Below are 57,671 nucleotides of genomic sequence, written 5' to 3'. Positions count from 1 at the left end.
CGGCTCCGCGCCGCAGCAGCCCCTCGGCCTGCACGCGCACTGCCGGTCGTGTCCACGGCGAAAGCCAAAGCACCCGAGGCGATTTCATTGCTCGTCGGCGGCCTTCAGGAAGACGTCGGCGTCGGTCCACATCCGGGTCTGAAGCGCGCGTCGCGGCAGGCCCTCGAGGAGGCCGGTGATGCGGGGCGAGGCCAGCAGCCGCCAGGCCAGCGGATTGATTTTCGCCCGGGTCCAAATGTGCAGACCCATGCCCCCGAGCTGCCACCACCGCGTTTTGGAGGTGTGGAACTGCATGCCGAATTGCTCTCCGATGAGCGCCAACGTCGATTTCTGATAGAAGGTGATGTGCTGGCCGGTGGCAAAGGCGTAGTACATCCAGTCCTCCGGGGGCGGGGGCCGGCCGTCGAAGAGTTCGGTCGTAAACACGATGGAGTCGGTGCCCGTGGTCTCCAGCAATTCGGCGACGAATCCGACCGGGTCGGCGAGATGCTCCATCACCTCGAAGGCCGTGACCACCGTGTACGGCGGGCCCGGACCCGCGTCCGCCTCGAAGCCTTGCGCGGTCAGGTTGGGGGAGTGCTTGTCGGTCCAGTAATAGTCGAAGCCGATGTCCCGCATCAGGCGGGTGAAAACGCCGTAGCCCCCGGCCGCGTCGAGAAACCGGCCGCGGCGATCGAAGAAGAAGTACAGCAGCACCGACATCGCCCGTGCAAGATACTGATTGCGCCACAGCATGGTGGTGTCCGCCGCCGCGATGGGGCTGGCATAGGCTTCGTCCAGCCAATGCGGCTCTTCGGTCTGCAGGCCGCCGCAGTTGCCGCAGAAGTAGTACTTGCAGTCGTATTTGGCGAGGATCTGATGCGTGAACGCCAGACTGGTGCTCGAATTGCAGATGCGGCACAACACGCCTATTCAAACCCTCCCGAGCATGACCCGCGCCTTGAGCAAACACCGGGACAATGGAGAACCTACGGCACCCGCAACGCTATCGGCAAGCAAATCGGGGCCGAATTTCGGCGCGGACGTGCGTTGTGCAGCACCGCTATTCACCGAATGCCGGGAATAGTCGCGCGGGGCCGTGATAGCTTTGGTCTCCAATGGCCAGAAGCGCTACACCGCCGCCGAAAGAGAAGCTCCGGCAGAAGGTCCGGCGCATGCTCGGCAGTGAAACGCGGGACCAGCTCAAGGATCTGATCCTTTTCGATCATTCCCAGTCGCTGAAGGCGAACCATCCCAACCCGCTCAACCGCGCCGGCAAAAAGTGTTTTTCGGCGACCGACGAGGACGGAATAACGCTTGAGATCCTGCGCCGCATCGGCCGGCTCGACAGCGGTGTCTTCGCGGAGTTCGGCGTCGGCGACGGGACGGAGAACAACACCCTGATCCTTGCGGCCCTCGGTTGGAAGGGCTTTTGGGTCGGGGGACAGGAGCTGGTCGTGGCCGTCGAGGGCCACCCGCGGTTCGCCTACGAGAAGGCGTGGATAACGGCGGACAATATCGTTGCGCTGGCCCGGTCCTGCCTGCAGAGGATCGACGCCACCGAGGTCGACGTGGTCTCCCTCGACTTGGACGGCAACGACATCTACCTGGTCGAGAAGCTCTTGGCCGATGGCATCCGTCCCAAACTCTTCATCGTCGAATACAACGGGAAGTTCCCCCCGCCGGTGAGGTTTCAGATCGCCTACGACCCCGAGCACGTGTGGCAGTCCGACGACTATTTCGGGGCGTCGCTGAGCAGTTATGCCGAGCTGTTCGCCCGCTTCGACTACCGCCTGGTCTGCTGCAACTCCCACTCCGGTTCCGACGCGTTCTTCATCGATACCGCCCTGTCCGAGTATTTCACCGATGTGCCGACGGACATCGAGCAGCTTTACGTGGAGCCGAGGTATTTCCTGTACAGCGGGTTCGGACAGCACAAGACGTCCCGCCGCACGGTGGCCAAGATCCTCCGATACGAGCGGTAGGGCCTTGCGCGAGAGTCATTGCCTCCAGCACGCATTCACAGCACCGCATTGATCGCGTCGAGGTAGGCGTCGGTCATCGCCTCGACGGTGTAGTGCTTGCGCATCCGTTCGAAGCCCCGTCGCCCGACCGATGGCAATGCGTCCGGGTCCGCCAGGATTCGGGCGAGGCTGTTCCGCCATCCCGCCACCGACACGGGCTCGACCAGGAATCCCGCCCTGCCGAAATCGAGCATTTCCGGCACGGCGCAAATCGCCGACGCCGCAACGGGAACCGCCCGGGCCATCGCCTCGAGAATCACCAGCGGAAACGCCTCTGACCGGCTCGGGACGCACAGCAGGTCCGCATCCGCCAGCGCGGGCCCCGGCCCGGCGGACCATCCCTGCCACTGCACCCGATCGCGCAAGCCGGCCGGGGTAAGCGCCTCCAACCTCTCGCGATCCGGGCCGTCACCGAAAACCGAGAGCCGCCAAGGCAAATCGGGCAGCTCGCCAAGCGCATCGATCAGCAGGTGCGGGTTCTTGTGCTCGACGATGCGCGAGAGCATGACCAAGTGCAGCGGCTCACCGGCCGTGCGGACCCGGGGCGCCGGGTCACCGGCGAGGGCGACGCCGTTGGGCGCAACGAAGCGCCGTCCCCCTAACCGATGCTGGGCGACCAGCATGTCCCAATGCCGTTGGGCCAACACGATTAAACCGTCGGCGCGGCGCATGGCGGCGGTCAGCGGCCGCGAGTAGATGGGCCGGTCCTGCTCGGGAGGGACATGCGGAGCCACCAACCACCGCCGGCCGCGAGCGCCCGCACGCCACAGTGAGGCGAATCCCGCCTCCGTGTTGGTGTCGGCGGTGATCAGCACCGCCGGGCCTTCAGGGATATCGACGGCGGGCGCCCACCACGGCTGGCGCACCACGCGCACGGTGTCCGGAATCTCGGAGATCATTGGGCCGAACCGTTGCACGCAGACGATCGTGACCGAATAGCCCCGGCGATCCAACTCCGTTGCCAGCAGAGCCTTTTGTCTTTCGGCACCGCCGTAGACCAGGCGGTTGGTGGTGATCACGATCGCGGGCAGGTCCTTGCGGCGGCCGCGGTGAATGGTCCGCCGCGACCGCAGCAGGGTGGTACCGGCCAGATACGCGTCGGCGTGGTGCACGCTGCGCTGATGCTCGAGCAGCAGCGCGGTATCGGCTCGCGCCAGATCTCGCTCGCGGCGGCGCTCGGCGGCGGTGCCCGCGTCGTCGCCGACACCGGCACGGTCGACGCCGATCTCGTCGGCCAGCAGCATCCGCCAGCCCGCCGCGCGGGCCCGGGCCTGCCAGTCCGCCGCCGCTGCGGCCCCGAGAAACTCTTCGTCGAAGCCGCCGACGGTGTTCCACGCCGCGCGGTTGATCGCCAGGCAGATGGCACCTAATTCCCCGTCCACGCCTTGTGATTCGGCCGGTTGGCGGGCATAGCGGCATGAAATCGGTGAGCCGCGCCGCCTGCCCGCGGCCAGCTCGCGAGCCAGGGTTCGGCGCCGCGTTGCGATGTCCCACGGCCTCCAGCCCGGTGCGGTGTCGTCGCGCGCCATCGGTGAAACCGCGGCCACCCGAGGCTGGCGCAGCAATTCGCGGGTGCGGGTCAACGGTCCCAGCAGGCGGACTCTGGCGTCGAGCAGCAGCAGATCCGCGTCGCTCGGGGCGCGCTCCACCAGGGTGTTGAAGGCCTCGGCGAAGCCAACTTTCGCCGCGCCCGACACCCAGTGAACGCGCGGGTGTCGGGCCGTCAGTTCCTTACAGTCGCCGGGCTCGTAGACATAGACCGGCGACCCGGGCAGCTGCTCGGCGACGGCGGCGAGGCACCTCTCGAGCGCATGGTGGCCGCAACCGGCCACGATCAGCACGGCGATCGACCGGATGGGCGGCAGCGCGGCCGCGTCGCCGACCGGACTCTTCAGATATTGCCGGTCCAATTCGGGCTTCATGCCGCCAGCTGATTTCGGCGCAAGGAGGCCAGGTCCGACCAGCGCAGCGGGCCGGCCGCCGCGCTGGTGGCCAGGTAGACAACGGCGGCGACCGCGAGGACGAGAACCACGTGGTGACCCCGGAGCAACAGCGCCGCCGCGACGCTGGCTCCCGTCGGTATCAGCACTCGCAGCAAGAACATCACGGGCGTACGGAAACCGCAGTGCCGGTGCAGCCACCAGCTGCTGACCACCAGGTTGAAGAACTCCGTGCACACCAGCGCGATGCCGGGGCCGACGGCGCCGAACCGCCCGGCGAGCGCGACGTTGAGCGCGACGTTGAGCACGAGGGTGGCGACCGTCAGCCAGAGCAAGACCCGCTGGTGGTGGCTGGCGACCAAACCCTGGCCCAGCGTGCCGCTGACGAATCGCAGGGCCGCCGCGACGAACAGCAACGCCAGCGTCGGCGTCCCGCGGGCGACGAAAGCCTTGTCGCCGAACAGTCCGATCAGCGGTCCGGCCAACAGCGCGCCGACAACCGCGACGGGGACCGCCACGAAGTACATCAGCTCCACGCTGCGGCGCAGGAAGGCGGCGAACGCGGCGACGTCACGCGCGAACAGCTCGGTGGCCGTCGACAGCGTCGACTTCAAGAAGACCAGCGACACCACGATGGTGTTGAACGCGATCGTGAAGGCCAGCCCGTACACGCCGACCTCGGAGTGGGTGCTCAGCAGGGACAGGATTACCCCGTCGGCGCGGCAGTACAGCAGGCCGACGACCAGAAACCCCATCAACGGCAGGCTTTCCCGCAACAGATCCGCGGCCTCTCGCGGCGCGAAGACCGGGCGCACCGAAATGTGCCGCATCGCCGCGGTGCCCTGGATCACCAATTGCAGGGCGGGCGGAATCAGTTGCGCGACAGCGAACCAGATGACGTCCGCCCGCGCCGCGACCAAGCAGGCGACCATGGCCAGCGCGGCCAGGCGCCCGGCGACGTCGGAGATGGCCACCGCGGAGAACCGGACGGTGGCCAAGAACACCGGCTCGAACCGTGTCGTCATGGTCTGCATCAGCAGCGCCCCGGACAGCACGACGAGCATCACTCGGATGTCGGCGTCGTGATAGATGAGCAAGCCCGACCCGGCCGCCAACAACGCCAGCGGAACACAATAGATCAGGGCCATGCCGCTGTTGACGCGCACCAGACGCTCGAGGTCACCCTGGCCGGAGGTCACGCGGCGCACGATCACGGTCGCGATACCGAGATCGGCCATGCTGGTCCACACGGCGATGAAGAGCACCGCGATGGAGAGTTGGCCGTAGCGGCCGGGACCTAGATAGCGCGCCGTCATCGCCACCGAGACCACCGAGGCCAGCATCCCCAGTGCCCGGCAGATCAGTTGAATCGAGAACGCGTGAGCCATCCGCGAGAGCGGCACCGATGGGACGACCGCACCAGGGGTCGTCGGCTCAGTCATGACTCCCTAGTATGCGCCGTGACTGGTGAGAACGGCCTTAATCGTCTTGGCGATGATCATGAGATCACCCGACATCGACCAGTTGTCGACATAGGACAGGTCCAACCGCACCGACTCTTCCCAGGACAGGTCGGATCGGCCGCTCACTTGCCACAACCCGCTGACGCCCGGCTTCACCAGCAGCCGCCGCTTGACGTCACCGTCGTAGTTCTCGACTTCGCGCCGCAACGGTGGGCGTGGGCCGACGACGCTCATCTCGCCTTTGAGCACGTTGATGAACTGCGGCAGCTCGTCGATGCTGAACCTGCGCAGAATCCTGCCGACTGGAGTGACCCGCGGATCCTGGCGCATCTTGAACAGCATGCCGCCGGCGCCTTCGTTCAGCGCCAAGAGGTGCTCGATCTGTGTGTCAGCACCGTCGATCATGGTCCGGAACTTGAGCATTCTGAACGGCTTACCGTCGATGCCGATCCGTTCGGATTGGTAGAACACCGGACCCTTGCTGGTGAGCTTGACGGCGATAGCCGCCGCGATGAGAATGGGCGCCGTCCCGATGAGGGCCGCCAGCGAGAAGAGGAAATCGAAGACCTGCTTCTGAAAGCGTTGCGTCCCCTCGTATTGCGGCTTCTCGACATGCAGCAACGGCATACCGGCGGTGGGCCGAAGGGTCAACCGGGTCTCCGCCACGTCCATCACCCCGGGGGACACCACGACGTCGACGTCCATCGTCTCCAACTGCCACATCAGCTCCCGGATCCCATGCATCCCAAAGTGATCCGTCTGGGTGACCGCCACGGTGTCCGCGCCGCAGTGCCGGATCGCGGCCACCGCGTCGGTGACGTCACCGAGAATCGGCACCACGCGGCCGCCGAGGGTGAGGGTATTGCCCCGCGGTCTCCCATAGCCGGGAATGCAGACACCGACTACGACGTAGCCGTCCAGCGGGTTGCGCGTCAGTTCGTGGGCAAGGTGGGAAACCGCCTGGCGGTCCCCGATCGCCAGGACCGTCGTCTGGCATTGGCCGTCCGCGCGCATCTGGCGGATGTGCTTGCGCCACAGGCTGCGACTCCCCAGCAAGCCCATGGTTCCGACGGGAAGCGCGATGGCGAGATAACCGCGGGCCAGGTCGACCTTGGCGAGCAAGGTCACCATCGCGATGATTCCGAACGTCCAGAATGACGCGCTGCCGATCCGCCGGTACTCGTCGATGCCGGCGCCGATGACTCGCGGTGAGCGCGTTTGGAATACCGCCAGCGATGACAGCCACAGCGCCGCGAACAGCAATGACAACATCGTCATAACGACGTCCGAATAACCCGAGGTGTTGGCGATTTCGCCGAATCGGACGTACTGCGCGAGCAACACCGACACGCACACGATCACGGTGTCACTGATGCGCAGATGCTGCGAATACTGGTGCTGCCAGCGCCGGACGGCATTCCCCGCGGGGGAGGGCGCCGAAGCGGCGGTGACCGGTAAAGCGCTGGTTTGGGGGCGAGCCAACGGCATCATGCCGGCGGGTCTCCGCTTGTGTGGCCCCGGTTCCGCGGGCACGACGTCCACCAATTCCCGGGTCATCAACGGCTTAGACATGACGCTGCCCTCTCGATTGGCGTGAAGGTCGGCGTTCGCGATGGCCAACTGGCGTCTCGCTCGGAAATGACCGTGACCGGCAGCGGCCACACAATCCCGAATTCCGGGTCGTTCCAGTGGAATCCCTGCTCGTCGGACGGCGCCCGCTCACCGCTGACGTGGTAGCTGACCTCGGTGTCGTCGATGAGGGTTTGGAAGCCGTGCGCGACAAACGGCGGCAGGAACAGCGTCCGGTAGTTGTCCGCGCTCAACTCGACCATCACGTGGTCGCCGTAGGTCTGCGACCCGGGGCGGATGTCTACCGCAACGGCGGCGATCGCGCCGCGGGTGCAGCGGACCAATTGGGTTTGGGCGTACGGCGGCACTCGGTGGTGCAGACCCCGCACGGTGCCACGGGTGTAGTTGAAGAAGATATTCGTCTGGGTGACGTCGAAAGTCAGCCCGCGGCTGGCGAATTCATCGGCGCAGAAGGAACGGGAGGAGAAGCCGCGGTGGTCACGTTGCGGTTCGAGGTCGATGATCGTCACGCCGGCGATCTGGGTGGGCGTGTACTTCACTCACCGCTCCTTCCGTAACGAGTGTTTGGTCGGTTCATGTGCTGGCCTATGCGTATCCACCGGACGGCGGGCGTGTCATCACGGTCGGGATGACCCCATACCGGGGCCCAAGGTTCTTGCCCGACGCGGCGGCCAGGCGCGGCAGCGACCCCATGATGCTGGGCGGGGTATTGGCGCCGGCGAGACTGATGGTCGGCAAAGCGGAAGCGGCACTGTGCGCCGCCGGGATGATGCTGGTCCAACTGGCCGGCACCGCCAGCGGGCCCAGCGAGGCCGCGCTGCCCAGGCTGCCGATCACGCCGGATCCGAGCGAGCCGAGCGCCCCCGCGCCCGCGCTCGCCGCACCCGCGGCCGCGCTCGCGGCGCCCGAGGCGGCAGCGCCCGCGGCGTTGGCAGCCGCCATCGCGCCGTTCGCCAGACCCTGCCCGGTCTGGGCCATGCCGAGGATGGAGGACATCCCGTACAGCGGGGTCGCTGCGGCCATGAAGTAGGTGGGAATGGAGCTGGGGAGGCTGGATACGAGGCTCGACATCAGCGACGAACTGGCCGAGTTGGTCACGGTGCTCGCGGTGCCGGCACCGGCGTCGCTGAGGGTGCTGGCGATCAGCGGCGACGAAAGCCCGTGCAGGGCGTTGGGCACCGAGGACACCACGTTCGAGAGCGACGTGTGGGTTGCCGTCAACGTTTCGGCCTGGGCGAGGGCGCTGCTCTGGCCGGCCAGCCCCGCCGGGCTGGTGACGTCGGGCGGCGGGCTGAACGGGGTGACCTCGCACGCGGCAGCCGAACCCGCGGCGTAGGCGTACATGGCCGCGGCGTCCTGCGCCCACATCTCGCCGTATTCGGCCTCGGTGGCCGCGATTGCCGCGGAATTCTGGCCGAAGAAGTTGGTGGCGATCAGCGTCGCGAGCTGGACCCGGTTAGCGGTGACGGCAGGGGGAGGAACGGTCATCGTGAAGGCGGCTTCGTAGATTTCGATAGCGAGCCTGGCCTGACCGGCCGCCTCGGCGGCCCGCGCGGCCGCGCCGGCGGTCCACGCCATGTAGGGAGCGAAGGCGGACGCCATGGTCAACGACGAGGGCCCCATCCAGCGCCCGGTCGTCAATCCCGCGATCACCGACCGGTAACAGCTTGCCGCGGAATGCAATTCGGCGGCCAGACCGTCCCAGGCCACCGCGGCGGCCACCAGCGAGACGGGACCGGGACCGGCATACATCCGCGCGGAGTTGAACTCCGGGGGAAACGCGCCGAAATCGATCACTTCAGGCCCTGCCCTTATCGGCGGGCCCGCTCGCCGCGCGCGAAGCCCCGCTGACTCCGGACGGAGGAAGACCGGCCTCGGCGGTGGGCGCACCGTACTGCAGCACCGGCAATCCGCAACTAAACATACTCAAAGTATGGAATAGGACCATACCGCTAGCGAAGAGTATTTCGCCTACGGCGGCGAAGGCACTTAGTCCTTTACCTGGTGGTCCACCTGTTGCCGCTGCCCGCGCACGTGGCCTCGTGGTCACGACCGGCATCTAGTTCTCCTCACAACCTGCAGGTGGCCCGGGACCGGGCGTATTGGCTGCTCAACTGCCTGAACCGTGGGTTTGGGGCGTTCCAGGCTACAAACTGACAAACTAATAATAGCGTATAAAGCATACTAATAGTTTGTAAAGGCGCTGTGATCCGCACTACAGGTATTTACGGGACCGTCAAGGCGGGCGCTTGCGGCTGCTAACCTCAGAAGCGGCCCAAGTACTGCCCGGGGGTGGCCGGTCGGTTTGCTTCAGACCGCCGAAGAACCGAGGTGTATGCCCTGCTCATCAACCTGATGGCGATCGACCAGGTCAGGGTCGCAACCCCCGACGAGGACGCTCGCGTTGCCCGGCCGACGTGGGAGGCCCCGGCATTCCTGCCGGGTTCCCGCCTTCACATGAGGGCCGCGTCTTCGCGGTCGACGAGAACTGAGCTGGCATCCCGATGACGACCCACTCGACCGATGGACGCGCCGACGCGACGCGGCGACAGATCCTGCGGGCCGCCTCGCATCAGTTCGCGCGCCGGCCGTATCACGACGTCGGTCTCGACGACATCCTGGCCGAGGCTCAGCTGACCAAAGGCGCGATGTATTTCCACTTCAAGTCGAAACACGCCCTGGCGGTGGAGCTCATCGACAAGCAGATCGCCGCGGCCACCGTAGCGGTGGAAGACCTGTTGACGAGGGGGCTTTCGGGCCTGGAAACCCTCATCGACTTCTCGTACCTGATCGCCGTTCAAGACATCAAGACGGATCTGGTCAGGGCCGGCCTGAATTTGATCGAGTCGGTCGGGCAGCCGGAGGGCCTGCAGGACACGTTGCTAAGCGGATGGGTGGAAGCCCTGTCGGGGGTCGTCCAGCAGGCCATCGACGAGGGCGACATCGGCGACAGCTGCGATCCCCACGACGTCGGCCGCCTGATGGTGTCCCTGCATATGGGGCTTCGGAAGACCAGCAATCTGGACGAACCGGAAAGATTCCTGCTCGACCTGGAGAAATGCTGGATGCTCATCCTGGGCGGCATCCTGCAACCGGACCGAACTGATTACTTCCGCCAATTCCTAAGGCGGCGTGCGGCGCTCGCCGTCAACGCCAGCTCGACCGAGGAAGATTCGCCGTAACCGCAGCGAGGCCGGCCGGATGGCACGCTCGCGGCTGCTAACCTTGGACGTCTTGGCGGTCGATGTGAGACCACGGTGACGACGTCCTCGCACCCATCGCGGATCTGGAGGAGCAACACGATGCCGCGCCAGGTCCGATCCGAAGCCACTCGTCGCAAGATTCTCGATGCCGCGATCGAGGTGTTCGGCGAAGTCGGATATGCGGCCGCCGGTTGGGGGGCGATCATCGAGCGGACAGGGATGACCAAGGGCGCCCTGTATCACCACTTTGATTCGAAGGAATCGCTGGCGTCGGACATCCTCAAGGAGGGCTCCGCAGCTCTTCTCACCGCTTTCCGGAACGTATGTGGGCCGTCGTCGCCGGGGCTGGAGAACATGTTGCACGGCGCCTTCACCATCGTCGAAGTGCTGAATTCCGACAAGATGGTTCGCACCGCCGAGCAATTGGCCTCTGCCTTAAGCGGATTGAACGAGGCCGCCGCGGGCTTCTATGCCGACCTGGCTGCGAAGATCGCCGAGGAGGCCAGGAGAGCGATCAGCGAAGGAGACCTTCGCCAGGATGTCGACCCCGAAGTGCTCTCCGAGTTCCTCGTCGGGGCGATGTTCGGAACGCGGTTGGTATCCAATGCGATAGCGCGCCATGACACGAACAGGGGCGTCGGTGTCGACATCGCCGGGCGCCTGCGCCAGATCTTGGAACTCCTGCTGCCCGGCACCGTCACGGAAGCGTCGCTCCCTTATTTCCGGCAATTCCTTGGTCGCGAAATGATGCGCCACGCCCCGGCCGTCGCCGCCCGCACCGACGCCTCCACGGAGGCCTGATCGGCTGGTGCTCCGCGTGCCGAAGGTCGGGCCGAATGTGCCACACCCTCTTTCGCGGTCCTCTAGACGGTGATCCGGTAAGTGGGGCTTGACGCGCACCCAACGATGCATACTGTTTCGGTGATGTACCCGAGACGTCTGGGCAAAGCGGTTGCGCTGGTCGCTGTGGCTGGGTTTTTGGTGATCAGCGCCCCGGCATCGTGGGGTGCGCCCGGCGACCCGGCGACGGCGGCCGACTCGCCGACCCTGTCGCTGACCGACATTGGGTCCGCGCCCACCCTGGAGTTCTGGGGCCTGACGAGCAGCCAGCAGCTGACCGTGCCCGTGCTGCACGGGCTGACACCGACAGCGGTGAACACCACCGTCGAGCTTCCGATCAACTTGCGGTCGGGATTGATCACCGTGACGCAGGGCGAGCGCACCATCGCGCGACTGAATCTGCCCTCCGCCGATCAGGCGCCGCTCGTCATTCCGCTGGCCGGAGCGGAAGTCAACGACAACTGGCTGACGGTGACACTGCGTTCCTACCTGGTGCCGCTCGACGGGTATTGCTTGTACCCGGAGAGCCCGCTGCGCCTGACCAACGGGTCGATCACCTACACCGGGGTCGAACTGCCGCCCACCACGGTGGCCCATTTCCTGCCCCCGGTGCTGCGGAAGCTGTCCATCTTCCTGCCACAATCGCCGTCCGCTAACGAATCCGACACCGCCATCCAACTGGCCGCCTCCGTGGCCAGTCACTACGGCAGGCAGACTCCCGAGATATCCGTGACGCCGTTGCCCGAAGGGCAGGCGGCGCCGCCGACGCCGCCGCAGGCGCTGGAACGTCAGATCGTCGTCAAAGAGGGCCCCGACAACGGGCTTTCCCTGCAGGGCGCCGCCGGTGTGCCGTGGCTATTGATGTCGGGCCCGCTCGGCCAGTCCGACGAATCGAACACTGCCGTGCTGTTCAACGACGTGTCGCAGCTGGCCCTGTCTTCCAAGGCGGCGGTGGAACAACTGAAGCCCAGCCTGCAGCGGCCCGGCGACAGCGTCGCGCTGCGCGAATTGGGGCAGCCCGTCGTCAACGCCACATCGCTACAACCGCGGCTGTCAATCGGACTGGACCAGACCAGGTTCGGCAGATCCGTGCACGACCTGCGCGTCCATCTCCAGGGCTCCTACACCCCGACACCGGGCAATGTCGCCGGCCAGATTGCCGTGGCGGTCGGCCCGGAGACCATCGACCACTGGCCGACCGACGGCCATGGCACCATCGACCGCTGGGTCGACGTGCCGGACCGACTGCTGCAGCGGTACACCAGCCTTGACCTCGTTCTCGACGTCGCGGCCAACGTCGGACATTGCGGTGACTTCTACACTGCCGGTCCCGGCAATCAGCTCCTCACGCTGAACATCAACGGCGACAGCACGATACAGAGCAGTCCCGCCGCACCGCCGGTGCCGGACGGCTTTCAGTCGGTGCCGCAGTCGTTGATGCCCCGGGTGCAGGTGGGCATCGAGCCGCACTCGTTGATCGACACCGTGCGGGCGATCAATCTCGTGGTGGGTCTACAGCGAATAAGCTCTGTGCCGATCTACACCACGGCCACGAGTGTGCAGCAGGCGATCGACTCGTCGGATCCCGCGATATTGATTTCCGCCGACGGGTGGAACCACTCCAATGTTGTGCTGCCGGTGTCCGCGGGGCCCAGCGGGCCGATCACCGTCAACGCCGTCCAATCGGACGGGAAGCCCGCCAAGCTCGCCCTGGACCCGAATCTTCGGTTCGCCTCTCTCCAAACGATTTTCGACCGGGGCAGGTCTCTGTTGGTGGCGACGTCGAACGGCGCGCCGGGGCAGCTCGACGAGCTGCTGCGGTGGCTCAACGCCGATAACAAGCGCTGGCAACGACTCAAAGGCGTCGCGGTGGTGTCCGCACCGGGGGGCCAGGACCCGGTGACCGTCGAACACTCGCCCATGGCCAGCCCGGCCGCGGGCTCGCAGAGCCACTCCGATCTCGGCTGGTTGTGGTGGTTCGGCGCAGGCTGGATCGCCGTAGCCATCGTCGGCGCAGGCGTGATCGTGTGGCGTACCCGGCGCGAATCATGGCGGCGCCGCTGAAGTTTGGCGCCTGATGGTACGGGTGAAAGGCTTGGCGACGCGCCCGGCCGTCAAGAACGTGGCGGCCGGACTGCTCTGCGCCGCCGGCGTGCCGGCGTTCGCGCGGCGGCGGCACCGCGATGCGGTCGCGATCGTGATGTTCCACGGGGTGGAAGACGAACCGCTTTCACCGGTCTGCCGGCACGTGCTCGACTCGAGGCTTTACCGCCGTCAATTGGATTACATCCGTAAGCATTTCAACGTTCTTCCGCTGGAGGAGGCGCTCGATCGGCTTGCCGAGGGAACGTTGCCGCCGCGCGCGCTGGCGATCACGTTCGACGACGGCACCCGCAACCTCGCCACGCACGCGGTCCCGGTGCTGCGCGAGCTGGGACTGCCCGCGGCGGTGTTCGTGGCGACCGGCCCGCTGGACAGCGGCGGAACCTTATGGCCTGACCGGCTTTGGCTCGCGATCGCCCGCACCGCCGCGAGCGAGATCGACCTTGCCGCGTTAGGACGCGGTGTTTGTTCGCTGGACGGAAGCGCGAACCGCGGGAAGGCCTACGCCGCCGCGGTTGAGAGATTGAAAGACTTGGCCGACGCGGACCGCATCGCCGCCCTGGACGGGATTCTCGGCGCACTGGGGTACCGCGACGACGGCGACGGTGGTCCTTTCCGGATGCTCACCTGGGACGAAGCGCGGGCTATGGTCGGCGACGGCCTGGTGACGTTGCATCCGCACTCGGTGACCCACCCGATCCTGGCCCGCTGCGACGACGACAAGGTCGAGCGTGAGATCGCTGCTTCCTGCGCGGCGCTCGAACGCGAGACCGGTTGTGCGGCGAAGGTTTTCGCTTACCCCAACGGTCGACCGCAGGACTTCGACAACCGGGCCAGGGATGTGCTGCGCCGTCGCGGCATCCGCTGGGCGTTGTCCACCACGGCGGGCTTGGCGGATCGCCAGTGCGACCCGCTGGCGTTGCCGCGGCTGGCGGTGGCCAGCGACGCGTCGTTCGGCCACTTCCGGCTGATGGTCTCCGGCGGCCTGCCGGGCCGCTACCGGGGACGGCGCGGCACGGCCGCCGCGACCGGCCGCTGAAGGGCTAGCGGTCTTCCTGCCACAGCTGCTCGGTCAGATCCTGGAAAGCCGCGAGGACGAATTGGTCGTCGGCTCGCATCGCTGCCGACTTGCTCATCAGGGCCCGCACGACCGAGCCGTCCTTGTGCGCCAGTTCGACGACCATGTTCGCCAGGGAGTGAACGACCGATAACAACGAATCCGAGGCCGGCGCCTGATGGAAGATCTGATGGAACCGGAGGGACAAGACCTCCTCGGGCTCGTAGCCCATCATCTCGGCGAACGCGGCGTTGGAAAACAGGATGGCGCCGTCATGTTCGATGGCCAGCACGGGAATCGGGATCCGCTCGAGCACAACAAGTGCCGGCAGCTGCTTCAAGGTCGTCATCGGCGAATCCCCATGTTGCCGATTACGTCGTCGCTCCACCGGCCGATTATGGCGCATAACATAGGCTATACACGAGGTCTTCGCCCAGATGAGCGCGCCGAACGTGGCGGGCCGTCCCGTTTGGCCACTCGATCCGGAACCTGCGACGGCGTCCAGAGCAGGCGTGACCGCCTCACCTCGCCGGTGTGCCGGCGTCGCAGAATCCGCTGATCAGCATGTCGACGCGGCCGGCGTGCTGGTCCGGGCGCAACCGGCCGCTGCGGTCGAGGGTTACCAGGCCGTGCAGCGCGGCCCACACCACCTCGGTCAGCGTGTCGGGGTCCCGTGTGCCCGCGATCATGTCGACCGCCGCCCGCAGTTCCGCGAAGGCCGCGGTCAGCTCGGCAGGGGTGTCCGCGGCGGCGAACTGCAGCGTCGTCGTACGGGTGAACATCGCGTCGAAGAGTGCGGGATTGTCACGGGCGAAGCCGATGAACGCGTGCGCGACTCGCGCCAGGGCGTCCCGGCCGTCGGTGGCGCCCCGGCGGGCGGTGCGGAGCGCGTCCGCCAGTTCACCGAATCCCTCGACGGCGACCGACGCCGCGATGTCTTCCATGCCAGAGAAGTGTTTGTAGAGCACCGGTTGGCTGTATTCGATCTCGGCGGACAGCCGGCGGGTGGTGACGGCGTCCCAACCTTCCTGTTCGGCCAGCTTGCGCGCCGTGGCGGTGATCAGCCGACGGCGGGCGGCCCGTTCGCGTGCCCGGCGGTCTTCGATAGCCATACGTCCATGCTAGCGCCGATATGAGCGCTAGCGTTGCTATTGGCGCAAACGCGAGTGGAAGTCGGTGTCGCTGTCAGCCGCCGGCGGCGGGGCGGCTAGTCGACTTGGTAGCGCGGAAAGACGCCGGTGGGCGCCGGCAGTGCGGTGCCGGGGGCCAGCCGGGTACCGATGGCGTCGAAGGTGCGCCGCTCGGACGGTTGGCCGAGCAGATCGAGGAGCTTGCCCCCCGAGCCGGGCATCACCGGCTGGATCAACAGCGCCGCGATGCGAACCGCTTCGCACGTGGTGTAAAGCACTGTCGCGAATCGCTTCTGGTCCGCTTCCGACTCGCTCTTGCGCAGCACCCACGGCTGCTGAGCCGAGAAATATCTGTTGGCCGCGCCCAGCATCAGCCAGATCGCCTCCAGCGCCAGATGCATTGCCTGGCTGTCGAATTCGGCGCGAACCCGTTCGAGCAGGCCGTCGGCGATGTCGAGCAGTTCAGTGTCGTCGGCAGTGAATTCGCCGGGGACCGGCACCATTCCGTCGAGGTTCTTGGCCACCATGGACAGCGAACGTTGGGCCAGGTTGCCCAGCTCGTTGGCCAGATCGGTGTTGATCCGGGTGATGATCGCGTCTTCGCTGTAGCTGCCATCCTGGCCGAACGGGACCTCCCGCAACAGGAAGTAGCGGAGCTGGTCCACGCCGAAGGTATCGATCAGGGCAACGGGGTCAACGATATTGCCCACCGACTTGCTCATCTTCTCGCCACGGTTGAGCAGGAACCCGTGCGCGAAAACCCTTCGCGGCAAATCGATCCCGGCCGACATCAGAAACGCGGGCCAGTAGACGGTGTGGAACCGGATGATGTCCTTGCCGATCATGTGCAGATCGGCGGGCCAGTAGCGCCGAAACAAATCCGACTCGGTGTCGGGGTAGCCCACCCCGGTCAGGTAATTGGTCAGCGCGTCGACCCAGACATACATGACGTGGTCGGGATGATCGGGGACCTTCACGCCCCAGTCGAATGAGGTGCGCGAGATCGACAGGTCGCGCAGGCCGCCGGAGACGAAGCTGACCACTTCGTTGCGCCGTACCTCGGGCGCGATGAAATCCGGGTTGGCGTCATAGTGGGCCAACAGTTTGTCGCCATACGCCGACAACCGGAAGAAGTAGGTCTGCTCCTCGGTCCAGGTCACCGGCGTGCCGGTCTCGACGGCGACACGGGTCCCATCGACCAGGGCGGTCTCGGATTCGACGAAGAAACGCTCGTCGCGCACCGAGTACCAGCCGGAGTAGCTGTCCAAATAGATGTCGCCCGCCGCCTCCATCCGGCGCCAGATCGCCTTGGACGCTTCGTGATGGTCGGGGTCGGTGGTCCGGATGAACCGGTCGAAGGAGATGTTCAGCTTCTCCTGAAGCCGTTGGAACGCGTCGGAGTTGCGCCGCGCGAGCTCGGCGGTCGGTATGCCCTCGGCGGCCGCCGTCTCGACCATTTTGAGGCCGTGCTCGTCGGTGCCGGTCAGGAAACGTACATCGAAGCCGTCGAGTCGCTTGAACCGGGCGATGGCGTCGGTGGCGATGTACTCGTAGGCATGCCCGACGTGCGGATCGCCGTTGGGGTAGGTGATCGCGGTCGTGACGTAGAAGGGCTTCATCGAGAGTCCACCTTATTGTGTGCGCGTGAGCTCCAACCGACGAGAACGAGAAGCCCCGCCCGCGCCGGAGCCGCTGGCGCCCCTGGTCGACGCCCACACCCACCTCGACGCCTGCGGTGCGCAGGACGCGGCGGACGTGCGCGCCATCGTGGACCGCGCCGCGGCGGTCGGGGTGGGGGCGGTGGTCACCATCGCCGACGACCTGGACTCGGCGCGGTGGGTGACGCGGGCCGCCGAATGGGATCCGCGGGTGTATGCCGCGGTGGCGCTGCACCCGACCCGCGCCGACGCGCTGGACGAGGGCGCACGCGCCGAGATCGAGCGACTGGTGGCGCATCCCAGGGTGGTAGCCGTCGGCGAGACCGGCCTGGACCTGTTTTGGCCCGGGCGGCTGGACGGTTGCGCGGCCCCGGAGACGCAGCGGGAAGCCTTCGCATGGCATATCGACCTGGCCAAGCGCTGCGGGAAACCCCTGATGATCCACAACCGGGACGCCGACGCCGAGGTGCTGGACGTGCTGGCGGCCGAGGGCGCCCCCGACGCCGTGATCTTCCACTGCTTCTCGTCGGATGCCGCGATGGCCCGCCGCTGCGTGGACGCCGGATGGTTGCTCAGCCTGTCCGGGACGGCGAGCTTCCGCAACGCCCGCGACCTGCGGGAAGCCGTTCCGTTGATACCGCTGGAGCAGCTGCTGGTGGAAACCGATGCGCCGTACTTGACGCCGCACCCCTACCGCGGGGCGCCGAACGAGCCGTATTGCCTTCCTTATACTGTGCGAGCGGTCGCAGAACTGGTCGGTCGTCCAGCCGAAGAGCTGGCACAGGCCACCACGAACAACGCTCGGCGGGTCTACGGACTGGCTCACGGTTAACACGCCGAACTTGGCGATTCCGTAAACAAACTCGCGCCGGAGTTGCTCAACATTGGCCGGTTCGTTACCGTCTTGTGATCGAAAGGGTGGGGCCTACGGGCCCTTATTTGTCGCTTGGTGCTGATTAGGTCGTTGGAGTTGCTTGCTGTGGTCGGGATAGACGCGCGTTGACTGTATTAACAAAACTTCATCAGACCCCATCTCCGATGTTGCGGCTCGTTGTCGGAGGACTGCTGGTAGTTCTGGCATTCGCCGGTGGGTACGCGGTCTCCGCGGCTAAGACCGTGACGCTGACCGTCGACGGGATCGCGATGCGGGTCACGACAATGAAGTCGCGGGTGATCGACATCGTCCAGGAGAACGGCTTCGCCGTCGACGAGCGCGACGACCTGTACCCCGCCGGAGACGTCAAGGTGCACGACGCCGCCAACATCGTGCTCCGGCGCAGCCGGCCGCTGCAGATCTCGCTGGACGGCCACGACACCAAGCAGGTGTGGACGACGGCGTCGACCGTCGACGAGGCGCTGGCCCAACTCGCCATGACCGACACCGCCCCCGCCGCGGCCTCCCGTGGCAGCCGGGTCCCGCTCGCCGGGATGGCGCTGCCCGTCGTCAGTGCGAAGACGGTCCGCATCAACGACGGCGGCGCGACCCGCACGGTCCACCTGCCGGCGCCGAACGTCGGGGGGCTGCTCAGCGCCGCCGGCGCGCCGCTGCTCGAGGGGGATCAGGCGGTGCCCAACGCGGCGTCGCCCATCGTCGACGGCATGGAAATCCAGGTGACCCGTAATCGGATCCAACGGGTAACCGAGCGGATGCCGTTGCCGCCGAATGCCCGTCGGGTCGAGGACCCGGACATGAACATGAGCCGCCAGGTGGTCGAAGACCCGGGCGCCCCGGGCACCCAGGACGTCACGTTCGCGGTGGCCACGGTCAACGGGGTCGAGACCGGCCGGTTGCCGATCGCCAACACGGTGATCACCCCGGCCCGTGACGCCGTGGTGCGGGTGGGCACCCGGCCCGGCACCGATGTGCCAGCGGTCACCAACGGCTCCATCTGGGACGCGATCGCGGGCTGCGAGGCCGGCGGGAACTGGGCGATCAACACCGGCAACGGCTACTACGGCGGTGTCCAGTTCGACCAGGGCACCTGGGAGCGCAACGGTGGGCTGCGGTTCGCGTCGCGCGCCGACTTGGCCACCCGCGAAGAACAGATCGCCATTGCCGAGGTGACCCGAGCACGCCAGGGTTGGGGCGCGTGGCCGGTGTGCAGCGGAAGAGCTGGTGCCAACTGACCATCCGGCTGCTCGGTCGCACCGAGATCAGGCGGCTTGCCAAAGAACTTGACCTTCGGCCACGGAAATCCCTCGGGCAAAACTTCGTTCACGACGCCAACACGGTCCGCCGGATCGTCTCGACTTCCGGGATAGGCCGTTCCGACCACGTCCTCGAGGTGGGCCCCGGACTGGGCTCACTCACGCTGGCCCTGCTCGACCGCGGCGCCATCGTCACCGCCGTCGAGATCGACCCGGTGCTGGCCGATCGGCTGCCGCAAACCGTCGCCGAGCATTCGCGCAGCGAAATCGACCGGCTCACCGTGCTCAACCGCGACGTCCTGACCCTCCGGAAAGACGAGTTGGCCGCCCAGCCCAACGCCCTCGTCGCCAACCTGCCTTACAACGTCGCGGTGCCCGCGATCTTGCATCTGCTCGCGGAATTCCCGTCCATTCAGACCCTGACCGTCATGGTGCAGGCGGAGGTGGCCGAACGGCTGGCCGCCGAACCGGGCGGCAAGGAATACGGCGTGCCAAGCGTCAAGGTCCGCTTCTTCGGCGCGGTTCGGCGGTGCGGCATGGTGTCGCCGACGGTCTTCTGGCCGATTCCGCGCGTCTATTCCGGGCTGGTTCGCATCGACCGCCACGCCACCCCGAGGTGGCCCACCGACGAAGCCTTCCGGCGTCAGGTATTCCAGCTGGTGGACATCGCGTTCGCGCAGCGGCGCAAGACGACTCGCAACGCGTTCGCGGAGTGGGCCGGCTCGGGCAACGAGTCGGCGAACCGGCTGTTGGCCGCCAGCATCGACCCGGCCCGTCGCGGCGAGACCCTGTCCATCGAGGACTTCGTGCGGCTGTTGCGGCGATCGGCCGACCCGGCCGACACCGCCACCGCCGGGCCGCCCGCGGCCGAACAGCAGCCTTCCCGGAGCTGACTGTGGTTTCTTCGGGGCGCCGCTGCGTGTAGTTGACCGGCGGCAGCGATAGTCTGCTGCGGTGTCCGCATCTGACGGCAATACCGCCGCCCAGTGGGTGCCCACCGGGTCGGTCACCGTTCGGGTGCCCGGAAAGGTCAACCTCTATCTGGCGGTCGGCGACCGTCGCGAAGATGGCTATCACGAGCTCACCACCGTTTTCCAGGCCATCTCCCTGCTCGACGAGGTGACGGTCCGCAACGCCGACGTGCTGTCGCTCGAGCTCGTCGGCGAGGGCGCCGACACACTGCCCACCGACGAACGCAACCTCGCCTGGCAGGCCGCCGAACTGATGGCCGAACACGTTGGCCGGGCGCCCGACGTCTCGATCATGATCGACAAATCCATCCCGGTGGCCGGCGGGATGGCCGGTGGCAGCGCCGATGCCGCCGCGGTGCTGGTCGCGATGAACTCGTTGTGGGAGCTCAACGTGCCCCGGCGCGACCTGCGCATGCTCGCCGCACGGCTGGGCAGCGACGTGCCCTTCGCGCTGCATGGCGGCACCGCGCTGGGCACCGGCCGCGGCGAGGAGTTGGCGACCGTGTTGTCGCGCAACACCTTCCACTGGGTGTTGGCCTTCGCCGACGGCGAGCTGCTGACCCCGGCGGTGTTCGTCGAGCTGGACCGGCTCCGGGAAGCGGGGGACCCGCCGCGGCTTGCCGGCCCGGGCCCGGTGCTGGCTGCCTTGGCCGCGGGCGACCCGGAACAGCTGGCGTCACTGCTGGGCAACGAGATGCAGGCGGCCGCAGTGAGCCTGAATCCGAAGCTCCGCCGGACCCTGCGCGCCGGAGTCGAGGCCGGTGCGCTGGCGGGCATCGTGTCCGGCTCGGGCCCGACATGCGCCTTCCTGTGCCGGTCGGCCGCCTCGGCGGTCGACGTGGGCGCCCAGGTGTCCGGGGCGGGCGTCTGTCGCACGGTACGGGTCGCCAGTGGGCCGGTCGTGGGTGCGCGTGTGGTGCCGACGCCCACCGAAGTGTGAAAAGCAACCCAAAACTTGCATTCGTTTGGGCTGTTCCCTAAGAGGAGTTTAAGATATGCGCGGTGACGAGTCGCGCTGAGCAAGACCACTCATTATCGTCGTCCGCCGGGGTCTCCGGCGGGCGACTGATGCTTCGGGCCCACCGGCGGTTTTCGGGCCCGCTTCGCGCTCATCGGCCGGCCGAACGGCAGGTGGCCGACTCATCGCCGATTCGAGACCTAACCGCTGCCCGACTGTGTTTGCGCGCCTGTTCCGAAGCGTTACCCAGTGGGCGGAATATGAAATCCCGGGCGTTGGGCCAAGCGCCGGAACCGAGGAGGTTTGCGTGAGCAGGTTTACCGAGAAGATGTACCGCAATGCCCGCAACGCGACGACGGGCATGGTCACCGGTGAACCGCACGAACCGGTCCGGCACACCTGGGGCGAGGTCCACGAACGCGCCAGTCGCATCGCGGGCGGCCTGGCCGCCGCCGGCATCGGGCTGGGCGACGCGGTCGGTGTCCTTGCCGGCTTCCCGGTGGAGATCGCCCCGACGGCGCAGGGCCTCTGGATGCGTGGGGCCAGCCTGACGATGCTGCACCAGCCCACGCCGCGGACCGACCTCGGCGTGTGGGCCGAAGACACCATGAACGTCATCGGCATGATCGAGGCCAAGGCCGTCATCGTCTCCGAGCCGTTCCTGGTGGCCATCCCCGTGCTGGAGGAGAAGGGGATCAAGGTACTCACCGTCGCCGACCTGCTGGCGTCGGAGCCGATCGACCCCGTCGAGGTCGGCGAGGACGACCTCGCGCTCATGCAGCTGACGAGCGGCTCCACCGGATCCCCCAAAGCCGTCCAGATCACCCACCGCAACATCTACTCCAACGCCGAGGCGATGTTCATCGGCGCCGAGTACGACGTCGACAGGGACGTCATGGTCAGCTGGCTGCCCTGCTTCCACGACATGGGCATGGTCGGCTTCCTGACCATCCCGATGTACTTCGGCGCGGAGCTGGTCAAGGTCACGCCGATGGACTTCCTGCGCGACACGCTGCTGTGGGCCAAGCTGATCGACAAGTACAAGGGCACCATGACCGCGGCGCCCAACTTCGCCTACGCGTTGTTGGCCAAGCGGTTACGTCGCAACGCCAAGCCCGGCGATTTCGACCTGTCCACCCTGCGTTTCGCGCTGTCGGGTGCCGAGCCCGTCGAACCCGCCGACGTGGAGGACCTGCTCGACGCCGGCAAGCCGTTCGGCCTGCAGCCGTCGGCGATCTTGCCGGCCTACGGCATGGCCGAGACGACGCTGGCCGTGTCGTTCTCGGAGTGCAACGCCGGTCTGGTCGTGGACGAGGTCGACGCCGACCTGCTGGCCGCACTGCGCCGCGCCGTGCCCGCCACCAAGGGCAACACCCGCAGGCTCGCGACGCTGGGCCCGCTCCTGCGGGACCTCGAGGCGCGCATCATCGACGAGAACGGCGACGTGATGCCGCCGCGCGGCGTCGGCGTCATCGAGCTGCGCGGGGAGTCGCTGACGCCCGGCTACCTGACCATGGGCGGTTTCATCCCGGCGCAGGACGAGAACGGCTGGTATGACACCGGAGACCTCGGCTACATGACCGAGGACGGCCACGTCGTGGTGTGCGGCCGCGTCAAGGACGTCATCATCATGGCGGGCCGCAACATCTACCCCACCGACATCGAGCGGGCCGCCTGCCGCGTCGAGGGGGTGCGGCCCGGCTGCGCCGTCGCGGTGCGCCTGGACGCCGGCCACTCACGCGAGACCTTCGCCGTCGCCGTCGAGTCCAACACCTGGCAGGACCCCGCCGAGGTGCGCCGCATCGAGCACCAGGTCGCCCGCGAGGTGGTGGCCGAGGTCGACATGCGCCCGCGCAACGTCGTGGTGCTCGGGCCGGGCACCATCCCGAAGACACCGTCGGGCAAGCTGCGCCGGTCGCACTCCGCCACCTTGGTCACCTAGGCCGCGCCGTTTACCAGGCGTGGACCCGGTTCTGCGCCGGCTCGAGGCCCAGCTCGACAAGCAACTCGGTGGCGTCCGCGGCCTGCTCGCAAATGGTGGGGACCTCGCCGCGCTCGGCGGCGGTGAAGTTCTCCAACACGAACGCCGCCGGATCTTTGCGTCCCGGCGGTCGGCCGATCCCGATGCGGACCCGCTGAAACTCCTTGGTGCCCAGCGCGGACGCCACCGAGCGCAGCCCGTTGTGGCCGCCCTCGCCGCCGCCGATCTTGAGTCGGATGCGGCCGAAGTCGAGGTCGAGGTCGTCGTGGACGACGACGAGGTCGGCCGGCGTCACCGAGTAGAACTTCGCCAACGGCCCGACCTGGCGGCCGGACTCGTTCATGTAGCAGCGCGGCTTGGCCACCAGCACCGAGCGTCCGGCCAGCCGGCCGCTGACTACTTCGGCGCCGGAACGCTTGTGCACCTTGAACTTTGAGCCGAGCCGGTCGGCGAGCAGGTCGGCGACCATGAACCCGAGGTTGTGCCGGGTGCGGGCGTAGTTTTCTCCGGGATTGCCCAGGCCGACCACCAGCAAGGGCTCGGCCACGTTGCGGTCCGCCTACTCGGACTCGTCCGCGGGGGCCTCGGCCTCGGCGGCTTCCTCTTCCGCGGGGGCCGCTTCGGCCTCGGCGACCTCGCCCGCGCCCTCTTCCTCGAGGTCCTCGGCGGTCGGCGCGGTAACGACGTTCACCACCAGCATCTCCGGGTCGGAGATCAGGTTGACGCCCTTCGGCAGGGTGATCTGCCCGGCGGTGATCTGGGTGCCGGGTTCGACGTCCTCGACGGACACCGTCAACTGCTCGGGAATCGACATGGCGTCGGCCTCGATCTCGATGGTGTTGGTGTCCTGGGTGACCAGGGTGCCGGGGACGGCGTCGCCCTCGATGACCACCCGGACCTCGACGACGACCTTCTCGCCGCGGCGCACGACCAGCAGGTCGGCGTGCTGGATGCTCCGGCGGATCGGGTGGATGTCGAGCGCTTTGGTCAGCGCCAGCTGTTCCTTGCCGTCGATGTCCAGGGTCAGCACGGCGTTGGTGCCCGCGTGGCGCAGCACGGCCGCGAAGTCGTGTCCGGGCAGCTCCAGGTGCTGCGGGGCGGCGCCGTGGCCGTAGAGGACGGCGGGAATCTTGCCGTCGCGGCGGGCCCGGCGGGACGCGCCCTTGCCGGTCTCGGTTCGCACCGTGGCGGTGAGTTGGTTGCCTGCGGACTTGGCCATCGTGTCGCTCCTGTGTGCTCAATGCCTGAGTGTGGGGGCACGGCGAGGTTCGCGACAGTTCGTCGGTCTCCGTCGATAACGGTGCTGGCTGGCCAGCCACCCTCGCCGTGACGCCCGGTCAGGTTAGCGCATGCGCACCTCAGAGCGGAAATTTGGTCCCGGCGGTGTGTGTCACATCCGTCACTCCATTACCTGGCCCGGGCGATGCCCGAGTTGCCCGCCTCACAGCGACAGTCCCCGCGTCACGAAGGCTGTCGCTCGGAGGCGGGCAACTCGTCGGCCGTCCGACCTAAGGGACCAGTGTGGTTGGTGGGGCTCAGAGCGGAAATTTGGTGCCGGTGAGCTGCTCGGACAGCTCCCACAGCGCCACCGCCATCGCCGGGTCCTGCGCCCGACGGCTCCGCCGGACCGGTTGGCTGCGGCCGGTCTGGCCGAACCGCGGGCCGACGAATGTGTCGCCCGGCAGGTCCTGCGACGCCGCGTACAGCGTCTGCCGGGCGCCGAAGTCGGCATCGGTGGCCACCACGCGGGTGACGGCCGACATCAGCGCGTCGCCCAGCTTGCGGCCGGAGGCGCCCTGCAGGTTGGTGTGCGAGTAACCGGGGTGGGCCGCCAGCGCCCGCAGCGTGGCACCGGCCGCACCCAGGCGTCGCTGCAGCTCGCTGGTGAACAGCAGGTTCGCGAGCTTGGACTGGCTGTAGGCCAGCCAGGGCGAGTATCGCCGCCGCTCCCAGTTCAGGTCGTCGAGGCTGATCCGCCCCGCCCAGTGCGCCATCGACGACACCGTGACCACCCGGTCGGCGAGCTTGGGCAGCAGCAGGTTCGTCAGCGCGAAGTGACCGAGGTGATTGGTGCCGATCTGGCTCTCGAACCCGTCGACGGTCCGGGCGTACGGCGCGGCCATGATGCCCGCGTTGTTGATCAGCACGTCGACCTTGTCGACACCCGCGGCGAAATCCCGCACCGACGACAGATTCTGCAGGTCGAGTGGGCGCACCTCGACCGGGCCGGTGTGCGAACCCCGGATTTGCAGCGCGGCCTTCTCGCCCTTGCGAACGTCGCGGACCGCCATGACGAGCGTGGCGCCCCGTCGCGCCAGCTCGCGGGCCGTCACCGCGCCAAGCCCGCTGTTGGCTCCCGTGACGATCACGGTGCGCCCGGCGAACGACGGCAGGTCTGCGGCGGTCCAGTTGGTCATGGCTGACGAGCCTAATAGGACTCCCTCAGTGCCCGGTGTCGAACTCCAGCGGCACCGTGCTGGGCCCGGTGATGCCGGTGATGGCCCTCCACTGCGCGGGGGCGGCCGCGCGGGGATGGGGCATGCGCTGGGTGATGACGCGAAGCGCCTCCGTCAGTTCCAAGCGCGCCAGGTGAGCGCCGAGGCAGTAGTGCACGCCCCCGCCGAAGGTGAGCATGGGTGCGGCGCCCTCGCGGGTGATGTCGAGGTGGTCCGGGAGCTCGTAGACACTCCGGTCGCGGTTGGCCGCGGCGGTGTTGGCCAGCACGAGCGTGCCCGCGGGGATGCGAATCCCGGCCAGGTCGACGTCTTCGGCGGCCCGGCGGATGGTGCCGAAAATGATTGGCCAGTAACGCATCAGCTCGTGGACCGCGTTGGCCGCCAGCTCGGGATTCCGGGCGAGCAACGCCCATTGGTCGGGGTGCGCGCAGAGCGCCTGCACCGCCGCGGCGAGCTGGTTGCGCGTGGTGTCGGTGCCGGCTCCCAGCAGCGTGCCGCACAGCATGAGTAGCTCGTCGTGGGTGAGCCGATCGCCGTCGTCCTCGGCGCGAATGAGGTCGGAGACGAGGTCGTCGGTCAGTTTTGCGCGCCGGCGGGCGACCAGGTCTTCGAGGTAGGCGTCGAGCTGGTCCCAGGCGGCCAGGATCGCCGGGCCGTCCTCGGCGACGTTCCAGTCGAACAGTTTCTTGATGTCGTCGGTCCAGTCGGAGAACATCTGCCAGTCCTCGGGCGGCGCGCCGAGCAGGGCGCAGATGATCGGGGTGGGGTAGCGGCGGGAGATGTCGGAGACGACGTCGCAGTGCCCGACCTCCGTCAGCGGATCGACCAAGCCGTTGATCACCTCGACGATCAGCGAACGCAGCCGCTCGGCACCACGCGGCGCGAACGCCTTGGATACCAGCCGGCGGAGCCGGTGGTGCTGGGCACCGTCGAGTCCGAGGATGTTGGCGGTCGCCCTGTCCCACAACGGGCCGGAGGTGACGCCTTGCAGGTCGAGTCCAAGGCCGTGGGCGGTGACGAAGCGGGGGTCCCGCAGCACCTGGTGGACCAGTTCGTAGCTCAGCACCTCCGGCCCCCGCGGCCCCATGGCGATCGGGGACTGCTCGCGGGCGGCGGCAATGGCGCGGTGCGCCTCGTCGGGATCGGTGAGGTGGTCATAGCAAAAGAAGGGCACCCCGGCGTCGAACACGCTCGGGCACTCGCTGGTTTGGACGGTGGTCATCACGGTCTCCTCGGTCGGCGTTGAGTCGACTATCGGGGAGCGGGAGACGAAGACCATCCGCCGCAGCGCGTAAATGTGCGCGGTCGACCGCGTAGGTTCCGGCCGCGCGTTCAGGGAAGATCTACGCGCTGTGGCCGATGTTTGCGTGCTGCGCACACACGATGCTGGCTACCATGAGCCAACACGCGGAGATGCCGTCGCTGAACTGGAACGAGTTGGGCGTGAGCGAGTTGCTGCCTACTGGCACGGTGACGTTGCTGCTGGCCGATGTCGAGGGCTCGACGCGGCTGTGGGAGACCCAGGCCGAGCAGATGGCCGCGGCGCTGGCCCGGCTGAACAAGACGGTGAACGACGCCGTCGACGCGCATGGCGGGGTGCGTCCGCTCGAGCAGGGTGAGGGCGACAGCTTTGTGGCCGCGTTCGCCCGCGCGTCCGACGCGGTGGCGTGCGCGCTTGCCGTGCAGCGTGCCCCGCTGGCGCCCATTCGGCTGCGGATCGGGATACACACCGGCGAGATTCAGTTGCGCAACGGCGCCAACTACGCGGGCCCCACCATCAACCGCACGGCCCGGCTACGCGATCTCGCGCATGGTGGGCAAACGGTGCTGTCGGGCGCGACCGAGTCGATGGTGGTGGACCGGCTGCCCCACGACGTGTGGCTCGCCGACCTGGGCAGCTACCCGCTGCGGGATCTGCCACGCCCGGAACGCGTCGTGCAGCTGTGCCACCCCGACCTGGCCAATGAATTTCCGCCACTGCGCGTCCGTGGGGTCGTGGTGTCCCATAATCTTCCGGCGCAGCTGACGAGTTTCGTTGGGCGCCAAGCCGAAATCGCGCAGTTGCGGCAGGTCTTGACCGACAACCGCATGGTTACCCTGACCGGTGCCGGCGGTGTGGGTAAGACCCGGCTCGCCGTCGAGGTCACCTCCGGTTTGATCGACCACTTTCCCGACGGGCAGTGGTACGTCGACCTCGCACCAATCACCATTCCCGCCGTTGTTCCCGTGGCGGTCGCGCGCACGCTGGGCCTGCCCGACCAGCCGGGGCGTTCCACCACGGAGCTGCTGGTGCGGTTCTGCGCGCAGCGGAACATGTTAATTCTACTGGACAATTGCGAGCACTTGCTCGACGCCTCCGTGGCGCTGACGGATGAGCTGCTCAAGGCGTGCCCGCGATTGACCATCCTCGCCACCAGCCGCGAACCGCTCGGCGTCCCGGGCGAATTCGGTTGGCGCGTGCCGTCGTTGGGCCTGGCCGACGAGGCGGTCGAGTTGTTCGCTGACCGCGCTCGGCGCACGCGCCCCGACTTCTGTGTCGGGGAAGCAAATCGCGCGCCGGTTGAGGAGATCTGCCGGCGCCTGGACGGCATGCCGTTGGCGATCGAGCTCGCCGCGGCACGAGTTCGGGCGCTGTCGTTACAACAGATCCTCGACAGCCTGCACGATCGATTTCGGCTCCTCACCGGGGGCGCGCGCACTGCGGTGCGCCGCCAGCAGACGCTGCGTGCCTCGGTTGATTGGTCGCACGCGCTGCTCACCGAACCCGAACGAATCTTGTTCCGCCGCTTGGCCGCTCTCGCTGGAACTTTCGACCTCGAAGCGGCACAGGCAGTCGGCGCCAGCAGCGAGGTCGAAGGCTACCAGCTGCTCGACCAGCTGAGCCTGCTGGTCGACAAGTCCTTGGTGGCCGCCGATGAGACCGCCGCCGGGATGCGCTACCGGTTGCTGGAGACGGTGCGCCAATATGCGCAGGAAAAACTCGGTGAGTCCGGTGAGTCCGATGATGTGCGCACCCGCCACCGCGATTACTACACCGCGAAGGCCGCAGAACTGGAGTCAAAGGGCCATTCCCGCGATGAGCAGCTGTTGCATCGGGGAGAAACGGAAGTCGACAACCTGCGGGCCGCCTTCGGTTGGTGCCGCGAGAATTCGGACCTGGAGACCGGGCTGAGGCTTATCTCGCTACTCCGGCCGTTGTGGCTGCGAGGTGGCCGCACCCTCGAGGGCATCGCCGGACTGGACGCGATCCTCAATGAAGTGGGCCGTTCTGAGATTCCTCCGGCGGTGTGGGCGGGAGCAGTGGTCGAGCGGCAGGTCCTCGCGGCATGGATAGGAATCCCAACGGAGTTGGGCCCCGCCGAGGACGCCCTGGGGATAGCGAGACAGCTCGATGATCCGACGCTGCTCACTCGGGCGTTGATCGCATGTGGCATGAGCGCCGTTTTCAGTCCCGAGGTGGCGCAGCCCTACTTCGCGGAGGCGATCAGCCTCGCCCGCGCCGCCGGTGATCGCTGGAGCCTGTGCCAGATCTACAGTCACCAGGCAACAGTGGGCGCCTTTGCCGGGCAACCAATCGAGGCGCGTGCGGCCGCCGAGATGGGGCGTGGCCTGGCGGACACGCTGGGCGACCGGTTCTTCTCGCGGAATTGCCGAACCTGGCTCACCATCGCGCTGATGATGCAGGGACATCTCGCCGAAGCCGAGGAAGTTGGCAGATCCTTGGCGGAGGAGGCTGATGCGGCCGACGAGGTTGTCATGAAGATCTACGGGCACACCGTCCACAGCGTGGTGCTCGCGCGCCTTGGGCGGGCGGCTGACGCGCGGGCCGCGGCGGAATCGGCGCTGGTGGCCGCGGAGGCGGTGGGCGGGGCGGCCGAAGACACGGTGCACGCCATGCTCGCCGATGCCGCGCTGACCGCCGGCGACGGCGCCGCGGCGCTGCGATTCTGTGAGACGGCTTGGCAGCGCACCAGTCCGCCGCGTGAAGTGTTCACCAGAAGCGTCAACCCGATCGCCGAGGCCGCTCTGGCGTGCGGTGAGCTCGAGGTCGCTCGCCGCTGGGCGGACGAGAACGTCGCCATCGTTCCGGGATACCAGCAGATGGTCGCCCTGGTTGCGCGCGCCTATGTCGTGCTCGCACAAGGCGATTACGGCCAGGCCGAGCGCGACGCCCACGACGCCCTCGCGGTCGCCGCCCGGGTGCAGGGGTATCTGCGAGTGCCCGACGCCCTGGAATGCCTGGCACGCCTTGCGGCGGACGTGGGCAACAACGCGCACGCGGCACGCCTGCTCGGCGCGGCGAACGGCATGCGCCAGCGGACGGGGGAGGCGCGGCGCCCGACTTATGAGCCCGGCCATCAGGCCACGCTGGTGAAATCCCGAGAGGCGTTGCTGGACAACGACTTCGATGCAGCCTGGACGGAAGGCGCGGCGCTGTCCACCGAGGATGCCGTCGCCTACGCGCAGCGCGGCCGCGGCGAGCGTAAGCGCCCCGCCAGCGGCTGGGGATCGCTGACCCCCATGGAGCAGGACGTGGTGCGTCTGGCCCGGGAAGGTTTGGGCAACAAGGACATCGGCGCGCGGCTTTTCATCTCACCGCGCACGGTGCAGACCCACCTCACCCACGTTTACGCCAAGCTCGGCATCTCTTCGCGGGTGGAGCTCTTCAAGGACCAGCGCTCAACATGATTTCGCTGAGATTGCAGCCGTTCGGGAGTCGAGCACGACCCTGGCGGCAATTTCGCCGGGCTCGAAGGACTGAAATCACTTCGCCGCGACGACGAACCCTCGCATGATCGCCTCGATGTCGGACGACTGCGTGACCGCCTCGTTGGCCAGGCCGGTAATGGTGAGCTGAACCAGGTACCGCTGCTTGGCGGGCGGCGAACCGGTGGCGATGACGATCCGGTTGAAGCTGTGCAGCCGCGTGCCATCCAAGTCGTAGCTGCCCTCGATCATCGACGAGGGGAAGCCGTTGTAGGGCGTCGTCGAGGCGTCCAGCTGCTTGAAGTTCTCGAACAGTTGGGCGTCGTCGTTGCCGTGCTGGATCACCTGGGCGGCATCGAAATCGCCGTGCAGCACGAACACCACGAGTCGGGCGGTCGGATACTTGCCGCCCTTGGAGATCATCAGCGTCTTCGGGGAGATGTGCGGATTGTTGGCCGCCGACCAGCCCGGGGGCGTCGGTATCGACACCGTCAGGTCGGGCAGGTTGCCCGGCGCGACTTGCTCGCCGGTCACACCGATGTTCTGCAGGTATTGCGACAGCGGCACAGGCTTGGCGACCCGTGTCGTGGTGGTCGTGGTTGTCGGCGTCGTGGACCAGATCGTTTGATAGTCGGGCGTTTTCGGGCCGCACGCCACCGCGGGCAGCGTCAGCGCAATGGCCGCGGCCGCGCAGGCACGTCTCACAGAATCTCGCGGACCGTGTCGACCGGCCGAGCCAGCCGGGTGCCCTTCCGGGTGACGACGAACGGTCGTTCGATCAGGATCGGGTGTTCGACCATGGCGTCGAGCAACTGGTCGTCGGTCGCATCGGCGAGGTTGAGCTCGGAGTACAGCGATTCCCGCTTGCGCACCGCGGTGCGCACATCGATCCCGGCGTCGTCGATCATCTTGATCAGTTCGTCGCGGGACGGGGGGTTCTTCAGATATTCGACGACCGTCGGCTCAAACCCGCTGTCGCGCAACAAGTCCAGCGTCTTGCGGGACGTGCTGCACTTGGGGTTGTGATAGATGACGGTATCGGCCATCTAGGCATCCCCGTCGAATAGCCCCGTGACGGAGCCGTTTTCGAAGACGGCGCGAATGGTGCTGGCCAACAGCGGCGCGATGGACAGGACGGTGAGCTGGGGGAAGCGCTTCTCCTCGCCGATCGGCAGAGTGTTGGTGACGATCACCTCGCGAGCACCCGAGGCCGCGAGCCGCTCGGCGGCCGGGTCGGACAGCACCCCGTGGGTGGCCGCGATGATGACGTCGGCGGCGCCGTCATCGCGCAACAGCTGCACAGCGCCGGCAATGGTGCCGCCGGTATCGATCATGTCGTCGATCAGCACGCAGGTCCTCCCCTGCACCTCGCCGACGACGCGGTTGGACACCACCTGGTTGGGCACCCGAGGATCACGGGTCTTGTGGATGAAGGCCAGCGGGACGCCACCCAATGCGTCGGCCCACTTCTCGGCGATGCGCACCCGGCCCGAGTCCGGGGAGACGACCACCATGTTGCCGTCCGGGTAGTTGTCCCGGATATAGCCGGTGAGCAGGTTCTGCCCGCGCATGTGGTCGACCGGGCCGTCGAAGAAACCCTGGATCTGGTCGGTGTGCAGGTCCACGGTCACGATCCGGTCGGCGCCGGCCGTCTTGAGCAGGTCGGCGACCAGTCGCGCCGAGATCGGTTCGCGGCCGCGATGCTTCTTGTCCTGGCGGGCGTAGGGGTAGAACGGCATGACGGCGGTGATCCGTTTGGCGCTGCCCCGCTTGAGCGCGTCGATCATGATCAGCTGTTCCATCAGCCAGTCGTTCACCGGCGCCGGGGCCGACTGCAGGACGAACGCGTCGCACCCGCGGACCGACTCATGGAACCGGACGAAGATCTCGCCGTTGGCGAACTCCCGCGCCGTCTGAGCGGTGACGTGGACGTCGAGCTCCTTTGCCACCTGCTCGGCCAACTCCGGGTGTGCACGGCCGGAGAAGAGCATCAGGTTCTTGCGGTTGTCGGTCCAGTCGTGGCTCAACGCGCTGCCCTCGCCGTTCGGATCAGAAGTGGATGCCAATCGTACGTAGCGAATGGTACGGAAATGTGGCCGGGTTACCAGATACCAAAGTCACGATGTCGATTCGGGCTCGGATGTGTCGTCGTTGAGCTTGACCGCCTTCTCGGCCGCTTCGGCGGCCGCGCTGCCCGGCCGTTTGCGCTGCACCCAGCCCTCGATGTTGCGTTGCGGACCGGCGGACACCGCCAGTGCGCCCGGGGGGACGTCGTCGCGGACCACGGTTCCCGCGCCGGTGTACGCGCCGTCGCCTACCGTCACCGGGGCGACGAACATGGTGTCCGACCCGGTGCGCACGTGCGAGCCGATCGTGGTGCGCCGCTTGCTGGTGCCGTCGTAATTGACGAAGACGCTGGACGCTCCGATGTTGCTGTGCTCGCCGATGTCGGCGTCGCCGACGTAGGTCAGGTGCGGAACTTTCGTGCCGGCGCCGATCGTCGAGTTCTTGGTCTCGACGAACGCGCCGAGCTTGCCTTCGTCGCCCAACACCGTCCCGGGCCGCAGGTAGGTGAAGGGGCCGACCGTGGCGCCGGCGCCGATGGCCGATGAGGTGCCGTGGGTGCGCACCACCGATGCGCCGTCGCCGACGGTGACGTCGGTGAGCGTGGTGTCCGGGCCGACGACGCAGTGGCCAGCGATCTGGGTGCGGCCCAGCAGTTGCGTGCCCGGGTGGATGACGGTGTCGCGCCCGATCGTGACGTCGACGTCGATCCAGGTGGTCGCGGGGTCGACGATGGTCACCCCGGCCATCTGGTGGGCGGCGACGATCCGGCGGTTGAGTTCGGCGCCCAGTTGTGCGAGCTGGACGCGGTTGTTGACGCCGGCGACCAGGGCGCTGTCGTCGACGCGCTGGGCATGGACGGCCTGCCCGTCGCCGCGCAGGATCGAGATCACGTCGGTCAAGTAGAGCTCCCGCTGGGCGTTGTTGGAGCTCAGCCGGCTGAGCGCGGAGCGCAGCGCGGCGACGTCGAAGGCGTAGACGCCGGCGTTGACCTCGCGGATTTCCCGCTGGAAGGGTGTCGCGTCGGCGTGTTCCACGATCGCGGTGACCTCGTTGTCCTGGGTGCGCAGGATGCGGCCGTACCCGGTGGGGTCGGCAAGCGTCGTGGTGAGCACGGTCGCGGCGGCCGACCCCGCGTTGTGGGTCGCGATCAGGTCGGCCACGGTGTCGGAGTCCAGCAGCGGCGTGTCACCCGAGGTCACGACGACCACGCCGGCGTAGTCCTCGGGCAGCGCGGACAGGCCGCACAACACCGCGTGGCCGGTGCCGAGCGGCCGGTCCTGCAGGGAGACCTCGATGCCGCGCCCCAGGTCGTCGGCCCACTCGGCGACCAGCGGGGAGATGCGCTGGTGGTCGTGTCCCAGGACCACCACCAGGTGTTGCGGCGCGACCTTGGTGATCGCGTGCAGCAGGTGGGACAACATGCTGCGACCGGCGAGCGTGTGCAGCACCTTGGGGGTGTCCGACCGCATCCGGGTGCCGGGCCCGGCCGCGAGCACCAGGACCGCGGTATCACCACGAGACGCCATCAACTCTCCTCAACCCCGGCGTGCGCGCTGGCACGACGACACGCCGTCAAGCGTGGCACTTCACCTGATGTTGACGCAAAGACCGCGCCCCGGGCGATCACTGCCCTCAGTATGGAAACCGCCGCCTCGAATTCGTGCATAGGCCCCACACTCGAAGCCAAGCTCCGTCGCCAGGACTCGAACCTGAACTATCTGAACCAAAATCAGAGGTGCTGCCGATTACACCACGACGGATTGCCGGCCCTTTGGGCCCGCGCCACCAACAGACTTTAGACGGTATGCGGGCCGATCGCGGCGCCGAGGGAAAGACGGGCGGTTCGGTGCGGGCGACCCTATACGCTGATTGACGTGGCTGTTCTCGATAAGGAGCCGGACAAAGAGGCACGCGCGCCGCGCGCCCGGATGACCGGTACCGAGCGCCGACAACAACTCATCGGCATCGCACGCTCGCTGTTCGCCGAACGCGGTTATGAGGGCACCTCCATCGAGGAGATCGCGCTCCGCGCCAACGTGTCCAAGCCGGTCGTCTACGAGCACTTCGGCGGCAAGGAGGGGCTGTACGCCGTGGTCGTCGACCGCGAGATGTCGGCACTGCTGGACGGCATCACCTCGTCGTTGACCAACAACCGTTCCCGGGTCCGGGTCGAGCGAGTCGCGCTGGCGCTGCTCACGTACGTCGAAGAGCGCACCGACGGCTTCCGCATCATGATCCGCGACTCACCGGCCGCGATCAGCTCGGGCACCTACTCCAGCCTGCTCAATGACGCCGTCAACCAGGTCAGCTCCATCCTGGCCGGCGACTTCGCCCGCCGCGGCCTTGATCCCGAGCTGGCGCCGTTGTACGCCCAGGCGCTGGTGGGCTCGGTGTCGATGACGGCGCAGTGGTGGCTCGATACGCGTGAGCCCAAGAAAGAAGTGGTCGCGGCGCACCTGGTCAACCTGATGTGGAACGGGCTGACCCACCTGGAAGCCGACCCCCGGCTGCAGGACGACGGGTAGAGATTCGCCCGGCGGGCGTGACGTCACGGCGGTTCCCGCCTGGGGAGTTTATTCGGTCAGCGTCACACCCACCGCGACAATCGGCCGGGGAAATTGCTCTGCGGCGCAAGCTTCGTCGAGCGCATCCTCGATGACGGCGGCCAGCTCGTCGACACCGAGTTCCGAATCGCCAGCAACGTACGGGCCGGCCTGGTCACCGCCTACGTGCACTTCGGTCAGGATGAGGCCGTGCCGGGCGCGGACGTCCGCCATGGCGGCAATCGTCCGGCGGATTTCCCCGCCGTAGCGGGCCCGGGCGCCGTCCCGGGGACCGGGAGAATCCAGCCGGCAGTACAGGCCCACCAGGTCGAAGGTGGGGCGCGCCCGGCCCCGCCGTCGTGGGCCGGCGACGTGGGGAGCCGCGAGGGGAGAGTCCAGCACGATACGCCCGACACCGACGCCCACCGCGTCGCGCAACAACTCGGGCGATCCCGGGTGCGCGACGATGCGTGCCGGGTCCGTCCCCGCGGCGAGGGCGACCGCCAACTCGGCGCCCGAGCGGACGCTGATACCGAGGCGCTCTTTGCGCGCCATGCGCGCGACTTCGATGGTCAGCGGCGACCGTCCGAAGTGGACGACGCGCGCACCCCGCAGCGTTTTGCGCCAACGGCGGGCGCGATCGCGGAAATCGGCCTCGGCGGCCACGCCGGCCGGGGCGTGCGGTCCGGCGCCGGCGCACAGCGGGGGCACCGCGTCACCGATGGAGGGCAGGAGGTCCAGCAAAGTCATGAGTCCAACGTGCGCCCGCGTCGGGTCGGGGGCGCTCTTCCTAACGATCCCTTGACGGCGGCAGGCTCAAAATTGACGAATTCTGGCGCCCCTAGAATGGATTCATCATGACCGCACCGGGGCCTGCTCGCCCAGAACTCCCGATCGCGGGGCTCGTTGAATTGGCGCTCACCGCGCCGACCTTCCAGCAACTGATCGAAAGCGCGGCCGAGCGACCGGCCGAGCTGCACCTGGTGGGTCCTGCCAGCGCGCGGCTTTTCGTCGCCAGCGCGCTGGAGCGGTTGGGTCCTCTGCTGGTAGTCACCGCGACCGGGCGTGAAGCCGATGACCTGACCGCCGAACTGCGCGGCGTCTTCGGCGACGCCGTGGCGGCCTTCCCGTCCTGGGAGACCCTGCCGCACGAGCGGCTCTCTCCGGGAGTCGACACCGTCGGCGCCCGGCTGACGGTGCTGCGGCGGCTGGCTCATCCCGACGACGCGCGGTTGGGCCCACCGCTGCGCGTCGTGGTGACCGCGGTGCGCTCGCTGCTGCAGCCGATGACCCCGCAGCTGGGCCTGCTCGAGCCGGTGACATTCAGCGTCGGCCAGGAGATCGCCTTCTCCGAGGTCGTCGCCCGGTTGGTCGAGCTGGCCTACACGCGGGTCGACATGGTCGGCCGGCGCGGTGAATTCGCCGTGCGCGGCGGGATTCTCGACGTCTTCCCGCCGACCGCCGAGCACCCGGTGCGCATCGAGTTCTGGGGCGACGAGGTCAGCGAGATGCGGATGTTCTCCGTCGCCGACCAGCGCTCCATACCCGAGATCGAGGTGGAGACGGTCATCGCGGTGGCCTGCCGCGAACTGCTCCTGACCGACGACGTGCGGGAGCGGGCCGCCGCGCTGGCCGCCCGGCATTCCGGGGCCGAGCCCGCCATCACCGGCAGCGTCACCGACATGCTGGCCAAGCTGGGCGAGGGCATCGCGGTCGACGGCATGGAGGCGCTGCTGCCGGTCCTGCGGCCCGGCGAACACGTGCTGCTGACCGACCAACTGGCCGAGGGCACTCCGGTGCTGCTGTGCGACCCGGAAAAAGTGCGCACCCGGGCCGCCGACCTGATCAAGACCGGCAGCGAGTTCCTCGAGGCGTCCTGGTCGGTCGCGGCGCTGGGCACCGACGCCCCCGTCGACGTCGCGCAGTTCGGCGGGTCGGGGTTCGCCGAGCTGGACGACGTGCACGCCGCGGCGGCGCGCTCGGGTCATCCCTGGTGGACGTTGAGCCAGTTGTCCGACGAGTCGGCGATGGAGCTGGACATTCGGGCGGCGCCGTCGGCCCGCGGGCATCAGCACGACATCGACGGGATCTTCGCGATGCTGCGCGCCCACGTATCGACCGGCGGCTACGCCGCGGTCGTCGCCCCTGGCGCCGGCACCGCCCATCGCGTCGTCGAGCGGCTGGCCGACTCCGACACCCCCGCGGCGATGCTGGAACCGGGCGCGGCCGATACCACGCTCAAACTGGGGATCGTCAGCGTCCTCAAGGGCCCGCTGCACGACGGCGTCGTGATCCCGGGCGCCAACCTGGTCGTCATCACCGAGACCGACCTGACCGGCAGCAGGGCCACCGCCGTCGAGGGCAAGCGGCTGGCGGCCAAGCGGCGCAACACCGTCGATCCGTTGGCGCTGACGGCCGGGGACCTGGTGGTGCACGACCAGCACGGCATCGGCCGGTTCGTCGAGATGACGGAACGCACGGTCGGCGGTGCCCGGCGCGAGTACCTGGTGCTCGAGTACGCGTCGAGCAAGAGGGGCGGTGGGTCCGACAAGCTGTATGTGCCGATGGACTCGCTGGACCAGCTGTCCCGGTACGTCGGCGGGCAGGCGCCCGCGCTGAGCAAGCTGGGCGGCAGCGACTGGGCCAACACCAAGACCAAGGCCCGCCGCGCCGTGCGCGAGATCGCCGGCGAGCTCGTCGCGTTGTACGCGAAGCGGCAGGCCAGCGCCGGGCACGCCTTCGCCCCGGACACCCCGTGGCAGGCGGAGATGGAGGACGCGTTCGGCTTCACCGAGACCGTCGACCAGCTCACCGCGATCACCGAGGTCAAGGCCGACATGGAGAAGCCGGTCCCGATGGACCGGGTGATCTGCGGCGACGTCGGCTACGGCAAGACCGAGATCGCGGTGCGCGCGGCCTTCAAGGCCGTCCAGGACGGCAAGCAGGTCGCCGTGCTGGTGCCGACCACGCTGCTGGCCGACCAGCACCTGCAGACATTCACCGACCGGATGGCCGGCTTCCCGGTGACGGTCAAGGGGCTATCCCGGTTCACCGACAACGCCGAGTCCCGCGCCGTGATCGAGGGCCTGGCCGACGGGTCGGTGGACGTGGTGATCGGCACGCACCGGCTGCTACAGACCGGGGTGCGCTGGAAGGACCTGGGCCTGGTCGTTGTCGACGAGGAGCAGCGGTTCGGCGTCGAGCACAAGGAACACATCAAGTCGCTGCGCACCCACGTCGACGTGCTGACCATGAGCGCCACCCCGATCCCACGCACGCTGGAGATGAGCCTGGCCGGGATACGCGAGATGTCGACCATCCTGACCCCGCCCGAAGAGCGCTATCCCGTGCTGACCTACGTCGGGCCGCAGGACGACAAGCAGGTGGCGGCCGCCCTGCGGCGCGAGCTGTTGCGCGACGGGCAGGTCTTCTACGTGCACAACCGGGTGAGCTCCATCGACCGGACGGCGGCCCGGATCCGCGAGCTGGTGCCGGAGGCGCGGGTGGTCGTCGCGCACGGGCAGATGCCCGAGGAGCGGCTGGAACGCACCGTGCAGGGGTTCTGGAACCGCGAATACGACATCCTGGTGTGCACGACGATCGTGGAGACCGGGCTGGACATCTCCAACGCCAACACGCTGATCGTCGAGCGCGCCGACACCTTCGGGCTTTCGCAGCTGCACCAGCTGCGCGGCCGGGTGGGGCGCAGCCGCGAGCGGGGTTATGCCTACTTCCTGTATCCGCCGCACGCCCCGCTGACCGAGACGGCTTACGACCGGTTGGCGACCATCGCGCAGAACAACGAGCTGGGCGCGGGCATGGCGGTCGCGTTGAAAGACCTCGAAATCCGTGGCGCCGGCAACGTGCTGGGCGTCGAGCAGTCCGGCCACGTCGCCGGGGTCGGGTTCGACCTGTACGTGCGGCTGGTGGGTGAGGCCGTGGAGGCCTACCGGGCGGCGGCTGACGGCCAGACCGTCACCACCGCCGAGGAGCCCAAGGATGTGCGGATCGACTTGCCGGTGGACGCCCACCTGCCGCCGGACTACATCGCCAGCGACCGGCTGCGGCTGGAGGCCTATCGGCGGCTGGCCGCGGCGGGCTCGGACGGCGAGATCGCGGCCGTGATCGAGGAACTCGTCGACCGCTACGGTGCGTTGCCCGAACCGGCCCTGCGCCTGGTGGCGGTCGCGCGGTTGCGGCTGCTTTGCCGCGCCGCCGGCATCACCGAGGTGTCGGCCCCGTCGGCGGCGACGGTGCGGCTTTCGCCGATAACGCTGCCCGATTCGGCCCGGGTGCGCCTCAAGCGGATGTATCCGGCCGCGGGCTACCGCGCCACCACCTCCACCGTGCAGGTGCCGATCCCGCGGGCCGGCGGCGTCGGCGCGGCGCGCATCCGCGACGTCGAGTTGGTGCAGATGGTGGCCGATCTGGTCACCGCACTGCAAGGAAAACCACAGATAGACATTGGTATAACGGGTGCGTCACCGGCACAGCGAAGCGATGAGGAGATGGCGACATGATCGTCGTCTTGTTCGACCCGCGCCGCCCGTCGCTGGTGCCCGTGGAGGCCATCGAGCACCTGGGCGGGGAGGTGCAGTACACCGAGGAGATGCCCGTCGCGGTGCCGTGGTCGCTGCCCGCGGCGCGCCCGGCGCACTCCGGCGATGACGCGCCGGTGCTTTTGTCGTCGGACCCCGAGCATCCCGCGGTCACCTCCCGGCTCGCGGCCGGCGCCCGGTTGATCTCCGCGCCGGAGACGCCCCGCGGCGAACGACTGGTCGACGTGGTCGCGATGATGGACAAACTGCGCACCGCCGGCCCATGGGAGAGCGAACAAACCCACGACTCGCTGCGCAGGTTCCTGCTCGAGGAGACGTACGAAGTGCTGGACGCGGTCCGCAGCGGCAACGCCGAGGCGCTGCGCGAGGAACTCGGCGACGTGCTGCTGCAGGTCCTCTTCCACGCCCGCATCGCCGAGGACGCCCCGCAGCTCCCGTTCACCATCGACGACGTCGCCGTCACGCTGATGCGCAAGCTGGGCAATCGGGTGCCAGGTGTGCTTGCGGGTCAAACCATTTCGCTCGAAGAGCAGCTGGCGCAATGGGAAGAGCGCAAGGCGGCGGAAAAGCCGCGCAAGTCGGTGATGGACGACGTGCACACCGGCCAACCGGCACTGGCGTTGGCGCAGAAGGTGATTCAGCGTGCCGAGAAGGCGGGACTGCCGGCCGATCTCGTCCCCGCCGAGATCACCTCCGTCTCGGTGTCGGCCGACGGCGACGCGGAAGGCGCGCTGCGCGCGGCGGTTCTTCAGTTCGTGGACGCGGTCCGCGGGGTGGAGCGGGCGATCGCCGCTACCCGCCGCGGCGACGGCGTCCCGGAGGAGCTCGACGTGGCCCCGCTCGGCGAGGTCACCGAGGACGAGTGGCGGGCGCACTGGCCCACCGACATGCCCGCGGGCGACGCCACGGCCGAAGCCGACTGACCAACGCAACCGGGCAGCACCGCGACCCATGGGACGATGGTTGTGCGAAGTTGGTGCAGGGGAGTCGAGGGAGCTTTAACCAGCATGGTGTCGCCGAGGCGTTGGTTGCGCGCGGCCGCCGTGATAGGCGCGACCGCGATGCTGCTGGCCTCCAGTTGCACGTGGCAGCTCAGCCTGTTCATCCCGGAGGGCGTCCCGCCGCCTGCCGGGGCTCCGGTGCCGCCGGTGGACACGCACGCCAGCGGTAGACCCGCGGACCAGCTTCGGGCCTGGGCCGAACAGCGCTCCCCGACCCTGGAGATCCCGGTGATCGCGCTGGAGGCCTACGCCTACGCCGCCCGGGTCGCCGAGGTCGAGAACCCGAAGTGCCACATCGCGTGGACCACGCTGGCGGGCATCGGGCAGGTCGAGAGCCACCACGGCACCTATCGCGGCGCGCGGCTGGCGCCCAACGGTGACGTGAGCCCCCCCATTCGCGGTGTCCGCTTGGACGGCAGCGGGGGCACCCTGCGCATCGTCGACAGCGAGGAACCGGTGACCGACGACGACGGGGTGGTGCGGGCCATGGGGCCGATGCAGTTCATCCCCGAGACCTGGCGGTTGTACGGCGTCGACGCCCACAACGACGGCCGCGTCAGCCCCGACAACATCGACGACGCCGCGCTCGCGGCCGCGGGTTACCTGTGTTGGCGGGGAAAGGATCTGGGGACGCCGCGCGGCTGGATTACCGCGCTGCGGGCCTACAACAACTCCGGCGTCTACGCGCGAGCGGTGCGCGACTGGGCGACCGCTTATGCGGCGGGTCACCCGCTGTAGCAGGATGTATCAGGCTCTACGCTAACGGCGGCGAGGCCGGCACCAGCTACAACGCAAGGAGAAACTCAGTGCCGATTATCGAGCAGGTCGGGGCCCGCGAGATCCTCGATTCCCGCGGTAACCCGACGGTCGAGGTCGAGATTGCCCTGATCGACGGAACTTTTGCCCGCGCGGCGGTGCCGTCCGGCGCGTCGACCGGTGAGCACGAGGCCCATGAGTTGCGCGATGGCGGTGAGCGTTACGGCGGCAAGGGCGTGCAAAAGGCGGTGCAAGCCGTTCTCGACGAGATCGGCCCGGCGGTGATCGGGCTCAACGCCGACGACCAGCGGCTGGTGGACCAGGCGCTCGTCGACCTGGACGGCACCCCCGACAAGTCCCGGCTGGGCGCCAACGCGATCCTGGGCGTCTCCCTGGCCGTCGCCAAAGCGGCCGCCGACTCAGCCGAGCTGCCGCTGTTCCGCTATGTCGGCGGACCCAACGCCCACATCCTGCCGGTGCCGATGATGAACATCGTCAACGGCGGTGCGCACGCCCACACCGCTGTCGACATCCAGGAGTTCATGGTGGCCCCGATCGGCGCCCCCAGCTTCACCGAGGCGCTGCGCTGGGGCGCCGAGGTGTACCACTCACTCAAGTCGGTGCTGCAAAAGCAGGGGTTGAGCACCGCCCTGGGTGACGAGGGCGGCTTCGCGCCCGACGTGGCGCACACCAAAGCCGCCCTGGACCTGATCTGCCAGGGCATCGAGTCGGCCGGCCTGAAACTCGGCGCCGATGTGGCGCTGGCCATCGATGCGGCGGCCACCGAGTTCTATAACAAGGGCACCGGATACATCTTCGAGGGCAGCACCCGCAGCGCCGAGCACATGGCGGAGTTCTACGCCGATCTGCTCGGCTCCTACCCGCTGATCTCGATCGAAGACCCGCTCTCCGAAGACGATTGGGATGGCTGGGCGGCGTTGACGGCGGCGATCGGCGACCGCGTGCAAATCGTCGGCGACGACATCTTCGTCACCAATCCGGAGCGCCTCGAAGAAGGCATCGAGAAAGGTGTCGCAAACGCGTTGCTGGTCAAGGTGAACCAGATCGGCACGCTGACCGAGACTCTCGATGCGGTTGCGCTGGCGCACCACAGCGGGTACCGCACGATGATGAGCCATCGCAGCGGCGAGACCGAGGACACCACGATCGCCGACCTGGCGGTTGCCGTCGGCAGCGGGCAGATCAAGACCGGTGCACCCGCCCGCAGTGAGCGTGTCGCCAAGTACAACCAGCTGCTGCGGATCGAGGAGGCGCTGGGCGACGCTGCTCGTTACGCCGGCGACCTGGCGTTCCCGCGGTATGCGCCGGAGGCCAAATAGCTTGCCCGCCAAGCCGGATCCGAAACGGCGCTCCCCGGCATCGCGTCCGGGGAAGGCCGGGGATTCGGTTCGGCGCCGCCGCACGGCCAAGCCGTCTTCCAAGCCGTCCCAAACCGCGAAGCAGCCCGGCGCGAGGTCGGTCGAGCATGTCGTCGAGCCCATCAAGCGACAGGCGGTCGAATCGGTCGAACAGCGGTCCGAGCAGCGGCTGGGATTCACCGCGCGGCGGGCGGCGGTGCTCGCCGCGGTCGTCTGCGTGCTGACGCTCACCATCGCCGGCCCGGTGCGGACCTACTTCGCACAGCGCACGGAGATGAATCAGTTGACGGCGAGCGAAGCCGCGTTGCGCGCTCAGATCGCCGAACTCGAGCAGAAGAAGGCCAAACTCGGCGACCCGGCCTACATCGCCGCGCAGGCCCGCGAGCGGCTCGGCTTCGTGAAGCCGGGCGACATCCCCTTCCAGGTCCAGCTGCCGCCGACCGCGGCGACACCTTCCGAGCCCGGAAGCCAGGCGGCGAAACCCGCCAACACCGATCCCTGGTACACGTCGCTCTGGCACACCATCGCCGACGCGCCACACCTGCCGCTGGCCAATGTTCCCCCGGCCGGAGGCCCGCCCGCCCCGTCGGAACCGGGCCCAGCCGGTCCCGTTCCGCCGGGCCCAGCGAACCCCACGGCGCCCGGTGGTTGATCGTGCCGACCTGGAGGCCGTGGCGCGTCAGCTCGGGCGGGAGCCGCGCGGCGTGCTCGAGATCGCCTACCGCTGCCCCAACGGCGAGCCCGGCGTGGTGAAGACCGCACCGAGACTTCCTGACGGAACGCCATTTCCGACGCTGTACTACCTGACACATCCGGTGTTGACCGCGGCCGCGAGCAAGCTGGAAACGACGGGCCTGATGCGTGAGATGACCGAGCGGCTGCGGCATGACCCGCAGTTGGCGGCCGCGTACCGGCGGGCGCACGAGTCGTATCTGGCCGAACGGGACGCGATCGAACCGCTGGGCACAACGTTTTCCGGCGGCGGAATGCCGGACCGGGTCAAGTGCCTGCACGTGCTGATCGCGCACTCGCTGGCCAAGGGGCCCGGTTGCAATCCACTCGGTGACGAGGCGCTGGCGATCCTGGCCCCCGAACCTTCAATGTCGGGTGTTCTGCCGGCGGGCCAATGGTGAGCAGACTCGCCGGAATCGACTGCGGCACCAACTCGATTCGTTTACTGATCGCCGATGTGAGCGACGGCCGGCTGCGCGACGTGCATCGGGAGACCCGGATCGTGCGGCTGGGGCAGGGCGTCGATGCGACGGGCGAGTTCGCGCCGGAGGCGATCGCCCGAACCCGCGGCGCTCTGACCGATTACGCGTCGCTGCTCGAGCGCCACGGCGTCGAGCGGGTGCGGATGGTGGCCACGTCGGCCGCGCGCGACGTCGCCAATCGTGATGTCTTCTTTGCGATGACGGCCGATGTGCTGGGCGCTGTGGTGCCGGGCGCGGTGGCGGAGGTGATCACCGGCGCCGAAGAGGCGGCGCTTTCCTTCCGTGGAGCCGTAGGCGAATTGGACCCTGCTGCAGGGCCTTTCGTGGTGGTCGACCTCGGCGGCGGTTCTACCGAGATCGTAGTCGGCGGCGACGCGGTGGTGGCGAGCTACTCGGCCGACATCGGTTGCGTCCGGCTGACCGAACGCTGCCTGCATTCGGACCCGCCGACGCCCGACGAGGTGGAGGCGGCCCGCGCGGTGGTACGTGAACGTCTTGAGGTCGCGCTGGGCGTCGTGCCGGTGGAGGGGGCGCGGACCTGGGTCGGGCTGGCCGGGACGATGACCACGCTGTCCGCGCTGGCCCACCACATGACGACGTATGACTCTGCGGCCATTCATCTTTCGCGGGTCCCCGGCGGCGATCTGCTGGCGGTGTGCGAGCGGTTGATCGCGATGCCCCGATCCGAACGTGCGGCGCTGCCGCCGATGCACGAGGGCCGTGCCGACGTGATCGGCGGGGGTGCGATCGTGGTCGAGGAGTTGGCGCGCGAGTTGCGCGCCCGCGCCGGCATCGACGAGCTGACCGTCAGCGAGCACGACATCCTGGACGGCATCGTGCTGTCGATCGCGGAGTAAGTCACAGCCGCCACTTGCGTTTCCGCGCCGGAGGGCTCGACGATTTGCCCGCCTCACAGCGACAACGCCGGGTGTCACACGGGTATGCGATGGTGCGGCGATGAACCTTCAGGGAATCGAACTGCGTTATGTGCTCACGACGTACCTCGCCCACAATGGGCCGGCGACCATCGGCGAAATGATCGAAGCTCTCACCCGGCAGGGTTTTCAGGTCCCCGGTCGGGCCTCGAAGGTCATCTCGGACGCCTTGCGTTGGGAGATCGGCCGAGAAAGGGTGCGTCGCGTCGGCCGCGGACGCTACGGACCGAGGTCCATCCCACGCTCCACCGAGCACCGAATCCATCAGCGCGTGCTGGCTCTGCGTGAGGCGGCGCGTTGTCGCTATGAGGCGGGCAAATCGTCGAGTCCTCCGACGCAGATTCACGAGTGACGGATGTGACCACAATCCCGACAGCGCTCACGCCTCGAACCGATACCCCATGCCCGACTCGGTCAACAGATGCTTGGGGTGCGACGGGTCGTCCTCGAGCTTTCTTCGCAGCTGCGCCAAATACACTCGCAGGTAATGCGTTTCGGTGGCGTACGCCGGGCCCCATACCTCTTTGAGGAGCTCTTCGCGGCCGACCAGCTTGCCCCGATTGCGTACCAGCACTTCGAGCATTCCCCATTCGGTCGGGGTGAGATGGACCTCGGCGTCGTTCTTGGTGACCTTCTTGGCGGCCAGATCGACGGTGAACGCCTCCGTCTCGATCACCGGCTGCTCCAGCTCGGACGCCGCGGCATTGCGCCGGACGGCCGCCCGCAACCGGGCCAAAAACTCGTCCATCCCAAAGGGTTTCGTGACGTAGTCGTCGGCCCCGGCGTCGAGGGCCTCCACCTTGTCCGACGAGTCGGTACGCGCCGACAACACGATCACCGGCGCCGTGAGCCAGCCGCGCAGGCCGGCCAGCACCTCGATACCGGAGATGTCGGGCAGGCCCAGGTCGAGGATCACCACGTCGGGTTTGTGCTCGGCGGCCGCCCGCAGCGCGCCCGCACCGCTCGAGGCGGTGATCACTTCGTATCCACGCACGGACAAGTTGATCCGCAGCGCCCGCAGGATCTGCGGCTCGTCGTCGATCACCAACACCCGAGTCATCGCTCACCCATCGGTTTCGGGGCAGCCAACTCCACCGTCACGGTCAGCCCGCCGCCCGGAGTGTCACCGGCCGCAATGGTGCCACCCATGGCTTCGACGAAGCCTCGCGCAACCGACATGCCCAGACCCACCCCCGTGCTGTTGTCGTGATCGCCGAGGCGCTGGAATGCCTCGAAGATCTGCTCCTCGGTCCCGTGCGGAACGCCGGGACCCTCGTCGATGACGTTGATCAGAACCCGATCGCCCACCCGCCCCGCGTTGACCCGAACCACACAGTCGGGCGCATACCGCAGCGCGTTGTCGATCAGGTTGGCGAGAACGCGTTCCAGCAGCCCTGGGTCGGCCAGGGCCACGGCGTCGCCCACGTCGACCTTGACCCGATCGATGGCTGAGCGGTAGAAGCCCGTGGCGCCCTTGCCGATGCTGATCAGCGCCCGTTGCACCGTTTCCTCCAGGTACACCCGGTGCAGGTCGGGGTGCACGACGCCGGCGGCCAGGCGCGACGAATCCAGCAGGTTTCCGACCAGCGCGGTCAGCTGGTCGATCGACTCCTCGATGGTGGCCAGCAGTTCCGCCGTGTCGGCGGGCGAAAAAGCGACGTCCTCGGCGCGCAGGCTGGACACCGCGACCTTGGCCGCGGCCAGCGGCGTGCGCAGGTCGTGGCTGACCGCCGACAGCAGGGAGCGCCGCAACTCGTCGGCCCGCACGATCGCCTCGGCCCGGCTGGCCTCCTCGGCCAGCTCGCGCTGCCGGATCAGACCCGCGGCCTGCTTGGCCACCGCGCTGAGCACTCGGCGGTCGCGCGCCGAAAGCTTCCTGCCCGCCAGCAACATCCAGAACTCGTCGTCGCCGACCTCGATCGCGGTGTCGGCGGAATCGACGGTGGCACAAGGATCCCTGCCCACGCAGGCGACGATGTCGGCCTTTCTGCCGCCGGCGCGATCCTCCTCGCCGGGTTCGCGCAGCATGCTGACCGCGCGTTGCGAGTAGGTCTCGCGGACCCGCTCGAGCAGCGTCTCGAGATCGGCGCCGCGCAGCACCGAGCCCGCGAACAGGATCAGCAGCTCGGCCTCCTGGGAGGCACGACGGGCTTCCCGGGTGCGTTTGGTCGCGCCGTCGACCAGCACCGCGACCGCGAGCGCGACCAGCAGCAGCACCAGTTCGGTGACGGCGGCATCGGGTTCGGCGATGGTGAAGGTGTGCCGGGGGGCGGTCAAAAAGTAGTTCAGCAGCAGGCTGGACAGCACCGCCGAGACTACAGCCGGGGCAACGCCTCCCAGCAGTCCGACCAGCAGCACTCCGACGAAGAACAGTGCGCTGTCGCCGCTGGTGCCCAGATATGGGTCGAGCGCTGTCACGATCACCGCGCAGATGGCCGACGGCACGATGATGGCCGCCAGCCATGACGCCACCCGCCGCTCGTTGGGCGCCAGTGACGCCGCGCGGAAGCCGCGTTTGGATTCCTCGTGGGTGACCAGGTGCACGTCGATCTTGCCCGACTGCTCGACGATCCTCGCGCCGATGCCCTCCTCGAAGATGCGCGTCCACCGCGACCGACGCGAGGTGCCGATCACCAGCTGGGTAGCGTTCATCTCGCGGGCGAAATCCAGTAGCGCGGTAGGGATGTCGTCACCCACCACGGTGTGCAGCGAGGCGTCCAGGCTGCTCGCCATCTCGCGGATCTTGGCCATCCGCGCCTCCGACAGCCCGGCCAGCCCGTCACCGCGGATGACGTGCACCACCATCAACTCGGCGCTGGACTTCGAGGCGATCCGGGATGCCCGTCGCACCAACGTCTCCGACTCCGTGCCGCCGGTGACGGCCACCACCACCCGCTCGCGGGCCTCCCATATCTCGGTGATCTTGTTCTCGGCGCGGTACTTCGCCAGCGCGGTGTCGACCTGGTCAGCCAGCCAGAGCAGCGCCAGTTCCCTTAACGCGGTGAGGTTTCCGCGCCGGAAATAATTGGACAGGGCCGCATCGATCCGTTCCGAGGCGTACACATTCCCGTGGGAGAGCCTGCGGCGCAACGCCTCAGGTGTGATGTCGATCAGCTCGACCTGCGAGGCTTGCCTGACGATGGAATCCGGGATTGTCTCTTTTTGTTCGATACCGGTGATTTGGGCGACCACATCGTTGAGGCTTTCCAAATGCTGGACATTGACCGTGGAGATCACCGTGATCCCGGCGTCGAGCAGTTCCTCGACATCCTGCCAGCGCTTGGCGTTCTTGCTGCCCGGGGTGTTGGTGTGCGCGAGCTCGTCGACGAGGACGACTTGGGGCCTGCGCGCGAGGACGGCCGGAACGTCGAGTTCGGGGAAGCTGCCGCCGCGATATTCGATGTAGCGCGGCGGAACGAACTCGATGCCCTCAAGCAGCTCAGCGGTTTTCGCCCTGCCGTGCGTCTCGATCACGCCGGCCACGAGGTCGGTACCGCGTTCGAGCCTGCGATGAGCCTCGCCCAGCATCGCGTACGTCTTGCCCACCCCCGGAGCGGAGCCGAGGTAAATCCGCAGCTCGCCGCGCTTGGGACGGTGGTCAACGACACTCACGTCAACCATCATCCCCCCATCGCGCTAGCTCGAGACCGGATATTTGTGATCGAGTGCCAGGTTGAGTTGCAACACATTGACGCACGGTTCACCGAAAAACCCGAGGGTGCGGCCGCTTCGATTCTGCGCCAACACCGCACGTATCTGATCGGGGCTGACATGCCGGGCCTTGGCGACCCTGGCCACCTGGAGGTCGGCGTAGGCCGGCGAGATGTCGGGGTCCAGGCCGCTGCCGCTGGCGGTGACGGCGTCGGCGGGCACGGCCGGGTCGGCGGGTGCGGCGCCGCGGATGGGCACTATCTGGCCGCTCGTGTAGTCCTCGCCGTACTTGGCGCATTCGACCCGCACACCCTCGTAGAGGGTCAGGAACGGCGTCGCCGCCTTGCACGGCTCGTTGACACTGACCACCCGGGAGGGGTGAACGACGTTCCCCCGGGCGTCGCGGGGCCCGATCACCGACAGGACGGCACCCACGCCGCTGCCCGTGCAGAATGGCCGCGAACCGTCGACCCCTTCGAGTTGGCCCACCGCTGCGCTGCGCGAACAGACCGTTGTCAGCAGGCTCGGCTTGAAGCCCGCATCCGATGCGGACTTGCCGGCCGCCAGTTGGGCCGGGTCGGCGGGGGTGTCGACGATGCTTTCCGGCCCGAGGTTGCTCGCGCCCGACGACAGCGGGTCGTAGCCATTGCCGGCCGCCGAGGGCCGGCTCTGAAAGTACTGGGGCAGCGGGTTGCCGTCCTTATCGGTGAACAGCTGACCGATCAGCCGACTGCCGACCGGCTTCCCATCGGCGGTGAGGATCGACCCTTCGGCCTTGTCGTGCAGCCCCGGTATCTGCGCGACCAGCCAGACGAACAGCGGGTAGGCGATGCCGGTGATCACGGTGAGCACCAGCAGCGCGCGTAAGGCCGCCCAATGCATGCGAACGAAACTCGAGAAGCTCATGTCAGGACATCCCGGGGACGAATTGGACGATTAGGTCGATCAGTTTGATTCCGACGAACGGGGCGACGATGCCGCCCAGGCCATAGATATATAGGTTGCGGCTCAACAGCTTTGACGCGCTACTCGGTGTGTAGCGCACGCCGCGCAGCGACAACGGGATCAGCGCCACGATCACCAGCGCGTTGAAGATCACCGCGGACAGGATCGCCGACTCCGGGCTGTGTAGCCGCATGATGTTGATCGTGTCCAGCCCGGGGAAGAGCGCGACGAACATGGCCGGGATGATCGCGAAGTACTTTGCGATGTCGTTGGCGATCGAGAAGGTGGTCAACGCTCCGCGGGTGATCAGCAGCTGCTTGCCGATCTCGACGATCTCGATGAGCTTGGTCGGGTCGGAATCGAGGTCGACCATGTTGCCCGCCTCTTTGGCGGCCGAGGTACCGGTGTTCATCGCGACGCCCACGTCGGCCTGAGCCAGGGCCGGCGCGTCGTTGGTGCCGTCGCCGGTCATCGCGACCAGCTTGCCGCCCTCCTGCTCCCGCTTGATCAGCTCGAGTTTGTCCTCGGGCGTCGCCTCGGCGAGAAAGTCGTCGACGCCTGCCTCGTCGGCGATCGCCCTGGCGGTCAAGGGATTATCGCCGGTGATCATCACCGTCCGAATTCCCATCCTGCGCATCTCGTCGAATCGATCGCGCATGCCTTGCTTGACGACGTCCTTGAGGTGGATGACGCCGAGCACCGCGGCCTCGCCGTCACGGCTCTCCCCGACGACGAGTGGGGTGCCGCCGCCGGCGGAGATGCCATCGACGAGCTCGCCGAGCTGCTGGGGAACCTTTCCGCCCTGGCCGCGCACCCACTCCGCGACGGAGCTGGCCGCACCCTTGCGCAGCAGGTGCCCATCGATGTCGACGCCCGACATCCGGGTGGCGGCCGAGAAACTCACCCAATGGGCGTGTGAGAGTTCACCGGGAGTGCGGGCGCGCAGCCCGAAGTGCTGTTTGGCGTACACGACGATCGAGCGCCCCTCGGGCGTTTCGTCGGCAAGGCTCGACAACTGCGCGGCATCGGCCAGCTGTTCATCGGTGACACCGTCGAGGGGGACGAAGGCGGCGGCCTGCCGATTGCCGAGGGTGATGGTCCCGGTCTTGTCGAGCAGCAACGTGTTGACGTCACCGGCGGCTTCGACCGCGCGTCCGGACATGGCGAGCACGTTGCGTTGGACCAGCCGGTCCATGCCGGCGATGCCGATCGCAGAGAGCAGCGCGCCGATGGTCGTCGGGATGAGACAGACCAGCAATGACACCATCACGATCCCGGTGACACCATTCGCGTTGAGCGCCTGGGTGTCTGGGACGCCGGGATTGTTCATCTTCGAATAGATGGCCAACGGCTGAAGAGTGGCGACGGCGAAAACGAAGATGATCGTCAACGCGGCCAACAGAATGTTCAGCGCGATCTCGTTGGGGGTCTTCTGCCGGTTGGCGCCCTCGACGAGCGCGATCATCCGATCGATGAAGCTCTCGCCGGGCTTTTGGGTGATCCGCACGACGATGCGGTCGCTGAGCACGGTGGTTCCGCCGGTGACCGCCGAGCGGTCACCACCGGACTCGCGGATTACCGGTGCGGACTCACCGGTGATGGCCGACTCGTCCACGGAGGCAATGCCTTCGACGACGTCGCCGTCACCCGGGATGACCTGTCCCGCCTCGACCACGACGACATCACCCTGCTGCAGGAGCGGCGCCGCGACCTCTTCCTCGACGGCCGGGGCACCCGGCCGGTAATCCTTGAGTCGTCGCGCCAACGTCTGACTCTTGGCGCGGCGCAGCGTTTCCGCCTGGGCCTTGCCGCGACCTTCGGCCACCGCCTCCGCGAGGTTGGCGAAAAAGACCGTGAGCCATAGCCACACCACGATCAACCATGCGAACCAGGTCGGGTTGATGATGGCCAGTGCGGTGCTCCAGGTGGCGCCGATCTCGACGATGAACATCACCGGGTTGCGCCACAAGGTACGCGGGTCGAGTTTGCGCAGGGCGTCCGGCGTCGACTTCCACAACATCCTCGGATCGAGCAAACCGCCTTGCACCCGTTTATTGTTCGCGGCGGGCTGTGACTGCTCAGCCAGGTCGACGGTCGGGGCGGTCATCAGTGAATTCCTTCGGCGAGAGGTCCGAGCGCCAGCATGGGCAGGAAGGTGAGGGCGACGAGAATCAGAGTCACCCCGGCGACCATTCCCACGAATTGTGGCCGATGGGTGGGCAGCGTCCCGGCCGATTCCGGTGTCTGACCCTGGTTGGCGAGCGAGCCGGCCAGCGCCAGCACGAGCACGATCGGCAGGAATCTGCCGAAGACCATCGCCAGGCCGAGGGCGGTGTTGTACCAGTTGGTGTTGACGCTGATCCCGGCGAATGCCGACCCGTTGTTGTTAGCCGCGGAGGTGAACGCGTACAGCACCTCCGACAAGCCGTGCGGTCCGGAGTTCAGCATGCCGGCGCGTTCGCCGGGCAGCGCCATCGCGATTGCGGTTCCGGTCAGCACGATCAGCGGCGTAACCAGGAAATAGCTTGCCGCGAGCTTGATTTCGCGTGGATTGATCTTCTTGCCGAGATATTCGGGGGTACGGCCGACCATCAGCCCCGCGACGAACACGGTGATCACCGCCAGGATCAGCATTCCGTACAAGCCGGACCCGGTGCCGCCGGGCGCGACCTCGCCGAGCTGCATGTTGAACATGGTCATCATGCCGCCGAGGCTGGTGTAGGAATCGTGGAAGGAGTCGACGGCACCGGTGGAGGTGAGCGTCGTCGAGTCGGCGAACACCGCGGAGTTGGCGACGCCGAACCGTTGCTCGACCCCCTCCATCGCCGAGCCGACCGCGGTCGGCACCGTGCCGTGGTGCCGCAATTGGAACCACATCATGAAGGTCACGCTGATCGCGTACAGCGAAGCCATGACCGATGCGATCGCATACCCCTGCTTCTTGCTGCCCACCATGCGCCCGAACGTGCGTGGCAGCGAGAAGCTGATCACCAGCAATAAGAAGATTTCCAGCCAGTTGGTCCACGCGGTCGGGTTCTCAAACGGGTGGGCGGAATTCGCGTTGTAGAAGCCGCCGCCGTTGGTGCCCAGTTCCTTAATGGCCTCCTGGCTGGCCACCGGGCCGCCGGTGATCGTCTGCTGCGCCCCGTTGAGGGCGGTGACGACCTGGTCGTTCAAGTGGAAGTTCTCAATCGCACCTCCCGCGATGAGCAGGAGCGCGCCCAGGGTCGCGATGGGCAGCAGAATCCGCAGCGTGCCGCGCACCAGGTCGACCCAGAAGTTCCCCAGTTCGCCTGTGCGCGTGCGTGCGAATCCCCGCACCAGCGCGATCGCCACCGCCATGCCGACGGCGGCGGAAACAAAGTTCTGCACCGCGAGGCCGGCCATCTGGACCAGGTGGCCCTGTGTCGATTCGCCGGAATAGGCCTGCCAGTTGGTGTTGGTGACGAAGCTGACGGCGGTGTTCCATGCCAGGGCCGGCGTCATCTTGGTGGCAGGGTCATGCAGATGCAGCGGCAATGTGCCTTGCACGAGTTGGAACACGAATAAAAAGAGGATGCTGATCGACGAGAACGCCAGCACACTGCGCGCGTAGGCGCCCCAGGTTTGCTCCGAGCGCGCGTCAACCCCGACTAGGCGGTAGATCACCCGCTCGGCGTAACCGTCCTTCCTCGATGTGTAGACCCGATACATGTAGTCGCCCAAGGGCACATGCACCGCGACCAGGGCCACGACAAGGACGGCCAGAAAGACCAGCCCTGCGGTTGTTTCGCCCATCAAAACCGCTCCGGGAAGAGCAGAGCGCAGCCGAGAAATAAGGCGAGAAGGACGGAAAGCACTAAGCCGACGATGTTTTCGTAGTTCACAGCCGCTCGACCAACTTCTGCACCAGGCCAAGGACGGCGAACACCGCCACCGTGAGCAGGACGAAAGCCACTACACCCATTCCGAGCCCATCTTGTCTCCGTTCCGCGCCCATCGCGTGCATACGAAAGGACCTCATCGAGGCAGCCACAGCGCTATCTCGGAGGCAAGTTCAGCTTGAAATTAGCTGGCACCGCGGGGCTAGGGCCTTTGGTTGACACTTTCCTAACGGTGCCGCGGGGCGCCTTTACGGTTTCTTAACGCCCGCCGGCACGCGAAAAACCGTGTGACTATCCGGCCTCGGCGCCCGGGCCATCGATCATCGGAATCCGGACCCGGAAAACCGTTCTGCCCTCGCTGGATTCGGCGGTGACCGAGCCGTGGTGGGCCTTGACGATCGAATTGACGATGGCCAGGCCGAGCCCGGTGCCCGAGCTGTTGAGCCTGGAGTTGTCCGCCCGGGCGAACCGTTCGAACAGGCGGGGGAGAAGCTCCGGGTCGATGCCGGGGCCGTCGTCGGCGACGGTCAGTTCCACCGACGGCGCCTCGGGCCCGTCGCGGTGGCAGGTGATCCCGGTTGTCACGGTGACCCCGGGCGGGGTGTGCACCCGAGCGTTGTGCAGCAGGTTGCTGACGAGCTGATGCAACCGCGCATGATCCCCGCGAACCCACACCGGCTCGTCGGGGAGGTCCTTCACCCAATGGTGCGTCGGCGCCGCGACCGCCGCGTCGTTCACGGCGTTGACGACGAGGTCGGCCAGGTCGACGTCCTCGCTTTGCAGGTCTTGTCCTTCGCCCAGGCGGGAGAGCAGTAGCAGCTCGTCAACAAGCAGCGTCATGCGCCGCGCTTCGGACTCGATGCGAGCCAGCGCGTATTCGGTAGTCGGCGGCAGCTCCGAGCTGTCTTGGCGGGTGAGTTCGGCGTATCCCTGGATCGCCGCCAGCGGGGTCCGCAGCTCGTGGCTGGCGTCGGTGATGAATTGCCGCATCCGCAGGTCGGATTCGGCGCGCTGCGCCAGCGCACTATCCACGTTGTCCAGCAACCGATTCAAGGTGTGGCCGACGATGCCGACCTCGTTCTGCTGGTTGGTGTCCTTGGGCCGCACCCGGACGCTGATGCGATGGTCGTCGTCGGTCAGCGGCATGGCGGCGACGTCGGCGGCGATACCGGCCAGCCGGCGCAACGGTCGGAGGGTGTAACCGACGACCCAGAAGGTGAGGCCGGCGGTGACCGCCAACGCCGCCGCGATGAGCAGGGTGGTGGTGACCTGTTTGCGGGCGATGATTCGGTCGGCGAGGTTCAGCGACACCCCGGCAACCAGCACGTCCGGTCCATCGACGTGGCTCTTGAGCCGATAGAAGCCCAGGCTGCCCAGGTTTTCGGTTCGTGGCGGGCCGTTTGCCCACGACTGCGCCTCGATGGTGCGGACCACGTCGGGGGGTGCGGGCCGTGCTTCGGCTTCCGAGAAGACCGCCGACCCGATCGCGGTGCCGTTGTGCAGCACCACGATCAGGTTCCCCGGCGTCTGATCGGTGAACTGCAGCATCGCATCCGTCAGTGGCTTGGCCCCGCCGGCCGGGTCCTGTTCGCCCCTAAGGTATTTCGTGTACGAGTGGCCCAACGCGTCCAAAGACTCGGCGACGTCGGCGTCGCTCATCGCGGTAACGTAGCCGCGCAGGCTCAGCACGGACACGATCCCGACCGTCATCAACACGACGCTGACTACTGCCAATACGCCCAATAGCAGCTGGCGGCGTAACGAACGGGGTAGCCAACGCGGAAGGTCCCCGGACATGGCGTCCCGGTCCTGGCTCATTCCGTGGGCCGCAGCATGTATCCAACACCGCGCACGGTGTGAATCATCGGTTCGCGGCCGGAGTCGATCTTCTTTCTCAGATACGAGATGTAGAGATCGACGATGCTGGTGCGCCCGGCGAAGTCGTAGTTCCAGACGCGGTCGAGGATCTCGCTGCGGCTCAGCGCGCGACGGGGATTGCGCATCAGGAAGCGCAGCAGTTCGAACTCGGTCGAGGAAAGCGAGATCTGTGTGCCGTCGCGGGTCACTTCGCGGCTGGCGGTGTCGAGTCTCAGGTCGCCGACTTTGAGGGTCTCGGCGGCCGGGGGCGACTGCTGGCCGGAACGGCGCAGCAACCCGCGTAGCCGGGCAACGAGCTCCTCGAGGCTGAACGGCTTGGTCATGTAGTCGTCGGCGCCGGCGGTCAGACCGGTGACCCGATCCATTACCGAGTCCCGCGCGGTGAGGAAGAGCGTTGGGGTGTAGGCGTCGGACTGGCGAATGCGTTCCAGGATTCGCAGCCCGTCCACGTCGGGAAGCATGATGTCGAGCACGAGCACGTCGGGGCTGACCTTGTCGAACTTGGCGAGGGCCTCGCGCCCGTTGTGGGCGATGTCGACAACCCATCCCTCATAGTGGAGCGCCATCTTCACCAGATTGGTCAGCGCCGGCTCGTCATCGACCAGCAGGACCCTGATCGGTGACCCGTCGGCACGGTAAATCCTGGGCAGCTGCCCCAGGATGGCCTGGCGAGGGCGTTGGCCACCCGCGTAACCCGACATTGCGGTCATGTTCCTACATTCTGGCAAGCCACACACCTAACTGTCACGAAGTTCATAGGACGCTCAAATGTTGCGGGCGGGGCGAGTCACCGCGAAGGCACTCAAATATGAGTTTTATATGAGTCACATCAGCCAGCTTGAGATGAGCTGATTTGCCAAAAAGCCGGATTCGCACCGCCGTTGGTTTGATCTGCCGACCAATTCCAGGCGATATGTACAAATCCCGCCGCGGGAGAACGGGTTTGACTTCTTTGCAAGGCGCTGCATTTCGTCGTATGTGGTGACAGGTGAATGCGTAGCCTCGATGCGGAGGACGACGGAGTCCTGACTCGCGTACCAAAACTGGCTGCGTGGAACGCTTTTCGCAATTTCGGGCTCGTTGGCGCAATACTCACGGCGCCGCCGCGTCGGCAAACTAGTTAAAGGAAAGTAATGGATTTTGGCGCGTTGCCGCCGGAAGTCAACTCCGGTCGGATGTATCTGGGGCCCGGGCCAGCGACGCTGCTGGCCGCCTCGGCGGGATGGGACTCACTGGCCCTCGAGTTGAACTCGGCCGCCGGCGCATATGAATCGGTGATCACGACCTTGATTCAAGAGTGGGCGGGCCCGACGTCGATGTCGATGGCCGCCGCGGTCGCGCCCTACGTGGTGTGGCTGCGGGCCACCGCCGAGCTGTGTGAGCAGTCGGCGGTCCAGGCCACGGCCGCCGCGGCGGCCTACGAAGGGGCGTATGCGATGACGGTGCCGCCGCCGCTCATCGCGGCCAACCGTGCGCGACTCATCGCGTTGATCGCCACCAACTTCCTCGGGCAGAACACGCCGGCGATCATGGCCACCGAGGCCGAGTACAGCGAGATGTGGGCCCAGGACGCCACCGCGATGTACACCTACGCCGCCAGCTCGGCGTCCGCCGCGGCCTTCGGCGCGTTCGCGCCACCGCCCCGGACGACCAATCAGGGCGGGGTGGCCGGCCAAGCCGGTGCCGTAACCCAGGCGACCGGCGCCCAGGCCGGCAGCACCGCCCAGACGGCTTCGGCGCACCTGATGTCGTCGGTGCCGCAGGCGCTGCAGAGCCTGTCGACCCCGGGATCGACGTCCGGCACCGGTTTGTCGCAGGCAGCGATGGGCACCGGGGCGTCACTCGGGTCGTCGGGGGCGTCCGCCCCGCTCAGTGCGCTGTCCAGCCTGACCGGTACCAGCAAGGGTGCCACCAAGACCGCGAACGCCGGCTTGGGCACCGCGTCCGGCCTGGCGTCCTCGCTCGGCGGGGTTGCCGCCTCCGGCGACGCGGCCGGGCTGTTTTCCGATGTGGCCGGCCTGGGCTCCGACGCCGCGGGCTTCGGGGCCGACGGCGGTGGAATCGGCATAGACCTCTACGGGTTGGGTCTCGATTACAAGGGGCTGGGCCTCGATTACCAAGGTTTGGCCCTCGATATGGAGGGCGCGGGCTCGATTTTGGGGGCGGAGGGCGCTTCCGGACCGCAAGCGTTGGGCGGCCTCGGAAACACGAGCTCGCTCGGGGGTCTCGGCGGGGGCACCGCGGCAAGCGTGGGTCAAGGAGCCTCGCTTGGGACCTTGTCGGTGCCGCCGGGCTGGGCCGGCGCGGCGTCGTCGGTGACGCCGCTGCCCGCCGCCAACGCCATGCCGAGCGGGTGGGGTGCCGCGACGACGCCGGCGCAGCCAGCCGGGATGTCCAGGCTGCCGCTGGGCGCCATGGTCGGCCGCGAGTCCGACGGTGCGGTTCACCGGATCGGGTTTCGTCCCTCACTCATCCCGCGTTCGCCGGTGGCCGGATAAGGCAGGGCCGCAAGGCATTCGAAACAAAAAGGGCCCGCACACCGTGGTGTGCGGGCCCTTTCGAGTGAAGACGCGGTGTCAGGCCCAGCTGGACCCGACGGCGCTGTCGGTGCTGGCCATGTTGCTGCCGGCGCTCTGCACCTTCTGCCCGTGGGCGTTGGCCTGCTCGTAGAT

48 protein-coding genes, 1 tRNA gene and 2 pseudogenes (1 of these 51 running past the window's edge) are annotated in these 57,671 nt (G+C 67.6%); 21 read left to right on the top strand and 30 right to left on the bottom strand.

What is annotated here, in order from left to right:
- Both A5773_RS14470 and A5773_RS14465 read right to left on the bottom strand, forming a co-directional pair.
- A protein-coding gene (locus A5773_RS14470) for a glycosyltransferase family 4 protein (RefSeq protein WP_197507883.1) crosses the window boundary here: on the bottom strand, positions 1-73 show its beginning. 971 nt of this gene lie to the left of the window's left edge; 73 of the gene's 1,044 nt are visible here — the first part of the coding sequence; its start codon is at positions 71-73; its stop codon lies beyond the left edge, outside the window.
- Positions 74-84: 11 nt separating this feature from the next.
- Positions 85-906 (bottom strand): class I SAM-dependent methyltransferase, encoded by an 822-nt coding sequence (locus A5773_RS14465; protein ID WP_066957380.1) that lies wholly within the window; start codon positions 904-906, stop codon positions 85-87.
- Between the two features lie 191 nt (positions 907-1,097).
- On the opposite strand from A5773_RS14465, the gene A5773_RS14460 reads away from it, so the two are divergent.
- Positions 1,098-1,964, top strand: coding sequence for a hypothetical protein (locus A5773_RS14460; RefSeq protein ID WP_067791384.1), 867 nt, complete (start codon positions 1,098-1,100; stop codon positions 1,962-1,964).
- Positions 1,965-1,999: 35 nt separating this feature from the next.
- Here A5773_RS14460 and A5773_RS14455 read toward each other — a convergent pair whose 3' ends face one another.
- The 5 genes from A5773_RS14455 to A5773_RS14435 are packed head-to-tail and all read right to left on the bottom strand — an operon-like array spanning position 2,000 to position 8,793.
- Complete coding sequence (locus A5773_RS14455) at positions 2,000-3,925, bottom strand: glycosyltransferase (protein ID WP_067791382.1); 1,926 nt, start codon at positions 3,923-3,925, stop codon at positions 2,000-2,002.
- Complete coding sequence (locus A5773_RS14450; protein ID WP_067265373.1) at positions 3,922-5,385, bottom strand: oligosaccharide flippase family protein; 1,464 nt, start codon at positions 5,383-5,385, stop codon at positions 3,922-3,924. The genes A5773_RS14455 and A5773_RS14450 overlap by 4 nt, the downstream gene beginning before the upstream one ends.
- A gap of 6 nt (positions 5,386-5,391) precedes the next feature.
- Entirely contained in the window at positions 5,392-6,978 is a 1,587-nt protein-coding gene (locus tag A5773_RS14445; RefSeq protein ID WP_066957781.1) for a sugar transferase, read from the bottom strand.
- Complete coding sequence (locus tag A5773_RS14440; RefSeq protein ID WP_066957783.1) at positions 6,963-7,535, bottom strand: dTDP-4-dehydrorhamnose 3,5-epimerase family protein; 573 nt, start codon at positions 7,533-7,535, stop codon at positions 6,963-6,965. Before A5773_RS14440 ends, A5773_RS14445 begins: the two co-directional genes overlap by 16 nt.
- Before the next feature lie 46 nt (positions 7,536-7,581).
- A complete protein-coding gene (locus A5773_RS14435) occupies positions 7,582-8,793 on the bottom strand; it encodes a PPE family protein (protein WP_067265370.1) in 1,212 nt (403 codons plus the stop codon).
- 707 nt (positions 8,794-9,500) lie between these two features.
- On the opposite strand from A5773_RS14435, the gene A5773_RS14430 reads away from it, so the two are divergent.
- The 4 genes from A5773_RS14430 (at position 9,501) to A5773_RS14415 (ending at position 14,181) form a co-directional block, all read left to right on the top strand.
- Positions 9,501-10,178 carry a TetR/AcrR family transcriptional regulator gene (locus A5773_RS14430; protein ID WP_066957370.1) on the top strand — a complete coding sequence of 226 codons (678 nt, stop codon included), beginning with the start codon at positions 9,501-9,503 and terminating at the stop codon, positions 10,176-10,178.
- 120 nt (positions 10,179-10,298) lie between these two features.
- Positions 10,299-11,000, top strand: coding sequence for a TetR/AcrR family transcriptional regulator (locus A5773_RS14425; RefSeq protein ID WP_066957368.1), 702 nt, complete (start codon positions 10,299-10,301; stop codon positions 10,998-11,000).
- A gap of 105 nt (positions 11,001-11,105) precedes the next feature.
- Entirely contained in the window at positions 11,106-13,103 is a 1,998-nt protein-coding gene (locus A5773_RS14420) for a hypothetical protein (RefSeq protein ID WP_067791380.1), read from the top strand.
- Positions 13,104-13,125: 22 nt separating this feature from the next.
- Entirely contained in the window at positions 13,126-14,181 is a 1,056-nt protein-coding gene (locus tag A5773_RS14415) for a polysaccharide deacetylase family protein (RefSeq protein WP_067265543.1), read from the top strand.
- A 4-nt stretch (positions 14,182-14,185) separates the two neighbouring features.
- On the opposite strand, the gene A5773_RS14410 is transcribed toward A5773_RS14415, so the two are convergent.
- The 3 genes from A5773_RS14410 to metG form a co-directional block, all read right to left on the bottom strand.
- Complete coding sequence (locus A5773_RS14410) at positions 14,186-14,548, bottom strand: PAS domain S-box protein (protein ID WP_067265364.1); 363 nt, start codon at positions 14,546-14,548, stop codon at positions 14,186-14,188.
- 172 nt (positions 14,549-14,720) lie between these two features.
- The gene (locus tag A5773_RS14405; protein ID WP_067265360.1) at positions 14,721-15,311 is read right to left on the bottom strand and encodes a TetR/AcrR family transcriptional regulator; all 591 of its coding nucleotides are present in this window, start codon (positions 15,309-15,311) and stop codon (positions 14,721-14,723) included.
- A gap of 95 nt (positions 15,312-15,406) precedes the next feature.
- Complete coding sequence (metG, locus tag A5773_RS14400) at positions 15,407-16,948, bottom strand: methionine--tRNA ligase (RefSeq protein WP_067265357.1); 1,542 nt, start codon at positions 16,946-16,948, stop codon at positions 15,407-15,409.
- Between the two features lie 19 nt (positions 16,949-16,967).
- Here metG and A5773_RS14395 point away from each other — a divergent pair, with 19 nt between their 5' ends.
- The 5 genes from A5773_RS14395 (at position 16,968) to A5773_RS14375 (ending at position 23,006) form a co-directional block, all read left to right on the top strand.
- Positions 16,968-17,819 carry a TatD family hydrolase gene (locus A5773_RS14395; protein WP_066957357.1) on the top strand — a complete coding sequence of 284 codons (852 nt, stop codon included), beginning with the start codon at positions 16,968-16,970 and terminating at the stop codon, positions 17,817-17,819.
- A 167-nt stretch (positions 17,820-17,986) separates the two neighbouring features.
- Positions 17,987-19,114, top strand: coding sequence for a resuscitation-promoting factor (locus A5773_RS14390; protein WP_197505484.1), 1,128 nt, complete (start codon positions 17,987-17,989; stop codon positions 19,112-19,114).
- A complete protein-coding gene (gene rsmA / locus A5773_RS14385; RefSeq protein ID WP_067265351.1) occupies positions 19,078-20,028 on the top strand; it encodes a 16S rRNA (adenine(1518)-N(6)/adenine(1519)-N(6))-dimethyltransferase RsmA in 951 nt (316 codons plus the stop codon). Before A5773_RS14390 ends, rsmA begins: the two co-directional genes overlap by 37 nt.
- A gap of 61 nt (positions 20,029-20,089) precedes the next feature.
- Complete coding sequence (locus A5773_RS14380; protein ID WP_066957352.1) at positions 20,090-21,046, top strand: 4-(cytidine 5'-diphospho)-2-C-methyl-D-erythritol kinase; 957 nt, start codon at positions 20,090-20,092, stop codon at positions 21,044-21,046.
- A 325-nt stretch (positions 21,047-21,371) separates the two neighbouring features.
- A complete protein-coding gene (locus A5773_RS14375; protein WP_067265540.1) occupies positions 21,372-23,006 on the top strand; it encodes a fatty acyl-AMP ligase in 1,635 nt (544 codons plus the stop codon).
- A gap of 10 nt (positions 23,007-23,016) precedes the next feature.
- Here the strand turns inward: A5773_RS14375 and pth are convergent, their stop codons facing one another.
- From pth to A5773_RS14355, 4 genes are all read right to left on the bottom strand, one after another.
- Positions 23,017-23,592, bottom strand: coding sequence for an aminoacyl-tRNA hydrolase (pth, locus tag A5773_RS14370; protein WP_066957350.1), 576 nt, complete (start codon positions 23,590-23,592; stop codon positions 23,017-23,019).
- A gap of 12 nt (positions 23,593-23,604) precedes the next feature.
- A complete protein-coding gene (locus A5773_RS14365; RefSeq protein ID WP_066957348.1) occupies positions 23,605-24,264 on the bottom strand; it encodes a 50S ribosomal protein L25/general stress protein Ctc in 660 nt (219 codons plus the stop codon).
- Between the two features lie 316 nt (positions 24,265-24,580).
- Complete coding sequence (locus tag A5773_RS14360) at positions 24,581-25,462, bottom strand: oxidoreductase (protein ID WP_067265347.1); 882 nt, start codon at positions 25,460-25,462, stop codon at positions 24,581-24,583.
- A gap of 25 nt (positions 25,463-25,487) precedes the next feature.
- The gene (locus tag A5773_RS14355) at positions 25,488-26,723 is read right to left on the bottom strand and encodes a cytochrome P450 (RefSeq protein ID WP_067265536.1); all 1,236 of its coding nucleotides are present in this window, start codon (positions 26,721-26,723) and stop codon (positions 25,488-25,490) included.
- A 173-nt stretch (positions 26,724-26,896) separates the two neighbouring features.
- Between A5773_RS14355 and A5773_RS14350 the strand changes: the two genes are divergently transcribed.
- Positions 26,897-30,190, top strand: a complete 3,294-nt coding sequence (locus tag A5773_RS14350) for a LuxR C-terminal-related transcriptional regulator (RefSeq protein WP_156664379.1) — start codon at positions 26,897-26,899, stop codon at positions 30,188-30,190.
- A 75-nt stretch (positions 30,191-30,265) separates the two neighbouring features.
- Here A5773_RS14350 and A5773_RS14345 read toward each other — a convergent pair whose 3' ends face one another.
- From A5773_RS14345 to A5773_RS14325, 5 genes are all read right to left on the bottom strand, one after another.
- Complete coding sequence (locus tag A5773_RS14345; RefSeq protein WP_067265341.1) at positions 30,266-30,913, bottom strand: LpqN/LpqT family lipoprotein; 648 nt, start codon at positions 30,911-30,913, stop codon at positions 30,266-30,268.
- Positions 30,910-31,254, bottom strand: coding sequence for an arsenate reductase (glutaredoxin) (gene arsC, locus A5773_RS14340; protein WP_067265338.1), 345 nt, complete (start codon positions 31,252-31,254; stop codon positions 30,910-30,912). Before arsC ends, A5773_RS14345 begins: the two co-directional genes overlap by 4 nt.
- Positions 31,255-32,235, bottom strand: coding sequence for a ribose-phosphate diphosphokinase (locus A5773_RS14335; RefSeq protein WP_066957338.1), 981 nt, complete (start codon positions 32,233-32,235; stop codon positions 31,255-31,257).
- A gap of 90 nt (positions 32,236-32,325) precedes the next feature.
- Positions 32,326-33,801, bottom strand: coding sequence for a bifunctional UDP-N-acetylglucosamine diphosphorylase/glucosamine-1-phosphate N-acetyltransferase GlmU (gene glmU / locus A5773_RS14330; protein WP_067265336.1), 1,476 nt, complete (start codon positions 33,799-33,801; stop codon positions 32,326-32,328).
- Positions 33,802-33,963: 162 nt separating this feature from the next.
- Positions 33,964-34,035 (bottom strand) — tRNA-Gln (locus A5773_RS14325).
- A 168-nt stretch (positions 34,036-34,203) separates the two neighbouring features.
- On the opposite strand from A5773_RS14325, the gene A5773_RS14320 reads away from it, so the two are divergent.
- A complete protein-coding gene (locus tag A5773_RS14320; protein ID WP_156622474.1) occupies positions 34,204-34,800 on the top strand; it encodes a TetR/AcrR family transcriptional regulator in 597 nt (198 codons plus the stop codon).
- Positions 34,801-34,869: 69 nt separating this feature from the next.
- Here the strand turns inward: A5773_RS14320 and A5773_RS14315 are convergent.
- Positions 34,870-35,568 (bottom strand): annotated as a pseudogene (locus tag A5773_RS14315) (diaminopimelate decarboxylase); the annotation flags it as partial.
- 107 nt (positions 35,569-35,675) lie between these two features.
- Between A5773_RS14315 and mfd the strand changes: the two are divergent.
- The 8 genes from mfd to A5773_RS14275 all read left to right on the top strand — a co-directional run bounded on the left by mfd (position 35,676) and on the right by A5773_RS14275 (position 45,014).
- The gene (mfd, locus tag A5773_RS14310) at positions 35,676-39,338 is read left to right on the top strand and encodes a transcription-repair coupling factor (RefSeq protein ID WP_067791378.1); all 3,663 of its coding nucleotides are present in this window, start codon (positions 35,676-35,678) and stop codon (positions 39,336-39,338) included.
- On the top strand, positions 39,335-40,300 hold the full coding sequence (locus tag A5773_RS14305; RefSeq protein ID WP_067791375.1) for a nucleoside triphosphate pyrophosphohydrolase: 966 nt from the start codon (positions 39,335-39,337) through the stop codon (positions 40,298-40,300). Before mfd ends, A5773_RS14305 begins: the two co-directional genes overlap by 4 nt.
- Positions 40,301-40,387: 87 nt before the next feature.
- Positions 40,388-41,116: a lytic transglycosylase domain-containing protein gene (locus A5773_RS14300; protein WP_156622475.1), complete on the top strand. Its 729-nt coding sequence runs from the start codon at positions 40,388-40,390 to the stop codon at positions 41,114-41,116.
- A 68-nt stretch (positions 41,117-41,184) separates the two neighbouring features.
- Positions 41,185-42,474 carry a phosphopyruvate hydratase gene (eno, locus tag A5773_RS14295; RefSeq protein WP_067265329.1) on the top strand — a complete coding sequence of 430 codons (1,290 nt, stop codon included), beginning with the start codon at positions 41,185-41,187 and terminating at the stop codon, positions 42,472-42,474.
- Complete coding sequence (locus A5773_RS14290) at positions 42,455-43,165, top strand: septum formation initiator family protein (protein ID WP_369817363.1); 711 nt, start codon at positions 42,455-42,457, stop codon at positions 43,163-43,165. The genes eno and A5773_RS14290 overlap by 20 nt, the downstream gene beginning before the upstream one ends.
- A complete protein-coding gene (locus A5773_RS14285; protein ID WP_067264356.1) occupies positions 43,158-43,646 on the top strand; it encodes a DUF501 domain-containing protein in 489 nt (162 codons plus the stop codon). The genes A5773_RS14290 and A5773_RS14285 overlap by 8 nt, the downstream gene beginning before the upstream one ends.
- On the top strand, positions 43,640-44,584 hold the full coding sequence (locus tag A5773_RS14280; protein ID WP_066945039.1) for a Ppx/GppA phosphatase family protein: 945 nt from the start codon (positions 43,640-43,642) through the stop codon (positions 44,582-44,584). The genes A5773_RS14285 and A5773_RS14280 overlap by 7 nt, the downstream gene beginning before the upstream one ends.
- A 100-nt stretch (positions 44,585-44,684) precedes the next feature.
- The gene (locus tag A5773_RS14275) at positions 44,685-45,014 is read left to right on the top strand and encodes a hypothetical protein (RefSeq protein WP_067264342.1); all 330 of its coding nucleotides are present in this window, start codon (positions 44,685-44,687) and stop codon (positions 45,012-45,014) included.
- 27 nt (positions 45,015-45,041) lie between these two features.
- On the opposite strand, the gene A5773_RS14270 is transcribed toward A5773_RS14275, so the two are convergent.
- From A5773_RS14270 to A5773_RS14235, 9 genes are all read right to left on the bottom strand, one after another.
- Positions 45,042-45,722 (bottom strand): response regulator, encoded by a 681-nt coding sequence (locus A5773_RS14270; protein WP_066954753.1) that lies wholly within the window; start codon positions 45,720-45,722, stop codon positions 45,042-45,044.
- Positions 45,719-48,286, bottom strand: a complete 2,568-nt coding sequence (locus A5773_RS14265; RefSeq protein ID WP_067264345.1) for a sensor histidine kinase KdpD — start codon at positions 48,284-48,286, stop codon at positions 45,719-45,721. The genes A5773_RS14270 and A5773_RS14265 overlap by 4 nt, the downstream gene beginning before the upstream one ends.
- A 12-nt stretch (positions 48,287-48,298) precedes the next feature.
- The gene (locus A5773_RS14260; RefSeq protein ID WP_067791371.1) at positions 48,299-49,219 is read right to left on the bottom strand and encodes a potassium-transporting ATPase subunit C; all 921 of its coding nucleotides are present in this window, start codon (positions 49,217-49,219) and stop codon (positions 48,299-48,301) included.
- 1 nt (position 49,220) lies between these two features.
- A complete protein-coding gene (gene kdpB, locus A5773_RS14255) occupies positions 49,221-51,365 on the bottom strand; it encodes a potassium-transporting ATPase subunit KdpB (RefSeq protein ID WP_067264352.1) in 2,145 nt (714 codons plus the stop codon).
- Positions 51,365-53,035, bottom strand: coding sequence for a potassium-transporting ATPase subunit KdpA (kdpA, locus tag A5773_RS14250; protein ID WP_066954764.1), 1,671 nt, complete (start codon positions 53,033-53,035; stop codon positions 51,365-51,367). Before kdpA ends, kdpB begins: the two co-directional genes overlap by 1 nt.
- Positions 53,035-53,124, bottom strand: a complete 90-nt coding sequence (kdpF, locus tag A5773_RS26770) for a K(+)-transporting ATPase subunit F (RefSeq protein WP_156659595.1) — start codon at positions 53,122-53,124, stop codon at positions 53,035-53,037. Before kdpF ends, kdpA begins: the two co-directional genes overlap by 1 nt.
- Entirely contained in the window at positions 53,121-53,261 is a 141-nt protein-coding gene (locus A5773_RS26530) for a hypothetical protein (RefSeq protein WP_231989234.1), read from the bottom strand. The genes kdpF and A5773_RS26530 overlap by 4 nt, the downstream gene beginning before the upstream one ends.
- Positions 53,262-53,412: 151 nt before the next feature.
- The gene (locus A5773_RS14240) at positions 53,413-54,939 is read right to left on the bottom strand and encodes a cell wall metabolism sensor histidine kinase WalK (RefSeq protein ID WP_066954767.1); all 1,527 of its coding nucleotides are present in this window, start codon (positions 54,937-54,939) and stop codon (positions 53,413-53,415) included.
- Entirely contained in the window at positions 54,936-55,709 is a 774-nt protein-coding gene (locus tag A5773_RS14235) for a response regulator transcription factor (protein WP_066954770.1), read from the bottom strand. The genes A5773_RS14240 and A5773_RS14235 overlap by 4 nt, the downstream gene beginning before the upstream one ends.
- A gap of 423 nt (positions 55,710-56,132) precedes the next feature.
- Here A5773_RS14235 and A5773_RS14230 point away from each other — a divergent pair, with 423 nt between their 5' ends.
- Positions 56,133-57,497 carry a PPE family protein gene (locus tag A5773_RS14230; protein WP_067791369.1) on the top strand — a complete coding sequence of 455 codons (1,365 nt, stop codon included), beginning with the start codon at positions 56,133-56,135 and terminating at the stop codon, positions 57,495-57,497.
- A gap of 78 nt (positions 57,498-57,575) precedes the next feature.
- Here the strand turns inward: A5773_RS14230 and A5773_RS14225 are convergent.
- Positions 57,576-57,671, bottom strand: a pseudogene (locus A5773_RS14225) (type VII secretion protein EsxI); the annotation flags it as partial.

It is taken from the genome of Mycobacterium sp. 852014-52450_SCH5900713 (genome assembly GCF_001667075.1).
GTDB lineage: Bacteria > Actinomycetota > Actinomycetes > Mycobacteriales > Mycobacteriaceae > Mycobacterium.
This window is presented reverse-complemented; position numbering and strand designations above follow the sequence as displayed.

Excerpts from the sequence above, each read along its gene's own strand:
- A5773_RS14240 (WP_066954767.1), bottom strand. The coding sequence starts at position 54,939 with ATGAGCCAGGACCGGGACGCCATGTCCGGGGACCTTCCGCGTTGGCTA.
- kdpB (WP_067264352.1), bottom strand. The coding sequence starts at position 51,365 with ATGACCGCCCCGACCGTCGACCTGGCTGAGCAGTCACAGCCCGCCGCG.
- A5773_RS14305 (WP_067791375.1), top strand. The coding sequence starts at position 39,335 with ATGATCGTCGTCTTGTTCGACCCGCGCCGCCCGTCGCTGGTGCCCGTG.
- A5773_RS14430 (WP_066957370.1), top strand. The coding sequence starts at position 9,501 with ATGACGACCCACTCGACCGATGGACGCGCCGACGCGACGCGGCGACAG.
- A5773_RS14270 (WP_066954753.1), bottom strand. The coding sequence starts at position 45,722 with ATGACTCGGGTGTTGGTGATCGACGACGAGCCGCAGATCCTGCGGGCG.
- A5773_RS14360 (WP_067265347.1), bottom strand. The coding sequence starts at position 25,462 with ATGACCAACTGGACCGCCGCAGACCTGCCGTCGTTCGCCGGGCGCACC.
- mfd (WP_067791378.1), top strand. The coding sequence starts at position 35,676 with ATGACCGCACCGGGGCCTGCTCGCCCAGAACTCCCGATCGCGGGGCTC.
- A5773_RS14420 (WP_067791380.1), top strand. The coding sequence starts at position 11,106 with ATGCATACTGTTTCGGTGATGTACCCGAGACGTCTGGGCAAAGCGGTT.
- A5773_RS14460 (WP_067791384.1), top strand. The coding sequence starts at position 1,098 with ATGGCCAGAAGCGCTACACCGCCGCCGAAAGAGAAGCTCCGGCAGAAG.
- A5773_RS14350 (WP_156664379.1), top strand. The coding sequence starts at position 26,897 with ATGAGCCAACACGCGGAGATGCCGTCGCTGAACTGGAACGAGTTGGGC.
- A5773_RS14265 (WP_067264345.1), bottom strand. The coding sequence starts at position 48,286 with ATGATGGTTGACGTGAGTGTCGTTGACCACCGTCCCAAGCGCGGCGAG.
- A5773_RS14235 (WP_066954770.1), bottom strand. The coding sequence starts at position 55,709 with ATGACCGCAATGTCGGGTTACGCGGGTGGCCAACGCCCTCGCCAGGCC.
- A5773_RS14355 (WP_067265536.1), bottom strand. The coding sequence starts at position 26,723 with ATGACCACCGTCCAAACCAGCGAGTGCCCGAGCGTGTTCGACGCCGGG.
- A5773_RS14275 (WP_067264342.1), top strand. The coding sequence starts at position 44,685 with ATGAACCTTCAGGGAATCGAACTGCGTTATGTGCTCACGACGTACCTC.
- A5773_RS14445 (WP_066957781.1), bottom strand. The coding sequence starts at position 6,978 with ATGTCTAAGCCGTTGATGACCCGGGAATTGGTGGACGTCGTGCCCGCG.
- metG (WP_067265357.1), bottom strand. The coding sequence starts at position 16,948 with ATGAAGCCCTTCTACGTCACGACCGCGATCACCTACCCCAACGGCGAT.
- kdpA (WP_066954764.1), bottom strand. The coding sequence starts at position 53,035 with ATGGGCGAAACAACCGCAGGGCTGGTCTTTCTGGCCGTCCTTGTCGTG.
- glmU (WP_067265336.1), bottom strand. The coding sequence starts at position 33,801 with ATGGCGTCTCGTGGTGATACCGCGGTCCTGGTGCTCGCGGCCGGGCCC.
- A5773_RS14320 (WP_156622474.1), top strand. The coding sequence starts at position 34,204 with ATGACCGGTACCGAGCGCCGACAACAACTCATCGGCATCGCACGCTCG.
- A5773_RS26530 (WP_231989234.1), bottom strand. The coding sequence starts at position 53,261 with ATGAGGTCCTTTCGTATGCACGCGATGGGCGCGGAACGGAGACAAGAT.
- A5773_RS14290 (WP_369817363.1), top strand. The coding sequence starts at position 42,455 with ATGCGCCGGAGGCCAAATAGCTTGCCCGCCAAGCCGGATCCGAAACGG.
- A5773_RS14260 (WP_067791371.1), bottom strand. The coding sequence starts at position 49,219 with ATGAGCTTCTCGAGTTTCGTTCGCATGCATTGGGCGGCCTTACGCGCG.
- A5773_RS14410 (WP_067265364.1), bottom strand. The coding sequence starts at position 14,548 with ATGACGACCTTGAAGCAGCTGCCGGCACTTGTTGTGCTCGAGCGGATC.
- A5773_RS14230 (WP_067791369.1), top strand. The coding sequence starts at position 56,133 with ATGGATTTTGGCGCGTTGCCGCCGGAAGTCAACTCCGGTCGGATGTAT.
- A5773_RS14280 (WP_066945039.1), top strand. The coding sequence starts at position 43,640 with ATGGTGAGCAGACTCGCCGGAATCGACTGCGGCACCAACTCGATTCGT.
- A5773_RS14425 (WP_066957368.1), top strand. The coding sequence starts at position 10,299 with ATGCCGCGCCAGGTCCGATCCGAAGCCACTCGTCGCAAGATTCTCGAT.
- A5773_RS14365 (WP_066957348.1), bottom strand. The coding sequence starts at position 24,264 with ATGGCCAAGTCCGCAGGCAACCAACTCACCGCCACGGTGCGAACCGAG.
- arsC (WP_067265338.1), bottom strand. The coding sequence starts at position 31,254 with ATGGCCGATACCGTCATCTATCACAACCCCAAGTGCAGCACGTCCCGC.
- A5773_RS14405 (WP_067265360.1), bottom strand. The coding sequence starts at position 15,311 with ATGGCTATCGAAGACCGCCGGGCACGCGAACGGGCCGCCCGCCGTCGG.
- A5773_RS14455 (WP_067791382.1), bottom strand. The coding sequence starts at position 3,925 with ATGAAGCCCGAATTGGACCGGCAATATCTGAAGAGTCCGGTCGGCGAC.
- A5773_RS14450 (WP_067265373.1), bottom strand. The coding sequence starts at position 5,385 with ATGACTGAGCCGACGACCCCTGGTGCGGTCGTCCCATCGGTGCCGCTC.